At 64.5% G+C, this 57671-nt stretch carries 51 protein-coding genes and 1 riboswitch; of the genes, 31 read left to right on the top strand and 20 right to left on the bottom strand.

Annotated features, from left to right (window positions below):
- Positions 1 to 65: 65 nt before the first annotated feature.
- Complete coding sequence (locus ACFULT_RS26170; RefSeq protein WP_037112708.1) at positions 66 to 833, bottom strand: PIG-L family deacetylase; 768 nt, start codon at positions 831 to 833, stop codon at positions 66 to 68.
- 199 nt (positions 834 to 1032) lie between these two features.
- Here ACFULT_RS26170 and ACFULT_RS26165 point away from each other — a divergent pair, with 199 nt between their 5' ends.
- Together ACFULT_RS26165 and ACFULT_RS26160 are read left to right on the top strand one after the other, a co-directional pair.
- Positions 1033 to 1317, top strand: a complete 285-nt coding sequence (locus ACFULT_RS26165; RefSeq protein ID WP_019667971.1) for a DUF1490 family protein — start codon at positions 1033 to 1035, stop codon at positions 1315 to 1317.
- 83 nt (positions 1318 to 1400) lie between these two features.
- Positions 1401 to 3569: a cation-translocating P-type ATPase gene (locus ACFULT_RS26160; protein WP_176460094.1), complete on the top strand. Its 2169-nt coding sequence runs from the start codon at positions 1401 to 1403 to the stop codon at positions 3567 to 3569.
- A 28-nt stretch (positions 3570 to 3597) separates the two neighbouring features.
- Here the strand turns inward: ACFULT_RS26160 and ACFULT_RS26155 are convergent, their stop codons facing one another.
- Entirely contained in the window at positions 3598 to 3894 is a 297-nt protein-coding gene (locus ACFULT_RS26155; protein ID WP_019667969.1) for a protealysin inhibitor emfourin, read from the bottom strand.
- Between the two features lie 17 nt (positions 3895 to 3911).
- Positions 3912 to 5099 carry a M4 family metallopeptidase gene (locus tag ACFULT_RS26150; protein WP_378482943.1) on the bottom strand — a complete coding sequence of 396 codons (1188 nt, stop codon included), beginning with the start codon at positions 5097 to 5099 and terminating at the stop codon, positions 3912 to 3914.
- Between the two features lie 148 nt (positions 5100 to 5247).
- Here ACFULT_RS26150 and ACFULT_RS26145 point away from each other — a divergent pair, with 148 nt between their 5' ends.
- The 12 genes from ACFULT_RS26145 (at position 5248) to gcvP (ending at position 16888) form a co-directional block, all read left to right on the top strand.
- Positions 5248 to 6909 (top strand): FAD-binding dehydrogenase, encoded by a 1662-nt coding sequence (locus tag ACFULT_RS26145; protein WP_378482947.1) that lies wholly within the window; start codon positions 5248 to 5250, stop codon positions 6907 to 6909.
- A 138-nt stretch (positions 6910 to 7047) separates the two neighbouring features.
- Complete coding sequence (locus tag ACFULT_RS26140) at positions 7048 to 7452, top strand: nitroreductase family deazaflavin-dependent oxidoreductase (protein WP_378482942.1); 405 nt, start codon at positions 7048 to 7050, stop codon at positions 7450 to 7452.
- Positions 7453 to 7501: 49 nt separating this feature from the next.
- Positions 7502 to 8119 carry a CDP-alcohol phosphatidyltransferase family protein gene (locus ACFULT_RS26135; protein WP_378482941.1) on the top strand — a complete coding sequence of 206 codons (618 nt, stop codon included), beginning with the start codon at positions 7502 to 7504 and terminating at the stop codon, positions 8117 to 8119.
- Positions 8120 to 8162: 43 nt separating this feature from the next.
- The gene (locus tag ACFULT_RS26130; protein WP_378482946.1) at positions 8163 to 8954 is read left to right on the top strand and encodes a DUF881 domain-containing protein; all 792 of its coding nucleotides are present in this window, start codon (positions 8163 to 8165) and stop codon (positions 8952 to 8954) included.
- 131 nt (positions 8955 to 9085) lie between these two features.
- Positions 9086 to 9400, top strand: coding sequence for a small basic family protein (locus tag ACFULT_RS26125; RefSeq protein ID WP_378482945.1), 315 nt, complete (start codon positions 9086 to 9088; stop codon positions 9398 to 9400).
- Positions 9401 to 9408: 8 nt separating this feature from the next.
- Positions 9409 to 10167: a DUF881 domain-containing protein gene (locus tag ACFULT_RS26120; RefSeq protein ID WP_378482944.1), complete on the top strand. Its 759-nt coding sequence runs from the start codon at positions 9409 to 9411 to the stop codon at positions 10165 to 10167.
- Between the two features lie 51 nt (positions 10168 to 10218).
- Positions 10219 to 10623: a glycine cleavage system protein GcvH gene (gene gcvH, locus ACFULT_RS26115; RefSeq protein ID WP_037112720.1), complete on the top strand. Its 405-nt coding sequence runs from the start codon at positions 10219 to 10221 to the stop codon at positions 10621 to 10623.
- A 251-nt stretch (positions 10624 to 10874) separates the two neighbouring features.
- Positions 10875 to 11372: a glycogen accumulation regulator GarA gene (gene garA, locus ACFULT_RS26110; RefSeq protein WP_019667960.1), complete on the top strand. Its 498-nt coding sequence runs from the start codon at positions 10875 to 10877 to the stop codon at positions 11370 to 11372.
- Positions 11369 to 12106: a MerR family transcriptional regulator gene (locus ACFULT_RS26105; RefSeq protein ID WP_094721585.1), complete on the top strand. Its 738-nt coding sequence runs from the start codon at positions 11369 to 11371 to the stop codon at positions 12104 to 12106. The genes garA and ACFULT_RS26105 overlap by 4 nt, the downstream gene beginning before the upstream one ends.
- 116 nt (positions 12107 to 12222) lie before the next feature.
- Positions 12223 to 12696: a bifunctional nuclease family protein gene (locus tag ACFULT_RS26100; RefSeq protein WP_026348282.1), complete on the top strand. Its 474-nt coding sequence runs from the start codon at positions 12223 to 12225 to the stop codon at positions 12694 to 12696.
- A 296-nt stretch (positions 12697 to 12992) separates the two neighbouring features.
- Positions 12993 to 13682, top strand: coding sequence for a MerR family transcriptional regulator (locus tag ACFULT_RS26095; protein ID WP_371828891.1), 690 nt, complete (start codon positions 12993 to 12995; stop codon positions 13680 to 13682).
- A gap of 12 nt (positions 13683 to 13694) precedes the next feature.
- A riboswitch (glycine riboswitch) is annotated at positions 13695 to 13792 on the top strand.
- 183 nt (positions 13793 to 13975) lie between these two features.
- Positions 13976 to 16888 (top strand): aminomethyl-transferring glycine dehydrogenase, encoded by a 2913-nt coding sequence (gcvP, locus tag ACFULT_RS26090; protein WP_378482940.1) that lies wholly within the window; start codon positions 13976 to 13978, stop codon positions 16886 to 16888.
- Here gcvP and ACFULT_RS26085 read toward each other — a convergent pair.
- The 9 genes from ACFULT_RS26085 to ACFULT_RS26045 all read right to left on the bottom strand — a co-directional run bounded on the left by ACFULT_RS26085 (position 16885) and on the right by ACFULT_RS26045 (position 29499).
- Entirely contained in the window at positions 16885 to 18024 is a 1140-nt protein-coding gene (locus ACFULT_RS26085; protein ID WP_037112723.1) for a metallophosphoesterase, read from the bottom strand. The genes gcvP and ACFULT_RS26085 overlap by 4 nt on opposite strands.
- A gap of 3 nt (positions 18025 to 18027) precedes the next feature.
- Positions 18028 to 19770: a substrate-binding domain-containing protein gene (locus ACFULT_RS26080; RefSeq protein WP_378482939.1), complete on the bottom strand. Its 1743-nt coding sequence runs from the start codon at positions 19768 to 19770 to the stop codon at positions 18028 to 18030.
- A 162-nt stretch (positions 19771 to 19932) separates the two neighbouring features.
- The gene (locus ACFULT_RS26075; RefSeq protein ID WP_378482938.1) at positions 19933 to 22122 is read right to left on the bottom strand and encodes a malate synthase G; all 2190 of its coding nucleotides are present in this window, start codon (positions 22120 to 22122) and stop codon (positions 19933 to 19935) included.
- 61 nt (positions 22123 to 22183) lie between these two features.
- Positions 22184 to 23083: a 3-methyladenine DNA glycosylase gene (locus ACFULT_RS26070; RefSeq protein WP_378482937.1), complete on the bottom strand. Its 900-nt coding sequence runs from the start codon at positions 23081 to 23083 to the stop codon at positions 22184 to 22186.
- A complete protein-coding gene (locus tag ACFULT_RS26065) occupies positions 23080 to 24186 on the bottom strand; it encodes a hemolysin family protein (RefSeq protein WP_378482936.1) in 1107 nt (368 codons plus the stop codon). The genes ACFULT_RS26070 and ACFULT_RS26065 overlap by 4 nt, the downstream gene beginning before the upstream one ends.
- A complete protein-coding gene (locus ACFULT_RS26060; protein WP_378482935.1) occupies positions 24179 to 25561 on the bottom strand; it encodes a hemolysin family protein in 1383 nt (460 codons plus the stop codon). Before ACFULT_RS26060 ends, ACFULT_RS26065 begins: the two co-directional genes overlap by 8 nt.
- 306 nt (positions 25562 to 25867) lie before the next feature.
- Positions 25868 to 27304, bottom strand: coding sequence for a GuaB1 family IMP dehydrogenase-related protein (locus ACFULT_RS26055; RefSeq protein WP_037112728.1), 1437 nt, complete (start codon positions 27302 to 27304; stop codon positions 25868 to 25870).
- Between the two features lie 18 nt (positions 27305 to 27322).
- Complete coding sequence (locus ACFULT_RS26050) at positions 27323 to 28189, bottom strand: DMT family transporter (RefSeq protein ID WP_378482934.1); 867 nt, start codon at positions 28187 to 28189, stop codon at positions 27323 to 27325.
- On the bottom strand, positions 28186 to 29499 hold the full coding sequence (locus ACFULT_RS26045; RefSeq protein ID WP_378482933.1) for a DEAD/DEAH box helicase: 1314 nt from the start codon (positions 29497 to 29499) through the stop codon (positions 28186 to 28188). Before ACFULT_RS26045 ends, ACFULT_RS26050 begins: the two co-directional genes overlap by 4 nt.
- Positions 29500 to 29676: 177 nt before the next feature.
- Here ACFULT_RS26045 and ACFULT_RS26040 point away from each other — a divergent pair, with 177 nt between their 5' ends.
- Positions 29677 to 30201, top strand: coding sequence for a DUF4262 domain-containing protein (locus ACFULT_RS26040; protein ID WP_378482932.1), 525 nt, complete (start codon positions 29677 to 29679; stop codon positions 30199 to 30201).
- Between the two features lie 140 nt (positions 30202 to 30341).
- On the opposite strand, the gene gndA is transcribed toward ACFULT_RS26040, so the two are convergent.
- From gndA to ACFULT_RS26020, 4 genes are all read right to left on the bottom strand, one after another.
- Complete coding sequence (gndA, locus tag ACFULT_RS26035) at positions 30342 to 31793, bottom strand: NADP-dependent phosphogluconate dehydrogenase (RefSeq protein WP_037112736.1); 1452 nt, start codon at positions 31791 to 31793, stop codon at positions 30342 to 30344.
- A 174-nt stretch (positions 31794 to 31967) separates the two neighbouring features.
- Positions 31968 to 33656: a DEAD/DEAH box helicase gene (locus tag ACFULT_RS26030; RefSeq protein ID WP_378482931.1), complete on the bottom strand. Its 1689-nt coding sequence runs from the start codon at positions 33654 to 33656 to the stop codon at positions 31968 to 31970.
- 263 nt (positions 33657 to 33919) lie between these two features.
- A complete protein-coding gene (locus tag ACFULT_RS26025; RefSeq protein ID WP_037110806.1) occupies positions 33920 to 34882 on the bottom strand; it encodes a M56 family metallopeptidase in 963 nt (320 codons plus the stop codon).
- Between the two features lie 24 nt (positions 34883 to 34906).
- The gene (locus tag ACFULT_RS26020; protein WP_037110805.1) at positions 34907 to 35314 is read right to left on the bottom strand and encodes a BlaI/MecI/CopY family transcriptional regulator; all 408 of its coding nucleotides are present in this window, start codon (positions 35312 to 35314) and stop codon (positions 34907 to 34909) included.
- A 173-nt stretch (positions 35315 to 35487) separates the two neighbouring features.
- Between ACFULT_RS26020 and ACFULT_RS26015 the strand changes: the two genes are divergently transcribed.
- A complete protein-coding gene (locus tag ACFULT_RS26015; RefSeq protein ID WP_037110808.1) occupies positions 35488 to 36789 on the top strand; it encodes an esterase family protein in 1302 nt (433 codons plus the stop codon).
- Positions 36786 to 39410, top strand: a complete 2625-nt coding sequence (locus tag ACFULT_RS26010) for a bifunctional lysylphosphatidylglycerol flippase/synthetase MprF (protein WP_378482930.1) — start codon at positions 36786 to 36788, stop codon at positions 39408 to 39410. Before ACFULT_RS26015 ends, ACFULT_RS26010 begins: the two co-directional genes overlap by 4 nt.
- Here the strand turns inward: ACFULT_RS26010 and ACFULT_RS26005 are convergent.
- Genes ACFULT_RS26005 through ACFULT_RS25995 form a run of 3 tightly spaced genes read right to left on the bottom strand, consistent with a single transcriptional unit; the run spans position 39407 to position 42854 of the window.
- On the bottom strand, positions 39407 to 40267 hold the full coding sequence (locus tag ACFULT_RS26005) for an ABC transporter ATP-binding protein (protein ID WP_037110803.1): 861 nt from the start codon (positions 40265 to 40267) through the stop codon (positions 39407 to 39409). The genes ACFULT_RS26010 and ACFULT_RS26005 overlap by 4 nt on opposite strands.
- Complete coding sequence (locus ACFULT_RS26000; protein WP_378482929.1) at positions 40264 to 41382, bottom strand: FecCD family ABC transporter permease; 1119 nt, start codon at positions 41380 to 41382, stop codon at positions 40264 to 40266. Before ACFULT_RS26000 ends, ACFULT_RS26005 begins: the two co-directional genes overlap by 4 nt.
- Positions 41379 to 42854: an iron chelate uptake ABC transporter family permease subunit gene (locus ACFULT_RS25995; RefSeq protein ID WP_080732997.1), complete on the bottom strand. Its 1476-nt coding sequence runs from the start codon at positions 42852 to 42854 to the stop codon at positions 41379 to 41381. The genes ACFULT_RS26000 and ACFULT_RS25995 overlap by 4 nt, the downstream gene beginning before the upstream one ends.
- A gap of 245 nt (positions 42855 to 43099) precedes the next feature.
- Between ACFULT_RS25995 and ACFULT_RS25990 the strand changes: the two genes are divergently transcribed.
- The 9 genes from ACFULT_RS25990 (at position 43100) to ACFULT_RS25950 (ending at position 50707) form a co-directional block, all read left to right on the top strand.
- Positions 43100 to 43816, top strand: a complete 717-nt coding sequence (locus tag ACFULT_RS25990) for a hypothetical protein (protein WP_241483807.1) — start codon at positions 43100 to 43102, stop codon at positions 43814 to 43816.
- Positions 43817 to 44025: 209 nt separating this feature from the next.
- A complete protein-coding gene (locus ACFULT_RS25985; protein ID WP_094653436.1) occupies positions 44026 to 44484 on the top strand; it encodes a PaaI family thioesterase in 459 nt (152 codons plus the stop codon).
- A gap of 41 nt (positions 44485 to 44525) precedes the next feature.
- Positions 44526 to 45803 carry a DUF6986 family protein gene (locus tag ACFULT_RS25980; protein WP_378482928.1) on the top strand — a complete coding sequence of 426 codons (1278 nt, stop codon included), beginning with the start codon at positions 44526 to 44528 and terminating at the stop codon, positions 45801 to 45803.
- A gap of 94 nt (positions 45804 to 45897) precedes the next feature.
- Positions 45898 to 46530: an urease subunit gamma gene (locus ACFULT_RS25975; RefSeq protein ID WP_052059303.1), complete on the top strand. Its 633-nt coding sequence runs from the start codon at positions 45898 to 45900 to the stop codon at positions 46528 to 46530.
- Positions 46530 to 48251, top strand: coding sequence for an urease subunit alpha (locus ACFULT_RS25970; RefSeq protein ID WP_378482927.1), 1722 nt, complete (start codon positions 46530 to 46532; stop codon positions 48249 to 48251). The genes ACFULT_RS25975 and ACFULT_RS25970 overlap by 1 nt, the downstream gene beginning before the upstream one ends.
- Before the next feature lie 29 nt (positions 48252 to 48280).
- Complete coding sequence (locus ACFULT_RS25965; RefSeq protein ID WP_170945337.1) at positions 48281 to 48904, top strand: urease accessory protein UreF; 624 nt, start codon at positions 48281 to 48283, stop codon at positions 48902 to 48904.
- Positions 48905 to 48967: 63 nt separating this feature from the next.
- Positions 48968 to 49660 carry an urease accessory protein UreG gene (gene ureG / locus ACFULT_RS25960; protein WP_378482926.1) on the top strand — a complete coding sequence of 231 codons (693 nt, stop codon included), beginning with the start codon at positions 48968 to 48970 and terminating at the stop codon, positions 49658 to 49660.
- Positions 49650 to 50327: an urease accessory protein UreD gene (locus ACFULT_RS25955; protein ID WP_037110718.1), complete on the top strand. Its 678-nt coding sequence runs from the start codon at positions 49650 to 49652 to the stop codon at positions 50325 to 50327. The genes ureG and ACFULT_RS25955 overlap by 11 nt, the downstream gene beginning before the upstream one ends.
- Positions 50324 to 50707: a helix-turn-helix transcriptional regulator gene (locus tag ACFULT_RS25950; protein WP_019667625.1), complete on the top strand. Its 384-nt coding sequence runs from the start codon at positions 50324 to 50326 to the stop codon at positions 50705 to 50707. Before ACFULT_RS25955 ends, ACFULT_RS25950 begins: the two co-directional genes overlap by 4 nt.
- Positions 50708 to 50784: 77 nt before the next feature.
- On the opposite strand, the gene ACFULT_RS25945 is transcribed toward ACFULT_RS25950, so the two are convergent.
- Entirely contained in the window at positions 50785 to 52194 is a 1410-nt protein-coding gene (locus ACFULT_RS25945) for an NAD(P)/FAD-dependent oxidoreductase (protein ID WP_378482925.1), read from the bottom strand.
- Between the two features lie 285 nt (positions 52195 to 52479).
- On the opposite strand from ACFULT_RS25945, the gene ACFULT_RS25940 reads away from it, so the two are divergent.
- The 5 genes from ACFULT_RS25940 to ACFULT_RS25920 all read left to right on the top strand — a co-directional run bounded on the left by ACFULT_RS25940 (position 52480) and on the right by ACFULT_RS25920 (position 57564).
- Complete coding sequence (locus ACFULT_RS25940; protein ID WP_037110722.1) at positions 52480 to 54378, top strand: hypothetical protein; 1899 nt, start codon at positions 52480 to 52482, stop codon at positions 54376 to 54378.
- Positions 54375 to 54608: a hypothetical protein gene (locus ACFULT_RS25935; protein ID WP_037110723.1), complete on the top strand. Its 234-nt coding sequence runs from the start codon at positions 54375 to 54377 to the stop codon at positions 54606 to 54608. Before ACFULT_RS25940 ends, ACFULT_RS25935 begins: the two co-directional genes overlap by 4 nt.
- Positions 54605 to 55048: a hypothetical protein gene (locus tag ACFULT_RS25930; RefSeq protein WP_037110726.1), complete on the top strand. Its 444-nt coding sequence runs from the start codon at positions 54605 to 54607 to the stop codon at positions 55046 to 55048. The genes ACFULT_RS25935 and ACFULT_RS25930 overlap by 4 nt, the downstream gene beginning before the upstream one ends.
- Positions 55045 to 56370, top strand: coding sequence for a hypothetical protein (locus ACFULT_RS25925; protein ID WP_378482924.1), 1326 nt, complete (start codon positions 55045 to 55047; stop codon positions 56368 to 56370). The genes ACFULT_RS25930 and ACFULT_RS25925 overlap by 4 nt, the downstream gene beginning before the upstream one ends.
- Positions 56371 to 56532: 162 nt before the next feature.
- Positions 56533 to 57564: a substrate-binding domain-containing protein gene (locus ACFULT_RS25920; protein WP_241483801.1), complete on the top strand. Its 1032-nt coding sequence runs from the start codon at positions 56533 to 56535 to the stop codon at positions 57562 to 57564.
- Positions 57565 to 57671: the final 107 nt, after the last annotated feature.

Below are 57671 nucleotides of genomic sequence, written 5' to 3'. Positions count from 1 at the left end.
ACTCGATACCCGATGCGCTGCAGAGTGATTCGACTGTCGACGCGGTGTGCTGCTACGACGGAATCCTAACTAGGCAGGAACGGATCCCTCGTGGGGTCGACCCCGACGGGCGCTCGATGAACGAACCACTCGGTACCGAGCGCTTCCCGACGAGTCGCAACGTCCATGTTCGCGAACTGCGACGCACCACCACCGCGTTCGATCTCGGAACGGTGTTGGCTGAACGCCGACCACTTGGTGTCGAACCAGGCGCTGACGTCGATCGCCAGGTCGACGTCACTGTCGGCAATGCCGGGGACTCCTGGCCCGGGGGCCGGGGCCGCCGTCCCGAACAGGGTCTGCCACTTCGACTCGATGGCGGTTCGAGGAAAAGTCGCGAAGCACAGATGGGCCGGACGCCACGGCTCGCCGGCCTCGGGAAACAGCTGCTCGTAACCGGACGCCTCGAACGCAGCCAGTGTCACCCTGTGCGCGTGAACATGATCCGGATGCCCGTAAGACCCGAATCCGTCGTAGGTGACCACGATGTCGGGCCGAAACGATCGTATGTGCGCAACCAGTTTGCCGACCGCCTCGTCGAACGGCGCAGCGCAGAAGAGAACACCGCCTGACAGGGCGTTGTCGGTGTAGCCGAGCAAGCGAGGTTCACCAGCACCCAGAATCTCGAGAGAACGGCGCAGTTCCTCGACACGTTCCTCGCCGTCACGCCACGTACACGTCACCACGGCTGTGCGTGCACCCGCCGCAGCGCTTCGCGCCAGAATCCCGCCGGTGAACAGTGCCTCGTCGTCGGGATGAGCGTGAACGCACAGGACACTGGGAACGCTGGGCACATCCGAAGAATATCCCCACCCGTCCGGTGCGCGTCCCCGACCGAGAATGTCGGCCGACAGATCACAACACCGCGAAGCGCCGCTTGTGCACGATCCAGTCCGCAGGGTATCCCCGCATGCGTCGATGCGCACGTTCGCACACGAGAAACGCCAGCACACGGGTGGGACAGCACGCCTACGCCGGTCATATAGTGAACGAATGGCATTCCAGATACTTCTGTCGAAGGCACTGACCACCGTCGTCACGGGAGCAGTCGGCGTCGCGGCGTACAACGGCGCAAGAACCTTGATCGCGAAAGCACCCATCAGGGGAGCGGCTGTGACCGCAACCGAGTGGGGCCTTCGCGGTGTGCGCAAGGCCGAGGAGGGTGCCGAGTCGGCACGTCTGCAGGTATCGGACGTCGTCGCCGAGGCCAAGGAACGACTCGGGGAAGAAGTTCCGCCGCCCGCTGTCGGCGAGACCGGTCACGGACACAGCCACTGACCGTGGCGACCGAATCCGACGTCATCGACTTCGCCCCGAACCGGGCGGGCAACAGCACATCGGCAGCAACGTCGTCGGCTGACATTCGTGTGCTGTCCGACGCGGCAGGACGAATCAGATTGGACGTTCCCTGGCTCCGTTCGAGCCCGGGCCGGGCAGTGGCAATCGAGAACGCCCTCGACAAAGTGGTCGGTGTCCGTGCAGCGCATGCATATCCGCGTACCGGCTCCGTCGTGGTGTGGGTGTCTCGTACTCGGGTCGACCGCTATGCCGTGATCGCCGCGGTCCAGGAGGGCAAGTCGACGGCTCGGTCCGCCGTGCCGGACCGCACACCACGGTCCGCCGACATCGCCAGCGCCGAAGTTCTCCGCATGGCCGTCGGCGGCGCCGCGCTGGTTCTGCTGGGCATCCGTCGCTACGGACTCGGACGTCCACCGATTCTGGGTCCCACCAGTCGGCTCGTGGCCACGGGAGCCACCGTCTTCACCGGATACCCGTTCCTGAAGGGTGCCCTCCGGTCGATCACGGGGAACAAGGGCGCAGGCACCGACGCTCTGGTGTCGGCCGCGACCGTAGCCAGCTTGGTTCTGCGCGAGAACGTCGTCGCACTGACCGTCCTCTGGTTGCTCAACATCGGTGAGTATCTGCAGGAGTTGACCCTTCGGCGGACCAGACGCGCCATTGCCGACCTCCTCGGCGGGACTCAGGACACCGCATGGATACGGTTGGCCGACGGCAGTGAGATCTCCGTCGACACCGAGTCCTTGACCGTCGGCGACGAGGTCGTCGTGTACGACCACGTGGCATCCCCGGTCGACGGCATCGTCGTCGACGGTGAATCCATCGTCGATCAATCGGCCATCACCGGAGAAACGCTGCCCGTGTCCGTCGTTCCGGGCGCACGCATTCACGCCGGATCGGTCGTCGTACGCGGACGCCTCGTCGTACGCGCCACTGCCGTCGGCAAGGACACCGCAATCGGCCGCATCATCTCGCGGGTGGAAGAAGCTCAGGAAGATCGAGCACCGATTCAGACCGTCGGCGAGAACTTCTCGCGGCGCTTCGTGCCGACGTCCTTCCTGCTCTCGGCTCTCACGCTGATCGTCACACGGGATGTGCGGCGCGCCATGACAATGCTGCTCGTTGCGTGTCCCTGTGCAGTCGGTCTGTCCACACCCACCGCTATCAGTGCGGCCATCGGAAACGGTGCCCGCCGCGGCATCCTCATCAAGGGCGGGTCGCACCTCGAACTTGCCGGCCGCGTCGACGCTGTCGTGTTCGACAAGACCGGCACGCTCACAGTCGGCCGACCGGTTGTGACCAATGTAGTTGCCTTCGCCGACGATTGGCTCCCGGAACAGGTCCTGGCGTACGCCGCGAGCTCCGAGATCCACTCACGACATCCTCTGGCCGAAGCCGTCATTCGCTCCACCGAAGAGCGTCACATCGAAATTCCTCCACACGAAGAATGCGAGGTGCTCGTCGGACTGGGAATGAGGACATGGGCCGACGGACGGACCTTGCTTCTCGGAAGTCCGTCCCTGCTCAGGAGCGAGAACGTCGAGGTGTCCGAAGACGCCGCATCGTGGGTGAAGAAACTGCAGCGCCAAGCCGAAACGCCGCTTCTGCTCGCGGTCGACGGAACCCTCGTCGGGCTTATCAGTCTGCGCGACGAAGTCCGCCCCGAAGCGCTGAACGTGCTGACTCGGCTGCGCGCAGACGGCGTCGAACGCATCATCATGCTGACCGGCGACCACCAGGACACCGCAGCTGCAGTCGCTGCGGAACTCGGTATCACCGAGTGGCGAGCAGAGGTCATGCCGGAGGACAAACTGACGGTCGTTCACGATCTTCAGCAGCAAGGTCACATCGTGGCAATGGTGGGAGACGGGACCAACGATGCGCCTGCACTGGCGGCCGCCGACATCGGCATCGCGATGGGTCTCGCCGGAACCGACGTCGCCGTGGAAACTGCCGATGTTGCACTGGCCAGCGACGATCTGAATCGCCTCCTGGACGTTCGTGACCTCGGCGGACACGCAGTCGACGTGATCCAGCAGAACTACGGCATGTCCATCGCGGTGAACGCGGTCGGATTGCTCGTCAGTGCTGCCGGCGGATTGTCACCGGTCCTGGCCGCGATACTGCACAACGCATCGTCCGTCGCCGTCGTGGCCAACAGCTCCAGGCTGATCACCTACCGGATGGATCCCCCGGGGTCGACGGGCCGGGTAGCGCGCCCGGCCACCTGAACCTCACCGGCTGCCCGAACTGAGACAATCAGGGTGTCCGACCCTCGCGCAGCGTGCGTTGCGCGAGGGTGCGGAGCGCCCCGGTGATCGACGAATCACCCAGACGGCACGTCGTGTCGTCCACCGACACAGTCCATTCGAACGCGTCCCGACGCCTCGACGCGCTCCCGGATCGGTCTTCGGTGGACGTGAGCATCGGCCGTGCCTGTTCGACGAGTTCCTGCCACTCGCGCACCGATGCGTCGTCGTCCAGCACATCGGTGTCGATCTGTGCTCGGCGAGTGAGGCCGGCCACGCCACCTACACGAACGACTTCGATGAACATGCCACCGTCCTCACGTCTCAGACTCGACGCGTGGACGACTCCGCCGGTTCCTGCGCGTCCACGACCACTCCCACGGTAGCCCAACCTGCGGCAACGGCCCGGTGAACATCGGACTCGGCGCCGTAACGCGTGACTGCCGCAGACACCGTGGCTGCTGCGAACCCTTCGAAATCGACGGTCGACGGCAACGACGAATCGGTGGCGACGTCGAACCACACCTGCCCCGCCCTGTCCCACGCCGGTCCGCCGAGCGCCCTGGCTGCAGACGCGAATGCGCGGTTGGGGATGGACGAGTTGATGTGGACACCTCCGTTGTCTGCCGTGGTCTCGACGTACCCGTCCATGTCCTTCGGTTGAGGGTCTCGCCCGAGGATGTCGTCGTCGTAGGCCGTGCCAGGGTCGATCATCGACCGAAGCGCCCGTCCCTCGACCGCAGGGAGAAACAGACCCTCTCCCACGAGCCACGATGCAGTCTTCGCGTCCTGCTTCGACGAATACTGTTCCACGAGAACGCCGAACACGTCCGACAGAGACTCGTTGAGCGCGCCCGCTTGTCCGACGTACTCGAGCGCGGAAGTGTACTGAGTGAAACCGTGCGTCAGTTCATGGGCGATGACGCTGAGCGAGGCAGTGAACCGGCCGAACACTTCGCCGTCCCCGTCTCCGAACACCATTCGCTCGCCATCCCAGAACGCGTTGTCGTAGTCGCGGTCGAAATGCACGGTGGCGGAGAGGGGGAGGCCCTTTCCATCGAGACTTTCGTAGCCGTACACCTCCCGAAAGAAGGCGAACGTGGTGCCGAGGCCGTCGTAGGCCTCGTCGACCGAGACGTCCCCGGAGGCGGGCTCACCCTCGGACCTGACGAGGCGGCCGGGTAGCGCGTCACGGTTCTGCGCATCGTGGATCGACCGAACCGGACCCTCGGCAGCTGCGGCCGAGGAGGCGCGAACGGGGGACCGCAGGGGAGAACGTCCACGCGCGAGCTGACGGTCGATGGCGAGGGTGCGTGCCGCGCTCGACGACGCATGGTCTGCCACCACTCCCTGGCCGCGGCCGGACGACGCGCTCTCCGCGATCCGCTCCAGCAGGAACGGCGGTACGACCGTTCGCAGCTGCGAGGACGGGAAAGTGCCTGAGCCGAAGACGTTTCGGTTGAAGGGTGAACCAGAACCGGATTCCGAGGACGAGTTGGATTCGATTGCCACACGAGCACCTTCCAGTCGAGTTCCGTAGACACTAGACGACGGCTACGACATCGTGTGGTCGCGCGATCCGACGGCCGGGTTAGAGTCGAGGCCGACATCGAAGTGATCGCCGACACAGGTGAGCATCCAGGACTCGGGGGCAACAGTGGTGAACGGAACCGCCAAATCGACACGCACCGCCGATGCGATAGTCGTCGGGGGTGGACTGGCAGGCCTCGTTGCCGCAGCCGAACTGGTCGACAAAGGAAAACGCGTGATCCTGGTCGATCAGGAAAACGAAGCCAACCTGGGCGGACAGGCTTACTGGTCCTTCGGCGGCCTGTTCTTCGTCGACAGTCCCGAGCAGCGGCGGCTCGGAATCAAGGACTCCTACGACCTCGCTCTCCAGGACTGGATGGGTACTGCGGGCTTCGACAGGGAAGAGGATGCGTGGCCGCGGCGGTGGGCTCAGGCGTACGTGGAGTTCGCCGCAGGCGAAAAGCGTAGCTGGCTGCGACAGCGAGGGTTGAAGATATTCCCGCTCGTCGGCTGGGCCGAACGAGGTGGCTACGGGCCGGAAGGCCACGGCAATTCCGTACCGAGATTCCACATCACGTGGGGGACCGGGCCCGCTCTCGTCGACATGTTCGCCGCCACAGTGCGCGAGGGTGCCGGTCGAGGATTGGTCGACTTCGCGTTCCGACACCGCGTCGACGAGATTCTCGTGAGCGACGGTGTGGCGACGGGAGTCCGAGGATCGGTGTTGGAGCCGTCGGACGTCGCTCGAGGCGTTCCGTCGTCGCGGCTCTCGGTCGGCGAGTTCGAGTTCACTGCCGGTGCAATCGTCGTGACCTCCGGTGGGATAGGCGCGAACTGGGATCTGGTCAAAAAGAACTGGCCGGCGCGCCTCGGCAACCCACCGCAGCACATGTTGACGGGCGTTCCCGCGCACGTGGACGGTCGGATGCTCGAGATCAGCCGTCGTGCGGGAGCCAGCCTCATCAACTCCGACCGGATGTGGCACTACACGGAAGGAATCACCAACTACGACTCGGTGTGGCCGAACCACGGAATCAGGATCCTGCCCGGGCCGTCGTCGTTGTGGCTCGACGCGACCGGCAAGCAGCTCCCCGCGCCGCTATTTCCCGGGTTCGACACGCTCGGCACCCTCGAACACATCGTCCGTACCGGATGCGACTACTCGTGGTTCGTGCTCGATCAGAAGATCATCGAGAAGGAGTTCGGGCTCTCGGGCCAGGAACAGAATCCCGACCTGACGGGCCGGAGCGTGCGCAAGCTGCTCGAGCGCGTTCGGCCCGGTGCGCCCGGTCCCGTGGAAGCGTTCAAGCGTCGCGGAGTGGACTTCGTGGTCGCGGACTCCGTGCGTGAGCTGGTCGCGGGCATGAACAAGATCGGATCGGTCGATCTGGACGCGGACGCCATCGAGGCCACATTGATCGCCCGAGACAGAGAGATGGTCAACGGTTTCAGCAAGGACCTGTCGGTGTCGGTCATTCATGCTGCACGCAAGTACAAAGGCGACAAGGTCGCCCGCATAGCAAGTCCGCATCGACTCCTGGATCCGGCGTCGGGCCCGTTGATCGCGGTCAAGCTGCACTTGCTCACGAGGAAAACCCTCGGCGGACTCGAAACCGATCTCGATTCACGGGTGTTGCGCACCGACGGAACGCCGTTCGACGGATTGTTCGCGGCCGGCGAGGTCGCCGGCTTCGGCGGCGGCGGTGTCCACGGATACCGTTCGCTGGAAGGCACATTCCTCGGCGGCTGCATCTTCTCGGGCCGCGCGGCCGGACGCGCCGCTGCACGGTGACGTCGACCGTCCGCCCCGCGGTAGGACTGTGCGAACGGAGTTTCCGGCATCGACTCCGGCGGTAGGGTAGTCACACTGGACAGCGGACGCGGTGGCGGCGGATCACCGTGGACGACAGCAGCGACGTCAGGAGAACCGATGCCGGATTTCAACGATCAGGTCGTTGCGGAGTTCCGTGCCAATCACGGTAAGGTCGGTGGCCCCTTCGAGGGCGCGCCGCTGCTGTTGCTACATACCGTCGGCGCGAAAATCGGTGCGGACAGGCTCAGCCCTCTCATGTACCTTCCCGACGGTGATCGGTACGTCATCTTCGCCTCCAAGGCAGGGGCGGACACCAACCCGGCGTGGTACCACAACATTCTCGCCAACCCGGCCGCACGAATCGAGGTGGGAGACGACACGTTCGATGTCGTGGCCCAGGAAATCCGAGGCGACGAACGCGACACCCTGTACCGGAAGCAGGCGGAGCTGTACTCGGGATTCGCCGATTACGAGAAGAAGACCACGCGCGTCATACCGGTGGTTGCGCTTTCGGCATCGTGATCGCACGTTCACCTGCACACGCGGTCGACAGCGGGAACGGAAGTAACCGGTGAGCACCGACAACGAGGGCGGAGTCCTGAGCGACCGCGTGCTCACGCTCCCCAACGCCCTGAGCGTGATCCGGCTGTTGCTGATTCCGCTGTTCCTTTATCTTCTGTTGGGTCCGCAATCCGACGGATGGGCTCTCGCCGTGCTGTTGGCCAGCGGTGCCACCGACTGGCTCGACGGCAAACTAGCCCGTGTTCTGGACCAATCGTCACGGCTCGGCGCGATGCTCGACCCGCTCGTCGACCGTCTCTCGGTCGTCACGGCCCTGGCTGCCTTCGTCGTGCGCGGGATCATTCCGTGGTGGGTCGCGGTGATTCTCGTCGGCCGGGATCTGGTGCTCGCAGGCACCATGTTCATCTATCGCCGACGAGGTCTGCCGCCACCCGAGGTGATCTATCTGGGCAAAGCCGCCACCTTCGTCATCATGATCACCCTGCCGGTGCTGCTCGCGTCGACAGGGGAGTCCCCAGTCGCGGACCTGCTGTGGCCTGTCGGCGCGGCACTGCTCGTCTGGGGGACCGCGCTGTACGTGTGGACTGGCGGCCTGTACGTGTACAAAGCCGCATTGGTCGCGAGGCACACGGCGCCACCCACACGTGAGGAAACACGCAGTGCGTGAACCGGTTTCTCGAAACCCAGTTCCGTCACTGCTCCGCTCGCTGATGTCCGAGCACCTCGACCCCGGTTACGCCGCAGCGGCGGCGTCCCGGCGCGAATCGACCCGCGACGGCAAAGACATCGCGATGCTGGTGCTCGGTGCCGTACTGGTCGGTTGCGTGTTCGGCATCGCGCTGTCCCAAGTTCTCGACACCTCCGGTGGCGAGTCTCGGCAGGACACCCTCCACCGTGTCCGGGACGCCGAATCGCGCGCAGCGGACCTCGATTCCATCCGACAGGACCTCAGCGCGCAGGTGGACCGCGCACGCGCCGACGCACTCAGGAACGACGATCGCGGCGCAGCAGTCCTCACCGATCTGCGCGCGCTCGAAGTAGCCGCAGGCGCCGACAGTGCGACGGGACCCGGAATAGTGGTGACCGTCGCCGAACCGCCCGCACCGTCGGACCTGTCCGACGTGTCCGTTCCCGTTCGAGGTTCATCGGATTCAGCCGTGCTGGACCGAGATCTCCAGACAGTGGTGAATTCGCTGTGGGTCAGCGGAGCCGAAGCAATCGCCGTCGACGACGTTCGGATCGGTCCGGGAGTCACGATCCGCCAAGCAGGTGGTGCCATGCTCGTGGACAACCGGCCGGTGTTCTCGCCTTACACGGTCACTGCGATCGGGTCGCCGACGCGCCTGGAGGCACAGTTCTCGGTCAGTGATGCATACCTACGTATGGCCGGTCTCGCCCAGCTCTATCGAATCGGTTTCGAGATACGCTCCTCGGACTCTCTGAGCGTGCCCCCCGCAGTCGTGCGTGCAGTCGGCACATCCGGACAGGAAGCAGGACGTTGAGCGACCACGAGCAGGCCGCGAATCATCGCGCGGACAAAAAGGACACAGGCAATTCGACCACCGTCGAAGACCGTGATCGGCGGCGTTCTCCGAGCCGAGGGTCCGGACTGCTGGTGTTGGCGGCGGTAGCGATGGTCGTGGGAATCGTCATCGGGTCGGTGTCCGGCCCGGAGGTCCCCGTCGGCGTCGCACCGTACCTTCCGATCGCTGTCGTTGCCGCACTCGATGCGGTGTTCGGCGGCGTACGTGCGTTTCTCGACGGAATCTTCGACGCCAAGGTCTTCGTCGTGTCCTTCGTGTTCAACGTCCTCGTCGCGGGGCTGATCGTCTGGCTCGGTGACCAACTGGGCGTGGGTACGCAACTGTCGACTGCCATCGTCGTCGTACTGGGCATCAGAATCTTCGGCAACGCCGCAGCTCTCCGTCGACGACTGTTCGGCGCGTGAGCGAGCGAATGAACAGCCGGTCCGCACAGGCTTCCGACGGACGGCACAGATTCCGACGGAAGGGCTCGTCCCGCGCGTTCGGCGCCCTCGCCGTCCTGTTGATGGCGGTTCTGGGAATAGGGATCGTGGTGCAGGTCAGGGAGACGGACAGCGGTGATGCACTCGATGCTGCCCGACCGGCGGACCTCCTGGTCGTCCTCGACAACGTCGGTAGGCGAGAGGCCGCGCTGCGCAGCGAAATCGCCGAGTTGCAGACCACACTGTCTGCGCTGCAGCAGTCCGACGGCGGATCGGGCGCTGCCCTCGCCGAGGCGCAGGACCGGCTTGCGTCGTTGTCCATTCAGGTCGGCACCGTTGCGGCCACCGGTCCGGGAGTCACCGTCACCGTGACAGATCCGGACACGGGGGTCGGATCCGAAGTTCTGCTCGACGCGCTGCAGGAACTGCGGGCGGCGGGAGCGGAAGCTGTGCAGCTCTCCGGCGGTGGACAGCCGCCCATCCGCATCGGCGTCGATTCGTGGATCGCGGGCAAACCGGGTGGTGTGATCGTCGACGGTCGACCCACGACCGCGCCCTTCGTGTTCTCCGCAATCGGTGACCCGGCGACACTGGCCGCAGCGCTCGACATCCCCGGCGGTGTCGTGGACACGGTGTCTCGCTTCGGCGGACGGTGCGACATAGCTCAGTCTCCGCAGGTGAGTGTCTCCGCCTTGCGGGATCTGCGGTCACCTCAATACTCTCAGCCCGGAAACCAGCCGGGAAACTAGTGTGGACGTCGGTGCGCCAGCACCTGCCCTCCTCGAAAGGACAGCCGAACAGTGACCGACACCGAGCCCTCGGGCGACTTGCTCTACACCCCGGAACACGAATGGGTTCAGCGGATCAGCCCCACCGCCGTACGAATCGGAATCACCGATTACGCACAGGAACAGCTCGGTGACGTGGTGTTCGTTCAGCTGCCGTCGATCGGGGACGACGTGACGGCCGGATCGTCGCTCGGTGAGGTCGAGTCGACCAAGAGTGTCTCCGACGTCTTCTCGCCCCTCACCGCGAAAGTCATTGCAGTCAACGCAGATCTGGATACGTCCCCGGAAAAGGTCAACTCGGGGCCGTACTCGGACGGGTGGCTCGTGGAGCTCGAGACAGAGACATCGGAGGCATTGGACGCGTCGCTGTCTCAGATGCTCGATGCCGCCGGATATGCTGGAATTACGGCTGAGTAACCACACGCGAACGCAGCGTGAGCAACCGTATGCGTCCGCGCGGGCGGGCAAGGTACGGTTTGTGTAGCTGCACGCGTGGTTGCCGTGGCGAGTCGGCTGCGCCGTGGTGGCCTGTAGTCCCTTCCGGGGCAACCGTGGGTTGCCAATCGGCTGAGGCGACGTAGGTCCGCAAGAAGTACAGAACGTGCAATTTGGTTACTGCGTAACTCGGGTGCAATCGACCCGGGCGATCGGACTGAGAAGGAGAAACGGTGAGCGAGAACGACAACGACGGCATCTACGGAGAGTCGCCGGCGGAAACCACTTCGGTTTTTCGTGCAGACTTCCTCCAGGAGCTGGACAACTCGGCGACCAGCCAGAGCTCCGAGGCTCCGGTGTCGGGCGTGGAAGGCTTGCCGGTCGGTTCGGCTCTTCTCGTCGTCAAGCGTGGACCCAATGCCGGGTCGAGGTTCCTGCTCGATCAGCCGACGACCTCGGCGGGACGCCATCCCGACAGCGACATCTTCCTCGACGATGTCACCGTGTCTCGTCGCCACGCCGAGTTCCGCCAGGAAGAGGACTCCTTCCAGGTCGTCGACGTCGGCAGTCTGAACGGCACCTACGTCAACCGCGAGCCTGTCGATTCGGCAGTCCTTGCCAACGGTGACGAGGTCCAGATCGGCAAGTTCCGTCTCGTGTTCCTCACCGGCCCACGCGCGGGTGCCGATGCACCTGCAGGCGATTCGTCGGCGGGTGCAGGCAGCCAGTGACCGCCGTCGGGCAGCAGTCTCCCGGGGGGATGTCGATAGGCTCCGTCCTGGATCGACTTCGGCCCGACTTTCCCGACGTCACGATCTCCAAGATCAGGTTCCTCGAGGCAGAGGGCCTGATCTCCCCGGAGCGCACGCCGTCGGGATACCGGAGATTCTCCGTTGCGGATTGCGAGCGTCTTCGGTATGTCCTCACTGCTCAACGAGATCAGTATCTGCCGCTCAAGGTGATCAAGGAGCAGTTGGAGGCGATCGACAGTGGGGTGGCACGCGTCGAGAGCGCTGAGCCCGCACCGCGAAAGCCGCGCGCTCTGTCGATCGCTCCGGGTGAGGTGTCTCCCGAGGAGTTCCTCGTCGACCGGGAAGTGCGTGTGTCCAAGGTGGACCTGCTCGAACGTGCGGGAATCGACGACACCTTTCTGACGGAGTTACTGCGCGCAGGGCTCGTGGTTCCCGGCCAAGCCGGGTTCTACGACGAGGGCTCCGTGATTCTGGCTCGAACAGCACATGCGATGTCGCGCTTCGGCCTGGAAGTGCGGCATCTGCGGGCGTTCAAGTTGGCAGCCGACCGCGAGGCGGGTCTGGTTGCTCAGATCGCGGGTCCCGTCGCAAAGGGCCGAGATGCCGGTGCACGCGACCGCGCGGAAGAAATGATTCGCGAATTGGCTGCGTTGTCGTTGACCCTGCATACCTGTCTGGTCAAAGCAGCGGTGCGCGGCGCGCTGGACAAATGACCTGACGCAGAACCGTGGGTGGCGCCGCATGGTCATCGATTCCAATAGAATCGGCTGTAGTCGGGTCGAGCCACAGCCGGGGCCGAATCTTCAAGCGCATGTGGGAGGCAATCGCCATGAGTGAAATGCGTGTAGTCGGTATTCGCGTGGAACAGCCGCAGAACCAACCTGTGCTTCTGCTCCGCGAGTCCGACGGTGAGCGTTACCTGCCCATCTGGATCGGGCAGACAGAGGCTGCGGCGATCGCGCTGGAACAGCAGGGTGTGCAGCCTGCTCGTCCCTTGACGCACGACCTGATCAAGGAGCTGATCGGTGCCCTGGGACACCGCCTGAAGGAAGTGAGAATCGTCGACCTGCAAGAGGGCACCTTCTACGCGGATCTGGTGTTCGACAAGGACATCCGCGTGTCGGCACGTCCGTCGGATTCGGTCGCGATCGCCCTCCGAGTCGGCGTGCCGATCATCGCCGAAGAACCCGTTCTGGCAGAAGCCGGTCTGCTCATGCCGGACGAGCGTGAGGACGAGGTGGAGAAGTTCAAGGAGTTTCTCGAGTCCGTCTCGCCCGATGATTTCAAAGCGACGGACGGCTGACACCCCGCGTTGGTAACGGAAGAGTCTCAACCTCAACTTTAGGTTCAGGTTTACGGCGCGTTGCGTTGACCTTGCCTCGGTGGACCCATAGCGTTCCCGTCGTGAGGTAAGCAGTCCTCGATCGTGTGTCGCGCGTCCCTACCTGGGCGTAGTCTGGCTCTCGAACGCGGAGTGGAACTTCACGCGAGAACACCGCCGGGATTCGTCCCGGTCGACCTGGGCCAACCGGGACGTACGCAGTGTCGAGACATCCGAAGAGGGAGCAGTCAGTGGGAGATCAGCCGCAGGATCGCCTCGTGCGAGATCAGCCGCAGGATCGTCAGGTGTCGGAGTCCGCTGTGTCGGAAACGGCAGCGCCGGAGCACGACACCACGCCAGACGAGTCCGTGACCGCCACCCCTTCCGAATCGACTCGACCTGAACCGTCCGGCCCGCCCGCCCGCGAATTCCAGCCAGGGCTGTTCCCGGACGATTCGGTACCGGACGAGCTGGTCGGATACCGAGTGCCGAGCGCATGCCAGATCGCGGGCATCACCTACCGGCAACTCGATTACTGGGCACGTACCGGACTGGTCGTACCCTCGATCCGAAGTGCTGCCGGATCTGGCAGCCAACGGCTGTACTCCTTCAAGGACATGTTGGTCCTGAAAATCGTCAAGCGCCTCCTCGACACCGGAATCTCCCTTCAGAACATCCGAGTCGCCGTCGACCACCTGCGTCAACGCGGTGTGGGCGATCTGGCCAACATCACCCTGTTCTCGGACGGCACCACCGTCTACGAATGCACGTCCGCCGAAGAAGTCGTCGACCTTCTTCAAGGCGGTCAGGGTGTATTCGGTATCGCAGTCAACGGCGCGATGCGTGAATTGACCGGCCTGATAGCCGACTTCCCCGCAGAACGCGCCGACGGCGGAGAATCCGAGCCCAGTCCCGAAGACGAGTTGGCGTCACGCCGCAAGAGTCGCGCAAATCGAAAGACCGGCTAGGATCGAGAGCGTCGCGCTCGCGCGGGAGAGTTCCGGGGCAGCCAGCTCCGGACGCCGAAGGAGCAATACCTCCCCGTCAATCTCTCAGGCACACGGACCGTGTGAGCTTGGACGTCTCTGGAAAGTGGTGGGATCACCCACCCGCCCAAGGGGAAAGCACCTCCGAGCGTCGCGTGCGCGGAGTGCGAATCTCTCAGGCGCTCGCCCGGGTGAGCATGCGACAGAGGGGGAGGATCGACCGCGCAGTTCGCGTGGTCATTCCACCCGTCAGCATGCATCCACCGGAGCGTCCCATGACCGAACAGAGTCCTCGCCCGTCGTTTTCCGACCGACATATCGGACCGGACAGCGCAGCGCTGTCCCACATACTCGATGTCGTCGCCGCTGGATCGCTCGACGAACTCGCACAGCGCGCGGTGCCTGCCTCGATCCTCGATGGGACCGTCGACGGCATTGCCGACGGTCTCGCAGGACTCCCGCTTCCACTCGGAGAACATGAAGCGCTGGCCGAACTCGCGGCCCTCGCTGCAAAGAACGTGGTCGCGACATCGATGATCGGGCTCGGCTACTACGACACCCTGACACCGCCTGTCCTGACTCGGAACATCCTCGAGAACCCCGCGTGGTACACGGCGTACACCCCGTATCAACCGGAGATCAGCCAAGGCCGACTCGAGGCGCTCCTCAACTTTCAGACCATGGTGTCCGACCTGACCGGGTTGGACGTAGCCGGTGCGTCGATGCTCGACGAGGCCACGGCGGCCGCCGAGGCCATGACGTTGCTCAGGCGGGCCAACCGTGGCTCGACGTCCCCGCGATTCGTGGTGGACGACGACGTCTTCCCGCAAACCTGGGCAGTCCTCCAGACGCGTGCGGAGCCCCTCGGAATCGAGCTAGCACGGCACGACGTCACCGGCGGACTTCCCGATGGAGAGTTCTTCGGCGTTCTCCTTCAGTTCCCAGGCGCATCGGGGGCCGTCGTCGACCACTCCGCCGTGATCGACGACGCGCACGCCCGTGGTGCTCTGGTGGCCATCGGAGCCGATTTGTTGGCGCTCACCCTCCTCACGTCTCCGGGCGAGATGGGAGCGGACGCATGCTTCGGCACCACCCAACGATTCGGTGTTCCGATGGGATTCGGTGGCCCGCACGCCGGTTACCTCGCCGTGCGGAACGGCCACGCGCGTCAGCTTCCGGGACGGCTGGTCGGCGTGTCGGTGGATGCAGACGGCAACCTCGCCTATCGACTGGCGTTGCAGACCCGCGAGCAGCACATTCGTCGTGAGAAGGCGACCAGCAACATCTGCACCGCGCAGGTCCTTCTCGCGATCGTGGCCGCCATGTACGCCGCCTATCACGGAAGTTCGGGACTCCGCGACATCGCTCGCCGAATCAACTCCCACGCTGTCGCGCTGGCCGACGGGCTCGCAGCGTCGAACATCTCCGTCGAATCCACGTCGTTCTTCGACACGATCACCGCACTCGTGCCGGGGCGAGCTCGTGGCGTCGTCGAGGCAGCACAACGCTCCGGTATCAACCTGCGCTTGGTCGACGACGACCGTGTTTCGATCGCGTGCGACGAAGCGACCACCACCGACATCGTCGAGCAGGTGCTCGCCGCGTTCGACGCTGGGCCGAGCACGAAGTCCGCCCGTTCGTCGCTACCCGACTCACTGATTCGAACGTCCGAGTTCCTCACTCATCCTGCGTTCACCCGGCACCGCACCGAGACGTCGATGCTTCGCTACCTTCGGATGTTGGCAGACAAGGACATCGCTCTCGACCGCAGCATGATTCCACTCGGGTCGTGCACGATGAAGCTCAACGCGACCGCCGAGATGGAATCCATCACCTGGCCCGGATTCGCCCGGCTGCATCCATTCGCGCCCGACAGCGATACCGAAGGAATCCGCGCCGTCATCGCCGACGTCGAGAAATGGCTGGTCGACATCACCGGATACGACGCGGTGAGCCTGCAGCCGAATGCGGGAAGCCAGGGCGAATACGCAGGCCTTCATGCAATTCGCGACTATCACCTCGGTCGCGGTGATTCTCACCGCGACATCTGCCTCATCCCGTCGAGTGCGCACGGCACCAACGCGGCATCGGCGGTCATGGCAGGTATGAAGGTCGTCGTCGTGACGTGCCGCGCCAACGGTGACGTGGATGTGGACGACCTGCGGGCCAAGATCGGCACGCACGCGGATTCCCTCGCTGCGATCATGATCACCTACCCGTCGACTCACGGCGTGTACGAACACGACATAGACGAGATATGCGCTGCTGTGCACGACGCGGGCGGTCAGGTGTACGTCGACGGCGCGAACCTGAACGCATTAGTCGGACTCGCACGTCCTGGGCGCTTCGGTGGCGACGTCAGCCACCTCAACCTGCACAAGACCTTTTGCATCCCACACGGCGGAGGAGGACCGGGAGTCGGTCCGGTCGCCGTGCGATCGCATCTTGCGCCGTACCTGCCGGGGCACCCGCTCCGACCGGAACTGGGCAGTGGAGCGACCATCTCGGCTGCTCCGTTCGGAAGCGCGTCCATTCTGTCGATCACGTGGGCGTACGTACGGATGATGGGCGCCGAGGGTCTGCGACGCGCAACCCTCACTGCGATCGCGTCGGCCAACTACATCGCCCGACGCCTCGACGAGTACTTCCCCGTGCTGTACACGGGGGAGAACGGGATGGTTGCGCACGAGTGCATTCTCGACCTACGCGGACTGACGAAGGCGACAGGCGTGACCGTGGACGATGTTGCGAAAAGGCTGGCGGACTACGGATTCCATGCTCCGACCATGAGCTTCCCGGTGGCGGGAACATTGATGGTCGAGCCGACGGAAAGTGAGGATCTGGACGAGATCGACGCATTCTGCGATGCCATGATCGCGATTCGCGGCGAGATCGATCGAGTCGGTTCGGGGGAGTGGCCGTCGACGGACAACCCGTTGCGCGGTGCTCCCCACACGGCTCGGTGCCTGGTCGGGGAATGGACCCACCCGTACACACGCGAAGAAGCCGCCTATCCGTGGGAAGCCAACGCGAAGAGAGGATCGATCTCCGCGGCGCGGGCGAAAGTGTGGCCTGCAGTACGCCGGATCGACGGTGCCCACGGCGATCGGAACCTGGTGTGCTCGTGCCCGCCGGTCGCGGACCTCGAGTGGAGCCCGCAGAGCGACTCGGCGTCTCCTCGAGGCTAGCTGGACGTCAGGTGCAGCATCGCGATCTCGGGCGGTGCTGCAACCCTGACGGGCGGACCCCAAGCGCCGGCCCCACGCGTGGTGTACAGCGTGGTGTCACCGACACGATCGAGGCCTTCGACGCTCGGTTGCTGCAACGGCACGAGATACCGTAGTGGCCAGATCTGTCCGGCATGCGTGTGACCGGAGACCTGGAAGTCCACTCCCATGTCCGACGCCTCGAACGCCTGCAGCGGCTGGTGTGCCAACAGCAACACGAACCGAGACGCATCCCTCCCGTCGAGCGCAGCACCGAGATCGGGTTCGTACGGCGCCGGTGCGGTGGCGTCGTTGATACCGGCGATGTCGATGGAGGCACCCGACTTGCTGATCGTCTCGTGTTCGTTCCTGAGAACGGTCACACCGAGCGTCTCCCACAGGTCCAACCATTTCCCGCCGTCGTCCGCATAGAACTCGTGATTACCGCTTACGGCGAACACTCCGAGGGGAGCCTCGAGCTGCTGCAGCGGAGCGAGGTCTGTTCCGACGAGTTCGACGGTGCCGTCGATCAGATCGCCGTCCAGGATCACGACGTCGGGCGACTGCGCGTTGACGTCGTCCACCACGCGTTGAACGAAGCCGGCTCCACGAGCCGGTCCGACGTGCAGGTCGGATACCAAGGCCACGCGCGTTCCATCGAATTCGGAGGGCAACCGATCGAGTGCAACGCGAGTGTCGGTCACCTTCGGCAGTGCCGCTTCGACGAGGCCGTACCCGACGGCCACCACAGCGACGGATGCCGCGATCGCGGAGCCGATTCTGTGAATGCGCAGCCGAAGTGAGTGCGACTCACGACGGCGTGCCGCCGACACGATCCGCACGACGAGGGTGACGGCGCCGACCAGCACTGTGCCCAGCACCAGGTACAGCACCACGGCGAGCCAACTGAGACCGACGAACGCCGGAACCCGCGCCCATGCCGGATCGAAGACCTCACCCGATCCGATGCCGATCAGGGCCAGGAGCCACATGAAGACCAGCACAGTGTCCGCGGCAGTGGAGTACGGACGGCGAAGCTTCGTGGCCCGCACGTAGCGAAAATGGAGCACAAGACCGATGACGGCAAGGAACGTGCCGAAGGCAAGAAGGCGAATCATGTTTCAGTACAGCAACTTTCGAAGAAGGTTGGGGAGTTCTTCACCGTCCGACGACGCAACGGTGTTGAAGGAGCCGCCCGTGGCATCGGACACTGATTGCAACGTCGAACTGTCCGGATTGGTTCCTAGCGCGACGACATCGACTGCCACCGGACGCTCCGGATCGATCAGGTCCGACACCATCTCGAGGAATCGACTCGCCGAGATGCTCGGATCGTCGTTCGGACCGTCGGTGACCAGGACGACGCTGTTCGGCTTGCCGGGGGCGTAGGTGGACAGAGCGTCGAGATAGGCCGCGAGGACCGACTCGTACGTCGACGTCGCAGTCGCGGGTCGAACCCCGGCGGCCTCGGCCACCAAACGTTCTCGACGAGTCTCGTTGCCCATGACGTCCGCGACCGGGCCGGTGGGGACGAGAGTTCGGAACGCGCGTGTGCCGTCCAGATCCTTGCTGTAGATCCACAACCCCAGTTCGGTGGCGTCCACGACCGAGTCGAACTGGCGATCCAATGCTGCAACTGTGTTCTGCAACCGAGTCCCTGGACCCTCCGAAGTGTCCATCGACCCGGATGCGTCGAGAAGTGTCGTCACCCGCCGAGGTGTAGCAGGGTCGAGAACTGCGTCGACGAGTGTTCGACCGAACTCGGAGTTCTGCGGCGGCAGCGACGCCGGCGACCGAGCGGCAGCGTCGAACCCTGAGTCGGAGAAGAGCGATGTGTTGTCCGGCCCGGACATGAAATCGACGAACTGTGCTGCGGCGCGGCTCGCCGTGTCGTCCGTCCACGCTCCGGACAGCACGACGGCCGGGTGGTCGAACACGGGCCCGTCACCTCGCGGAGTGAATCCCGTGACACCACTCTGGGACGACGCGGCGAGTTGTCTGGCAGACACCGGAACGGTGTGCGCGACGGCTGTCGGTGAAGTGTCGGCGCTCAGCCGGGCAAGTGCCGAATCGGTCGAATCGTTCGTCGTGGAGGGCGTTCCGAGATCAGTCGTCGCGAGCGCGGACATCGCGGAGACAGTGGGCCCGCTTCGGGCGACGTCCGCACTGGCAGAGCCCGATTCGTCGTACACGGAGGAGTCGTACGTGGTTGCCGCTACCGCTCGCAGCGCCGCCGTCGACGCATCGGATTCCGGCCCGAGCGGAAGCAGAAGGCGAAGCCCGCCCCACCCGGGTAGACCGATAGCGTCGAGCCCGTCGGGTGCCGCCTGCAGGCGAGGAATGTCGGCCCACCCGATGTCGGCGGCCTCGAGTGCATCGGCGACGGCGATGGGGGCAGCCAGGACCACCGGTGACGACGCGACCGAACGAGGCGTGCCGTTGACTGCGCCGGCGGGTAGATCGGCAACGAAATCCGACGATCGCGGGATCCACAACGCCGGCGGCGGACCCAAGACGGCAGCGTCCCACGCGCTTTCGCCCGCAGCCAGGGCAGGCCCCACCAGAGCGGAATCGTGAGTGGACACCTCGAGCGACACGCAATGATCGCGTACCACCGGAGAACTGTCGGTGAACGCCGCAGCCAACTCTGTCACCTGCGACGAGATGTCCGGGTCGACGACGATCGGCACCACCGCCGGACCTTCGACACAGGTATCGGCCGCTTCCGTGCCTTGATCGGCAATGCGGTCGCGAAGTTGGAACCAACCGAACACAGCGAGCACCATCACAAGGATGGTGCCCGCTGCGATGACCGGTCCCTTGCTCACTCCACGGGATCCGCCGGAGGTTCGATGTTCGCCCACGACAAGAGGTTACTTGTCGCGCGCCAAGTGAACGAACAGTGCTGTCCGGTCACTCCGCAGGCTCCGCTCCTGTGCTGTCCGGTCACTCCGCAGGCTCCGCTCCTGTGCTGTCCGGTCACTCCGCAGGCTCCGCTCCTGTGCTGTCCGGTCACTCCGAGCTCGTCAGCGTGTTGCGGCTTTGTACTCGCGGCGGCGGCGGTGCAGGATCGGTTCGGTGTAGCCGTTGGGCTGGCTGGTGCCCTGGAAGATCAGGTCACTGGCTGCTTGGAAGGCGATGTTCGACTCGAAATCCGGCGCGAGGTTCTCGTACATCGGGTCCGATGCGTTCTGTCGGTCCACCACCGGCGCCATCCGCTCGAGCGAGGCACGCACCTGATCTTCGGTGACGATGCCGTGCCGCAACCAGTTCGCCAGGAACTGACTCGAGATACGCAGCGTAGCCCGATCTTCCATCAACGCGATGTCATTGATGTCGGGAACCTTCGAACACCCCACACCGTGATCGATCCACCGCACCACATACCCGAGGATCGACTGAGCATTGTTGTCGAGCTCGCGTTGCTTCTGCTCCTCGGACCAGTCGGTCGCCGGTGCCAACGGAATCTCGAGGATCTCCTCGACAGTGGCACGCTTGGACTTCGCGATCTCTTCCTGACGAGCGAACACATCGACTTTGTGATAGTGCAAGGCGTGCAGCGTCGCTGCCGTCGGCGAGGGCACCCACGCAGTGTTGGCACCGGACTGCGGATGCCCGATCTTCTGCTCGAGCATGTCGTGCATCAGATCCGGCATCGCCCACATGCCCTTGCCGATCTGCGCTTTGCCTTCCAGCCCGGCAGCCAACCCGGTGTCGACATTGAAGTCCTCGTACGCCTTGATCCAGCCCTGGGCCTTCATCTCACCCTTCGGCACGACCGGTCCGGCCTCCATCGAGGTGTGGATCTCATCGCCCGTCCGGTCGAGGAAGCCGGTGTTGATGAACACCACGCGTTCCTTCGCAGCCTCGATCGCAGCCTTCAAGTTGACCGTGGTGCGGCGTTCCTCGTCCATGATGCCGACCTTGAGGGTGTTGACCGGCAACCCGAGAACCTGCTCGACCCGGCCGAACAGTTCCGCAGTGAACGCGACCTCGTCGGGACCGTGCATCTTCGGCTTGACGATGTACAACGACCCGGTGCGGCTGTTCTTCAGGACATTGTCCGCACCGAGGGAATGCAGACCCGCGAGCGAGGTGAACAGGGCATCGAGGATGCCCTCGGGGACCTCGTTGCCGTCGGCGTCGAGGATCGCATCGGAGGTCATCAGATGCCCGACGTTGCGGACGAACAGCAGCGACCGACCGTGCAGGGTCAGCTCGGACCCGTCGACCGCGGTGTAACTGCGGTCCTGATTCAAGCTGCGGGTGAAGGTCTTGCCGCCCTTGGAGACCTCTTCGGTGAGATCACCGCGCATCAAACCGAGCCAGTTGCGGTAGCCGAGAACCTTGTCGTCGGCATCGACCGCCGCGACCGAATCCTCGAAGTCCATGATCGTGGTCACCGCAGATTCGAGGAGGACATCCTTGACGCCGGCGGCGTCGGTCGCCCCGATCGGAGACTGCGGGTCGATCTGGATCTCGAAGTGCAACCCGTTGTGCACGAGAAGAATCGCCGTCGGCGCATCCGGGGCGCCCTGGTATCCGAGCAGCTGCGCCGGGTCTGCCAAACCGACGGTGGAACCGTCGGCGAGAGTGACCGTCAACGATGCGGCCCCGGTAGCGGAGGTGTCGACAACGTACTTGGTGGTACCGACATGCGAACCGGAGGACAGGGGAGCAGCCTCGTCGAGGAACTCCCGGGCGAAGGCGATGACTTTGTCGCCGCGGACCTTGTTGTAGCTGGTGCCCTTCTCCGCACCGCCGTCCTCGGCAATGGCGTCGGTGCCGTACAAGGCGTCGTAGAGCGATCCCCAGCGTGCGTTGGATGCGTTGATCGCGAAGCGGGCGTTGAGAACCGGGACCACGAGCTGCGGGCCCGCGGTGGAGGTGATCTCGGTGTCGACACCGGAGGTGGTGATGTGGAAGTCCGCGGGCTCGTCGACCAGGTACCCGATTTCCTTCAGGAACGCCGTGTACGCGCTCCTGTCGTAATTCGGTCCGGCGTGCTCACCGTGCCACGCATCGACCTTGCCTTGGATTTCGTCACGAACACCCAGCAGGGCCTTGTTCTTCGGGGCCAGATCCGTGATCACGGCCTCCACGCCGCTCCAGAACTTCTCCGAATCCACACCGGTGCCCGGAAGCGCTTCGTTCTGCACGAAGTCGTACAAAACCTGGGCAACCTGAAGACCACCAACAGAAACACGATCGGTCATGAATCCCTCGCTCTTTCCGGTCAAACGCGCACAAGGCGCCTCGGCGACAACTCCGCCTATGTTACTCGGCGGTAGCTCGGGCGGTGGCACCGCCGCTCACCAGTAGATTCTGGCATCGGCGGATAAGTTCCGAGCGGAGAGGGGCAGCCCTGTCCATCAGTCGAGTCTGGGCACGCACGTATTCCGCGCGTCCTGACGGGGTTTCGATCTCGATGGCGGCGAAACCGTAATCCGACAGGTCGTAGGGACTGGCACGCATATCGACGGTTCGTGCATCCAGTGCGAGCTCGAAACAGTCTGTCACCAGGGCCGAGTCCACGAGAGGTGACAGCTTGTAGCTCCATTTGTACAGATCCATGCTGGCGTGGACGCACCCCGGTTGTTCACGGTTAATTCTCCCGCTCGGTTCGAGACGCAGTGTGTTGCGAGGTACCGCGTCGTCGGTGAAGAAGCGAAAAGCGTCGTAATGCGTGCACCGAAGGTTCATCTTCTCCACGACGCTGTCGGTGCCGGTGTGCCCGAGGCGTAGCGGAACCGTTCCGTGCCGGAGGGCGGCTGCCCCGCCCCGGTAGACCATCGCCCACTCGTGCAGGCCGAAACACCCCAGGTTCGGTGGGCGAGTAGTCGTCGCGGACAGCAGGCCGTGCGTGAACTCGACGGCGGACAGCCTGCGCTCGAGCAGGGACTCGCGCACCCGATAGCCTCCGCCGGGCGCCGGTTCGTATGCCGCGAACTGGGCGTACTCCTCGGCTCTCGGCCCCGTCAGCGTGACGCCGTAGCCGGGACTCCATCGCTTCAGGTGTCCCGGCTTGAAGCTGTAGTACGTGAACAGAAAGTCCAGGACCGGGTGGTATGCACCCTGCGCGCGCTGCACCAGATAGTCGCCGATCAGGTGCTCGACCCGCGCGGAATGCATCGCCCTCGACGCCGTCCACTCCGCCTCGCACAACTCCGATGTCATGGTCGCCGAAGAACTCCGCCGGGGGCAGGACCCGCGATCCGGTGAGTGCCGTCTCGAACGGTACCGACGAACTCCTCGACCAAATCCTCCAGCGCGACGATCCCGATGGTCGAGCCAGTCGAATCGTGTACGACACCCAGGTGGCTACGCGTCCGCCGCAGACGCGTCAGTGCGTCGTCGAGCGTCGTATCGGACAAGACCACAGGCAGGGGTCGCACCTCCGAGCGCGGAATCACCGACTCGGGGCCGGCCGCGTCGTCGACCATGTACTCCAGAACATCCTTCAAGTGCAGGTATCCCACCAACGAACCGTCGGACGCCTGGACCGGATACCGCGAGAATCCTGTTGCGGTCACCGCTTCCTCCACGGAACCGAGCGTCGGCCCGGCAGCATTGTCCGATACCGCGAGACGCACAGTACGCACCTGCGAAGACGGAATGAGAACATCCGCGACGGTCCGGCCCGACGTGTCCAAAGCCTGCGTCAGACGCCGATGCTCTTCTTCGTCGATGAGACCTTCCGATCGCGACTCACCGATCATCTGTGACAGCTCGTCCGCGGAGACCGAGGAATCGAGTTCGTCCTTGGGCTCGATCCTCAGCGCACGCAGCGTCAGGTTGGCGCACACGTTGTAGAACGAGATCAGCGGCTTGGCCAACTTGATGAACATGAGATGGATCGGCACCAGAATCATGGCAGTCCGCTCCGGACCGGCAATGGCGATGTTCTTCGGAACCATCTCACCGATCAGGATGTGCAACACCACCACGAGACCGAGCGCGATGGCGAACGAGATGGGATGAAGAAAGGCATCGGGAATGCCGACCCACTCCATCGGTTTCTCGAACAGATGCGCCACCGCCGGCTCGCCGACCCTACCGAGCAGAATCGAGCAGATGGTGATGCCGAGCTGAGCGGCCGCCAACATCAGCGACAGGTTCTGACCGGCTTCGATGACCGACTTCGCCCGATTCTTGCCCTGCGCAAGAAGAGATTCCAGACGATCACGACGCGCCGAGATCAGCGAGAACTCGGCGCCGACGAAGAAGGCGTTGCCGGCGAGTAGAAAGACGGCGAGCAGAACAGCGAATATGTCACCCACGGATTCTCGCCTCCTTACCCACCGTCGCGATGCGTTCGGCATCGACCGGCTGAAGCAGAATTCGGTCGATTCGTCGGCCGTCCATGCGCGTGACCTTCGCAATCCAACCACCGTCCGACTCCGACGGCTCGTCGAACGGACCAGCAGGAAGGACAGTGGTGTCCCCCTCGGTGGGAATCCGACCGAGTCGGGTCAGGACGAGTCCGCCGATGGTCTCGTACTCGCCATCGGGGGCGCGATACCCGGTAGCCGTCGCCACCTCGTCGATGCGGAGCAGCCCGGAACAGATCCAGCTGTCACCCACCCGTTGCACGTCGACTTCCGGTTCGTCGTGCTCGTCGCGGACGTCTCCGACGATTTCTTCGATGAGGTCTTCCATCGTCACCATCCCGGCGGTACCGCCGTATTCGTCGACGACCAGGGCCACCTGCATTCCGTCCGCCCGCACCCGCTCCATCACCGTGTCCCCGTCGAGACTCGAGGGCACGACCGGTACGTCCTGCGCCAGATCGGCCAGTCGGGTGGAGCGGCGGTGTGCGCTCCCGACAGCGAATGCGTGCTTGATGTGCACCACTCCGACCGTGTCGTCCAAGTCTCCGTCGACGACGGGAAAGCGCGAAAAACCGGTACGCGCGGCAGTTTCGATCAGGTCGAACGCCGTGTCCGACACCGACAGCGACTCCACCTTCACCCGGGGAGTCATCAATTCCTCGGCCGTACGTTCACCGAACTGCAACGACCTGTCCACCAGACGGGCCGTTCCCTCGTCCAGCGCTCCGAGCTGCGCCGACGTGCGCACGAGCGATCCGAGCTCCCGCGGTGAACGCGCGGACCTCAGCTCCTCGGCAGGTTCGATACCAAGCCGCCGAACCAGCCAGTTCGCCGAACCGTTCAAACCCTTGATTGCCCATCGGAAGACTGCCGAGAAACCCGACATGGCTCCGGCAGTGGCACGGGCAGTTGCCATCGGCATCGCAATGGCGATGTTCTTCGGTACCAGCTCACCGAAGATCATCGAGAACGACGTGGCGATCAACAAGGCTGCGGCCAGAGACACCGCAGCGGCGACGGTGTCGGAGGCACCGACCGCCGTCGCCAACGGTACGAAGAATCCGGCGAGGATCGGCTCGGCCAGGTAACCGGTGATCAGGGTCGTGATCGTGATTCCCAATTGTGCACCGGACAGCTGGAACGACAAGGTCTTGTGCGCTCGCTGGACCTGCCGAGCGCGTGTGTCACCGAGATCGACGGCCGCCGAATCCACTGCACTTCGCTCGAGCGCGGTCAGCGAGAATTCGGCTGCCACGAAGAGTGCAGTGCCGGCGGTCAAAGCTACGAAGCCGAGGAGGCCGAGGATGCTGATCACAATTTCCACCGGTCACCGCCGCCGGAGTTGCGAGAGGCGCATCGCGCCGTGTGTTTCGCCGGGTCGTTCACCCGGCTCGATAGAGGAGCCCTCCGAAGTGGAGCCCTCGTCGTTGGACTCGCCCTGAGCGGTCACAACATCGCTGATAACGGGTGCCTCGGGCACCTTGGTCCTTTCTCTCGCTTCCCCCAGCCCGCCTCGAGCGGACACTGCGCGGAGGAAGTCCGCGGTATTGCCGAAGCCCTGATCTTAACGGTTTCCCGCAGAGAACACGGCTCGGGCAACGCCCACGGACAGACCAGCCACTCGGTCCACTCACCAACCTGTCGGTAAGGGCCTACCCTCGGCGAAACCTGCGGCCGACTGCACCCCGAGCACGGCGCGGTCGTGCAACTCGGAAAGAGTACGAGCGCCCGCGTATGTGCAGGTACTGCGCACACCGGCGCAGATGTGGTCGATCAGATCCTCGACGCCGGGACGGTCCGGATCCAAGCGCATCCTCGAACTGGAGATTCCCTCCTCGAACAAGCCCTTTCGAGCACGATCGAACGCACTGTCGGTCGCCGTACGCGCAGCAACCGCACGCTTGGACGCCATTCCGAAACTCTCCTTGTAGGCGCGGCCCGACGAATCGGTACGCAGATCACCGGGAGACTCGTACGTCCCGGCGAACCACGACCCGATCATGACGTTCGCAGCACCTGCAGCCAGCGCAAGAGCCACGTCCCGTGGATGCCGAACTCCGCCGTCGGCCCAGACCGACCCACCGAGATCGGCCGCGGCAGCGGAGCATTCCGCGACGGCGGAGAACTGTGGACGACCCACACCCGTCATCATTCGTGTGGTGCACATCGCGCCAGGTCCGACACCGACCTTCACGATGTCTGCTCCGGCTCCGATCAGATCGCGAGTGCCCTCTGCGGACACGACGTTGCCGGCAGCCAGAGGAACTCCGAGGTCGAGCGCGGAAATCGCCGCCAGCGCGTCCAGCATCTTCTCCTGATGGCCATGGGCAGTGTCGATGACCAGAACGTCCGCTCCGGCCTCGACGAGAGCCCGGGCCTTCGCGGTGACGTCACCGTTGATGCCGACCGCGGCGGCGATACGCAGTTGACGGTTCTTGTCGACAGCCGGTGCGTAGATCCCTGCGCGCACCGCGCCCGTCTTGGTGAGCACCCCGGCGAGTGTGCCGTCCGCATTCACCAGCACGGCAAGGTTTTCGTGGGCGGCTTCGAGTGCGTCGAACACCTCGCGCGGCGATGCATCTGCCGGTGCTGTCACGAAATCCGTCGCAGCGACCGACTGCACGCGCGCGAAACGGTCCACATCGGTGCAGGACGCTTCGGTGACGACACCGACCGGACGCCCCTCCGATGTGATGACGACGGCGCCGTGAGCACGCTTGTGCACGAGAGCAAGTGCATCGGACACCGAGGCGTCGGGTGCCAGCACCACCGGGGTGTCCGCGACGAGATCCCGGCTCTTGACGAAGGCAACCGTGTCCGCGACTGCCTCGATGGGCAAATCCTGCGGAAGGACGGTGATTCCACCCCGTCGCGCAACGGTCTCCGCCATCCTCCGGCCGGATACTGCAGTCATGTTCGACACGACGATCGGAATGGTCGTGCCCGTGCCGTCGGAGGTCGAAAGATCGACGTCGAAACGGGAGGTGACATCCGTTCGATTCGGGACGAAGAACACGTCGTCGTACGTCAGGTCGTATGGGGGCCGGTGGCCATCGAGAAACTGCACGTTGCGCCAGCTTACCTGTCAGGCACCGGTTACGCTCTCGGTCAGTTGGGCCTGTGACCGAGACAGCGCGATCGTTGCGACGATCATGACCACGACCGAGCAGCCGATGATCACCAAAGCTCCTGGGTCGTCCCGCACCCGCTCGTCGAGCACAGTGATTCCCAGGAACGCCGCTCCGAACGGTTCTCCTATGGTCACGGCGGGGAGTGACGCGGAGAGCGGACCGGCCTGGAACGCAACCTGCTGCAAGTAGAAACCTAGGACGCCGCACCCGACGAGTGCGTAGGTCTGCCACGCGGTGAGCGCAGAAACCAGATCTTTCTCCACGAGATCGGTCACGAACTTGGTGAACGCCACCGCCACTCCGAACAGAAGCCCGCCTGCGGCGCCGAGCAGCAGCGCACGGTGCCCGGGGTTGTGCAGGACGAGCCCGGCGACTGCGAACACGGATATCACGACGGTCGTCACCAGCAGCGGAACCAGCCAGTCGGCGAACGGTGCACTGGGGTGACCTTCGGTCGGGTCGCCGACGACGATGAAGACCGCAAGGGCCAGAGCCAGAGAAATCGCCAGCAGCCACGTGGATCCGGTCATCTTGAAGCCGGAGAACTTCGCGGACAGCGGGAGTGCGAAGAGGAGCATGGACACAACCAATGGTTGGACGATCAGCACGCTTCCCACCCACAATGCTGCGACCTGAACGGCATAGCCGCCTGCGTCGCCGACAACCCCTGCCCACCACCGAGGGCTTCGGAGCAGCGTCGACATCAACGACTTGCCTTCCGGGACCGCGGCCGCGGCACTCTGTTGCGCCACCGAAGCGCACGCGAACAGCATCGCCGCGACGAGCGCGAGAACAACGGTCAACACCGGAAACCCGCTCATCGGCGCCCGCTGCGACGGCCGGTCGCGCGTCGGCGCGGCGAACGTGAAGAACCGGGTGCTCGGCCGGGACGCGACCCGCTGGTTGCAGCGGCGCTCGTTCCGGTCGCACTCGCCGGAAAATGTTCGGCGACCGGTCGGCCGGGAGGACGCCGCGCGCCGATGACGGACACGAGAACCGGATCGTCTTCGGTCACAGCGACGAAGTGCGCGTCGATGCCCGCCGCGGTAGCAACCTCCATGGCGGCGGGCATCTGCGAATCGGTCGCCAACGTCACCACAACACCGGAGGCACCGGCTCGTGCTGTTCTACCGGCGCGGTGGGTGTACTCCTTCGCATCGGCGGGTGGATCGACGTGCACGACGACCGATACGGAGCCGACGTGGATCCCCCGTGCCATCACATCCGTTGCAACCAGAACCGGGACACGTCCATCCTCGAACGACGCCAGCGTTCGGGTGCGATTGGCCTGGGATTTGTCTCCGTGAAGCGAGGCTGCGTTCACGCCGACCGATCGCAGTGAATCGGTCAGGCGATCGACCGCGAACTTCGTTCGGAGGAACAAGATGGTCCGTCCGTCCCGCGCAGCGATGGACGCCACCACGGAATCCTTTTCCGGTCCCGCAACGCGGAAAAAGTAGTGATCCGCTGTGCGCTCCGCGATCGGAGCCACGTCGACGGTGTGCGTGACGGGGGAACGTAGGTAACGACGAATCAGCTCGTCGACGTCGTGGTCGAGGGTGGCCGAGAACAACATTCGCTGGCCGTCGGCGTCGGTACGATCCAGCACCGAGACGACTTGAGGCAGGAATCCCAGATCCGCCATCCTGTCGGCCTCGTCGACCACGGAGATCGTGACCGAACTCAGATCGACGGAGCCTCGCGCGGCCAGATCTTCCAGACGCCCGGGTGTCGCCACCACGACGTCCACACCTCTCGCGAGGCGGTCCACCTGACGCCGGACAGGAACGCCACCGACGACAGCCGCGACTCGTACCCCCAGTGCCAGAGCAGGCTCGTCGAGGGCCTGCTCGATCTGGAGCGCCAGCTCTCGGGTCGGAGCCAATATCACCGACCGTGGACGTGAAGGTCGGCTACTGCCCCCGCTCAGCCGCTGGAGCAGTGGCAACCCGAACGCCAAGGTCTTGCCCGACCCGGTCGGGGCACGCCCGAGAATGTCCGAGCCGGCCAACGCATCCTGCACCACCGCGGTCTGAATCGGAAACGGTGACTCGACACCGACCCGTCGGAGAGCGTGCACAACGACAGGTTTCAGCCCCAGGTCCGCAAATGTCGAGTGGTGGTCGGGCATAGCGGAACAGTACCGCTCCGAATCGATCCCGCTGAGGGTCGTTCCCATCCGTTTTCGCCTCGGCCGAACTTCGTCCCTGTCGGCGTTTCTGTCGGACCCGTGCGTCATCATCTACGAACTCGAACATACATTCGAGTAAAACCCGATTACAGGACTACAGGGGGCAGCATGTGCGGGATGTGCAACGGTCAGTCGATCGACGACTACGTCGACTCGGTGGAGACCTTGATCGGACGATACGGGTGGGCGCTGCAGTACGTGTCGTCCAACGCGGCCACCGCCCTGGACGACGAATTCGAAGGGGGTGACTTCACGGATGACGATTACGCCGGTGACGGGATGGTCGATCCCGCGTTCTGCTACACGGTGGGACTTGCCGGTCTCGGCCACCCCGAGATCGTGATGACGGGTCGGTCACCGGGGGAGTCGGCAGCAGTGCTGAACGTACTCGCTCGTCGAATTCAGTTCGGCGGGCAGCACTTCGAGGCAGGCCAGTACTGCACCGCCGGCGGGTTCGAGGTGTCGTTCGTCGACGTCGCGTATCCGGAGGAGTGGCTGTCGATGTGCCGACGTCTTTATCCCGACGGAGCGCTCCGAGCCGTACAGGCTGTCTGGCGTGATCGAGACGGCAATCTGCCGTGGGAGGGGGAGTACCCGTCGACGATCGTGCAACCGGTACTCGGTCCGCCCCCGGGATGGTAGTAGCGCTCGAGCTGAAAACATCGCCGGTCACGGCGGTGAAGATCGTGGTGCACCGAACCGTACACGGTTCGGTGCACCACGATTGGAACGCGGCGTGTCCCGACAGTTTCGGCGGCTCGTCGTCGGCGCACGCCTACGCGTCAGGCTTGGACTTCGCTGCGGTCACCGCTCCAGAGAGTGTGGAACTTGCCCTCTGCGTCGACGCGCTCATACGTGTGGGCGCCGAAGAAGTCACGCTGGCCCTGCGTCAGGGCAGCGGGCAGACGCTCGGCACGAAGCGCGTCGTAGTACGCGAGCGAGGAAGCGAACGCCGGGACCGGAATTCCGAGCGAGGCTGCCGTGACGACAACGCGTCGCCAACTGTCGATGGCGTTCTCGATCGCTTCACGGAAGTACGGCGCGAGGATCAGACTCGGCAGCTCGGCGTTGTCGTCGTACGCGTCCTTGATCCGATTGAGGAAACGAGCGCGAATGATGCAACCGCCGCGCCAGATGGTTGCGAGGTCACCCGGGTGAAGGTTCCAGTCGTACTCGGTGCTTCCGGCTGCGATCTGGTCGAAGCCCTGCGCGTACGCGACGATCTTGGATGCGTAGAGAGCACGGGAGATGTCGTGGGTGAACTGCTCGACGTCGGTGGGCTTGGCCGCCAGTTCACCTGACGCGAGACCGACGGCTGCTTTGCGCTGCCCACGCGATCCCGAGAGCGCGCGTGCGAACACAGCCTCGGCAATGCCGGTCACGGGAACGCCGAGATCCAGGGCGGCCTTGACAGTCCAGCGACCGGTGCCCTTCTGCTCGGCTGCGTCGACGATGACGTCGACGAGCGGCTTGCCCGTCTTGGCGTCGACCTGGTTCAGCACCTCGGCCGTGATCTCGACAAGGTAGCTCTCGAGGTCGCCCTTGTTCCATTCGGTGAAGACGTCCGCGATCTGCTGCGGCGTGTAGTCGAGCGCATCGCGGAACAAGTTGTAGGCCTCGCCGATCAACTGCATGTCGGCGTACTCGATGCCGTTGTGCACCATCTTGACGAAGTGACCCGAACCATCGGGGCCGATGTGCGTGCAGCACGGCGTTCCATCGACCTGAGCGGCAATCGACTCCAACAACGGACCGAGTGCCTTGTACGAGTCCACGGGTCCGCCGGGCATGATCGACGGTCCGTTGAGTGCACCTTCTTCACCGCCGGAGATTCCCGCTCCGACGAACAGGAGGCCGCGCTTCTTCAGCGCAGCTTCGCGGCGAATCGTGTCCGTGTACAGAGCGTTTCCACCATCGATGATGATGTCGCCCTCTTCCATCGCTCCGGCGAGCTCCTCGATCACAGCGTCGGTTGCGTCACCGGCTTTGACCATGATGAGAACCCGACGCGGCTTCTGCAAGGCCGCGACGAACTCCTCGATGGTCTCGGTGCGAACGAAGTTGCCGTCGCCGCCGTGCTCGGCAAGAAGAGCATCGGTCTTGGCGATGCTGCGGTTGTGAAGGGCAACGGTATGACCGTTGCGCGCGAAGTTGCGGGCGATGTTCGAACCCATGACGGCAAGTCCGGTGACACCGATCTGGGCGAGGTCTGACGATTCCACTCCTGAAGTCATGGGTACAGCTTTCCCTGCGACGCCCGGCAATGGAAGTTGGGGGCGATATCCGTGGTGCGAGTGTCGTCACCCCGGACAAGTTTCCGGCTGAAACGCCGGAGGGCGCCGCCACGAGAATCGTGACAGCGCCCTTCAGTGTCGAAATGCGTTACCCGTCAGTAACTTCGAGACCGATCAGCGATTGCGAGCCGGCCCGTCGAAACCTTCGTACTCACGGCGATCAGTGCGACTCCGGAAACCACCGGACCGCGGAGCGTCCTGCATTGCGCTGGTGCGGGGGCGGTCACCCTGGTAGCCGCCGGTGCGGGGGCGGTCGCCCTGGTAGCCGCCGGTGCGGGGGCGGTCACCTTGGTAGCCGCCGGTGCGGGGGCGGTCGCCCTGGTAGCCGCCGGTGCGGGGGCGGTCACCTTGGTAGCCGCCGGTGCGGGGGCGGTCACCCTGGTAGCCGCCGGTGCGGGGGCGGTCACCCTGGTAGCCGCCGGTGCGGGGGCGGTCGCCCTGGTAGCCGCCGGTGCGGGGGCGGTCGCCCTGGTAGCCGCCGGTGCGGGGGCGGTCGCCCTGGTAGCCGCCGGTGCGGGGACGGCTGTCACGGCGGTCACGGGGAGCGGAGCTCACCGCGCGCAGTGGCTCGCCGGATGGCTTCTGCGCTCCCGTGATCCGAGCGAGTTCGTCGGATCCCGGTGACACGTTCACCGACGTCGACTTCACGCCTGCCATGCCGGTCAGGCGCTGAATCTGGCGACGCTGGTTGGGAAGGACGATTGCAACGACCGTGCCCTTCTCGCCTGCGCGAGCGGTACGCCCGGCGCGATGGAGGTAGTCCTTGTGGTCGGCGGGCGGGTCCACGTGAACGACGAGGTCGATTCCGTCCACGTGAATTCCACGTGCAGCGACATCGGTAGCGACGAGCACAGGCGTACGCCCGCTCTTGAAGCGTTCGAGGACCCGCGTGCGCTGATTCTGCGCCTTGCCACCGTGCAGGGACTCGGCTGCGATGCCGAGTGCTCGGAGGCGGTCGGTGATGCCGTCGCAACCGAGCTTGGTGCGAGCGAACATGATGGTGCGACCTTCGCGTGCACCGATCTCCGAGAGGACGATGTCCTTCTGGCCGCGGTCGACCATGAGCATGTAGTGCTCCATGGTGCGGACGCTGGCCTTGCCGTCCTGAGTGGAGTGCTCGACGTGGTCGGGCAGGAACTGACGGACGAGTGATTGCACTTCGCGATCGAGTGTGGCGGAGAACAGCAGGCGCTGGCCGTCCGACGGAGTGTCGGCGAGAACTGCGCGCACCTCGGGCAGGAAGCCCATGTCGGCCATCTGGTCTGCTTCGTCGAGGGCGGTGATCTCGATGGAATCGAGGATGCACGTGCTCTGACGGAGGTGATCGGCGAGGCGCCCCGGGGTCGCGACGAGTACGTCGACACCACGGCGAAGCTGTTCTACCTGCTTGTTGAACGGCATACCGCCGACGGCTGCACGCACCGTGAGGCCCAGTGCGCCTGCGTAGGGAGTCATGGACTCGACAACCTGGAAAGCGAGTTCGCGCGTCGGGACGAGAACGAGCGAACGGGGACGCTTGGCTGCGGGCCTGTCGGTGTGGCGAGCGAGCCTGGCCAGGATGGGTAGGCCGAAGGCGAGTGTTTTGCCCGAGCCGGTCTGAGCCCGACCGAGGACGTTCTTGCCTGCGATCGCGTCCGGGAGTGCCATTGCCTGGATGGGCGAGGGCACGGTGATGGAATTGCGCGCCAAGGCGGCTACCACAGGTTCGGGTAGTCCGAGTTCGGCGAAGGTGACCACGGCGGGATCGCTCGTGGCGTCCGACGTGGCGGGGGTGGATGTACTAGTCGAAACAGCGTGAGTCACGCAGTTGAACCTCTCCGGTTTACGGGCGCGCCAAGAAGCACAAGCTGGGAGAACGCCCACGGAAGAGGGCACAAACAACAGCTGGAACAAATATCTGACGAGCCAGGGCACTGTCACCTGGCCATCCGTGCGCTGAATCGAATGCGCAGAGTGGGGCTGTTTGTGCCTTTTCGAGTTGCTCGGCCGCAATGGCGACCGATTATCGAGTCTACAAGACGAGTGTTCGATTCGCCGATTCGAACGACTGTGAGCTGGCCGACCCTTCAGGAATGGCGCATGAGGCGGCTGAGTTCTTCCAGCCAGGGCATGGCGACAAAGATCGTGGGTACGACCAGGATCACCGCAGCGGCGGCATACGCAGCCACCGACGTTCTGACGTCCGTTCTGGGCCCGTTCAGGCGCTTCACCCTGATGAGAGTGCTCGGCCCACCGGCGGCCATTGCGCCGCGCGGTGCGGTGGAGCCTGCACACGTGACGAGTGCTCGGGCGAGCGGAGTGGGTCCGGTTACTTTCACGGCCGAATCGTCCGCGAGAAGTTCGACGAGCAGCTGTACGCTGCCCAGAGCGGACTTACTACGCACGATCCGCGGAAACGCCTCGTTGACTGCGGTGAACGCTTCGAGTACCAGATCGTGCCGTGACCGGAGATGCGATCGCTCGTGGCTGAGAATCGCCTTCACCTCGGACCGGGTCAGGTTCGTCAACACACCCTCACTGAGGACGACTCTCTGCCTGAGTCCGGGAAGGCAGTATGCGATGGGCTCGACGGCGTCGAGGACACGAACATCGGCGTCTCGGATTCCGGGGAACGGCCGCTCGTCGTCGCTGCCACGGTCGAGCAAGTCGACGAGCATGCGGTGACGGGCACGGCGCCGCCTGGTCTTCACCGCAACCTGGACGATGGAGAACATCAATTTCGCGCCGATTCCGAGTGTGATGGCCAGCACCACCACGTACAGAATCCACAGCGGGAGACCCAGCGCTTCTATTTCGTCGGTGGGCGCCGTCGTCGGCCGCCCGTCCGGGCCTGGAACCAACAACAGTCCACCGATGGCGAGGCCGGAGCTGAATGCGGAGAACACCGCGGCCACGGCGATTGCTTGCCACAGCACAAGTGCAGCCCGCGGAGCGCGATACGGCCACGTGGCTTTACTCAGGAATGCGGGAATCGGACCCGTCAGCAACAGGGCGAGAACCGCGAAGACCAGTGCTGTGGTGGAGTTCATTTCCTCACTAACCGAGGGCAGGAATCAATTCGTTCGGCGATCTTCGATCGTGGGCGATTCCGATTGTGCCACTTCCAGTGCGGCAAGTGCTTCGCGGAGGGCTGCGGCCTCGTCTGCGCCTACCTGCCCGACGAAATGAACGAGGGCGGCCGCGCGGCCACCGGACTCGGGGGCCTGCGCCAAGGCGTCGACCATGAGGCTTGCGACCAGTTCATCCCGCCCGTGCAGAGGAATGTAGCGGTGCGCGCGGTCGTCTCGCTGCTGCACGACGAGCTGCTTCTTCGCCAGACGCTGGAGAACCGTCATCACGGTGGTGTAGGCAAGTTCACGATGAGTCGCGAGCGCCTCGTGGACCTGCCGCACCGTTTGCGGTTCCGATGAATCCCACAGGTGATCCATCACTGCACGCTCGAGTTCGCCTAGACCTGCCATTCGTCCGAGTCTACGGCTAGTCCGACACAAATGCGTACTACTGCCGGTAGTAAGGTCGCCCTGGGCATGTGGGATGCGTCATATCCGACGTTCCGCCCACCCGGAGGATGACTTTCCGGGGAAGTTCGATCGCGTTCACCGAACCGCATCGACTCTGTGCCTATTCTGCATTCATGAACTGGTTCGTGTCAGCTTCGCTTGTCGATGACACGACGTCGTGGATCACCCTCGGCCTGGGTGTACTCGGCGCGCTGTGGCTGATCGTCAGCAGCACGACGTGGTACGTCCGCCGAGCTCTTCCGCTCTGCCTCCTCGTCGCGGCACTCGTCGCAGTGGTGCTCTACTACGTCGTGGAGAAGGTGTGGCGCCCGTTCCCCGATCCGATCGAGATCCTCATCTACGTATGGATCGGCGTGGGACTCGCGGCTGTGTTCGCGGTGGTCCCCCGCGCCGTCGCATCCAGTGGGCTCATCGGCAGGATCGTGTCGGTGGTTGCTGCCGTTCTGGTGGTGGTGGCGGCCGCCGCCCAGGTGAATCTGGTGTTCGCGGCCTACCCGACGGTGGGAACACTGCTCGGTGTAGAGGACTCGGATCGAGTAGATCTGAGCACTGTGCCAGGAATGCAATCGAATCCGGTGACCGGCGATCCACTCGACACTTCGTGGGCCGCGCCCGCGTCCATGCCGTCGCAGGGCCGGTTGACGTCGGCAACTATCCCCGGGACGGTGTCCGGTTTCTCGGCGAGACCCGCACAGATCTACCTGCCCCCGGCCTACTTCGCCGATCCACGCCCCCTGCTGCCCACCCTGGTGCTGATGGCAGGCCAGCCAGGGGAGCCGGAGGATTGGCTGAACGGCGGCCAGCTCGCGAGCACGATGGACGCATTCGCTGCCGATCACTCCGGTCTTGCGCCGGTGGTCGTCGTCGCCGACGCCACGGGCTCGACGCTGGCCAATCCGTTGTGCGTCGACTCTCCTCTCGGAAACGTCGACACGTATCTCGCGACGGACGTTCCGAACTGGATCGGATCGACGCTCCAGGTGAATCCGGATCCGAAGACTCGCATCATCGGAGGCCTGTCCTACGGCGGCACATGTTCCATTCAGATGGCGACCAACCACCCCGACGTCTACCCGACCTTCCTCGATCTCTCCGGGCAGGCCGAGCCGACGCTCGGTGACCGCGGCCGCACCGTCGCCGAGGCTTTCGGCGGGAACGAGGCCGCATTCGTTGCCGTGAATCCGATGGACCTTCTGAAGACCCGGCAGTTCTCCCAGTCGGGTGGGGCATTTGTCGTCGGTGCCGACGACAACGACTACAAACCCGGACAGAAGGCCATGTACGAGGCCGCGAAAGCCGCAGGCATGGACGTGGTGTATCTCGAAGTGCCGGGAGGACACAGTTTCGCCGTGTGGTCCGAAGGACTGAAGCAGGAACTGCCCTGGCTGATGCAGAGAGTAGGACTCATCTCGTGAACGACATCATCGACGCCGCGCAGGCGACCGAACCGTCGGGGCCGTCCGGACAGTCGTGGACGGCGAAACGTCGAGAGCGACTGTCCGCGGCGTGGCGCGGATTCAGCCGGCAGGCCGTTCGGCTGGCTTCCCTGATCGGCTTCGGAATCAAGGGGGCACCGGTCAGTCTGGGTTTGCTCGTCGTGGTGCTCGCGCTCGGTGTGGTCGCGGGGGCTGTCGGCGGAAACACGGTCCACCACGCCGTGGCCCTGGGGATCATGCCGGTCGAGGAACTGAAACTGTGGACGGTCCTGACCGCCGGTCTGCTCGCCCCGGGAGTCTTCGGCTATGCGGTGTTCGTGGTTGCGGTCTTCGTCGCGGCCGCACCGATCGAGCGGCGGATCGGCTCGGCGAAGTTCGCCGTCGCAGCCGTGTGCACCCAGGTCCTCGGTGCCGTGTTCGGCCTCGGGATCGCAGCGCTGGCGAAAACGTTCGACGCGGACTGGGGTTTCCGGTTGCACGTAGGGACGGCAGTGGGCCCGACGACGTGGATCGTCGGAGTTCTGATGGTGGCCAGCGCCCGCATGGACACGTTGTGGCGCAGGCGGATACGCGTCGGGCTTCTGGCTCTGTTGATCACGTCCGCACTCTTCAGCGGACACCTTCAGGATGTGGTTCGACTTGCCGCGGCGGTCGTCGGACTCGTGCTCGGACCGGCGATCGTCGGGCGGTCGGCTCGTGGACCGCGCCTGGCAGGCACCCAGCGGGAGGGCCGCGTCCTGGTGGCGCTGGTCGTTGCCGCCAGCGCGCTCGGTCCCGTACTCGCTGCACTGAGCCCGGACGCGGTCGGGCCGTTCGCAGTGCTGCGGGACGTGGTCAGCGGTGTGCCGTACACGCCGGCAGAGGTCCGTGAAATCTGTGCCGATTCGGCAACCGACCCCGAATGCCGAACCGGCCTCCTCGAGCTGAGACTCGGTGGTGTCGGTCCGACGATCCTGTCGTTGATGCCCTCGATTTTCCTGCTGTTCCTCGCCGACGGACTCCGCCGGGGCCGTAGGTTCGCATGGGGTGCGGCGGTGGTGGCACAAGTGGTGTTGCTGATCGTGTCCGTCGCGAACTACGCCATCAGGTTCATCGACGCAGGTGACGACGAATCGGTGTTCTACGGGCTGGAGTCGCCGACCGCGTATCGCACCATCGTGCCGTTTCTGCTTCCGTTGGCAATTCTCGTCGTTCTGGCGCTCACGAGAAGATATTTCGACGTCCGTGCACCGCGCGGGACCTATCGAAAGTTCACGATCTCGGTACTGGGTACTGCGGTGATTCTGTGGGTTCTGTACGTGCTGTTGGGGTTCCTCGGACGCGGTGGTTTCGATCAGAAGGCGTCCCTCCTCGGCTTGATCGAGGACTTCCCGCAACGTCTGGTGCCGCCGGTGTATCTGCAATGGCTCGAACCGAGGCTGCTTCCGGACAGCATCTTCACCACGTTGCTGTTCGAATGGACCGGGGTCATCTTCTGGGTGTCGTTGTGCGTGTTCGTGCTCTCGACGTTCCTGACTCCCGTCTCACGAGCGGACAGCGCCGCTGCCGAACGTGCACGCGCCCTGCTGACCAGCAGTTCCGGGAGCGCGCTGTCGTGGATGACGCTGTGGAAGGGAAATTCCTACTGGTTCTCCGCCGACGGGTCCAGTTTCGTTGCGTACCGCGTGATCTCGGGGGTGGCGCTGACGACGGGTGATCCGGTGGGACCACGGGGGGAACTGCGGTCGGCAGTCGTCGACTTCGCGGAGTTCGCATCGAAGAACGGGTGGATCCCGTGCTTCTACTCGGTGACACCGGACGTTCGTGCCATCACGGACAGCATCGGCTGGGGCGGGATCCAGGTAGGGGAGGAGACTGTTCTCGATCTCGAGGACCTGGCCTTCACCGGCAAGCGATTCCAAGACGTCCGCACCGCGCTGAACCGGGCGAAGAAGGTGGGAATCGAGGCCGAGTGGATCAGTTTCCCCGACGCACCGCTTGCCATCACGGATCAGATCACGGCGATCTCCGAGGAATGGGTGGCGGACAAGGGAATGCCCGAGATGGGATTCACGCTCGGGGGCCTCGAGGAGGTGGACGATCGACAGGTACGCTGCCTCGTCGCAATCGACGAACACCGCACCGTTCACGGAATCACGTCGTGGATGCCCGTGTACGAGGACGGCGTCGTCGTCGGCTGGACTCTCGACTTCATGCGGCGCCGGTCCGAGGGTTTCAGACCGACCATGGAGTTCTTGATCGCGTCCGCTGCAATCCTGTTGAAGGAGGAGGGCGTTCGGTTCCTCAGCCTGTCCGGTGCGCCGCTTGCGAAGGTGAGCGACGGGAACTCGTCCGATGCACCCTCCGATGAGGAAGTCACCTTCTACACGCTGCTCGATCGACTGCTCGACGTGCTGGGCAAGACACTCGAACCCGTCTACGGTTTCAGGTCGTTGCTGGCCTTCAAGTCCAAGTTTCAGCCGCGGTACGAACCGATGCACATGACGTTCGCCGACCCGGCCGCATTACCGAGCATCGGCAACGCGATCGGACGGGCCTACCTTCCCGATGTGTCCCTCGGCCAGGGCTACCGGTTGGTGCGGACGATGATCGAACGTTAGGCGTCCGGCTCGGCGGGTGCGGCCGCCGACTTGGTCGGACCTCCGACCGCTCCGTACACGTGGCGCGTTCCTATCGGGACGATCAGGGGACGGTCGGAGACCGGGTCCTCGATGACGCTGGCTTCGAGACCGAACACGTCCATCAGAAGTTTCTCGGAGATGATGTCCTGAGGCTTTCCGGACTCGACGATCTTGCCCTGCGACATGACGATCAACTGGTCGCTGTAACGCACGGCGAGGTTGAGATCGTGCAGCACCATGATGACGGTGCGGCCCATCTCCTCGTGCAGACGATCCACCAGGTCGAGAACCTCGACGGAATGCGCGAGGTCGAGGTAGGTCGTGGGCTCGTCGAGCAGCAGGATATCGGTGCCTTGTGCGAGCGCCATCGAGATCCATGCTCGCTGGCGTTGACCGCCGGACAACTCGTCGACCGGCCGGTCCGCCAGGTCTCCGACGCCGGTCAGTTCGAGCGCGTTGGCGACCTCGGACTCGTCGTCGGACGACCACTGCCGTACCCAGGACTGGTGCGGGTGCCGGCCGCGGGACACCAGGTCGCCGACGGTCAGTCCTTCAGGCGCAGTCGGTGCTTGCGGCAGCATGCCGAGGACACGGGCGACGTCCTTCGTGCGCATCGACGAGATCGCTTTGCCGTCGAGTACGACTTTGCCCGCTTTGGGCTTCAGCAGTCGTCCGAGGGATCGGAGGAGGGTGCTCTTGCCGCAGCCGTTGGGTCCGATGACCGTGGTGATCAGGCCGGTGTGCACGTTGAGATCGAGGTTCTCGACGATGATCCGGTCTCCGTAGCCGAGCGTGAGATCTTCGGCAACGAGGCGGGACGGTTCGGTTGTGGTCATGCGGAGACCTTTCGGTTACTGCGGACGAGCAGGTAGAGGAGGAACGGACCGCCGAGCGCGGAGGTCACGATTCCGACAGGCAACTCGACCGGAAGGATCGTGCGGGCGATCAGATCGCTGCCGACGACGAGCAAGCCGCCCATCAACCCGGACGCGATGATCGGTGGGCCGGGAGTGCGCAGAATGCGCAGCGCGATCTGCGGTGCCGCCAACGCCACGAATCCGATGGGACCGGCAGCGGCGGTAGCAATGGCCGCGAGCGCCACCGACGCCAGAAGTAGCGTGGCCTGACCTGACTGGAGGCGCACCCCGAGCGAACGGGCGTTGTCGTCGCCGAGCCGGAGGGCGCCGAGGGTGAACGTGGAGATGATGGTGATGCCGCCGATCAGCACCAGTGCACAGAGAACCGGCCAGACCTTGCTCCAGTCGGCACCGTTCAGGGATCCGTTGAGCCACAACTGAGCACGGGAGACGTCGTTGATGTCCGCACTGATCAGCAGCCAGCCGATGGCCGCAGTGAGCATCGCATTGATGGCGATGCCGACGAGGATGAGCCGGAACCCTTCGACGCCGCGCTTCCATGCCAGCGTGTAGATGAGCACGGCGGTCAGGACACCACCGACGAGCGCTGCCAGCGGAAGGCCGACGGTGGCCAGGATCCCGACGAACGTGCCGCCGCCACCGAGAACGATGAGCGCAACTGCGGCCGCGCTCGCACCGGCTGTGATGCCGAGAATGTCGGGGCTGGCCAGCGAGTTGCGAGAGATCGACTGGGTCACGGCGCCGGATATGCCCAGAGCCATTCCCACCAGGAGTCCGGTGAGTGAACGAGGCAGCCGAAGGTCCATCACGATGAACCTGTCGATGCGAGATCCGCCTCCGAACAGCACTTCGGTCACCTGAGGTATGGACAGCGGGAAGTCGCCGCGGCCGATGTTGATGCAGACAACCAGGAACAGCGCCGCGAGCATCACGAGGTTGACGAGAACCATGAGCGGACGCCGAACCAGAGACAGCGGCCCGACCCGGAACGGCGGACGTGACGGGACCGTACGGACGGCGTCGGGTGCGGCAGCGCGGTTCGCCGACGCGTTCTCGGTCGAGGACGGGGTCACAGGCTTGCCAACTTCCGACGACGAACGAGAGCGATGAAGAACGGAGCGCCGAAGAGGGCGAGCACGATACCGACCTGCAGTTCTCCGGGGCGAACGACGACGCGGCCGATGACGTCGGCGATCATCAGCATGACGCCTCCCATGAGTCCCGCGTACGGAACCAGCCATCGATAGTCCGGGCCGGTGACCACCCGCGCGACGTGCGGCACGACCAGACCGATGAAGGCGATCGGACCGCAGGCAGCAGTGGCAGCACCGGTCAGCAGGGTGATGGCGATGATGCCGACGGTGCGGGTGAGCGCGATGTTGGTTCCCAGCGAGCGTGCAACGTCCTCACCGAGACTCATCACGTTGAGGCCTGGGGTGCTGGCGAGTGCGATGAGTACTCCGACGACGAGGAACGGCAGCACCTGCCAGAGGACGTCGAGCCCACGCCCGGCGACCGAACCCACCGACCAGAATCGGTAGCCGTCGAGGCTTGTCTGGTCCAACAGGACGATGGCATTGGTCATGGCGGACAGGAAGAACGCGACGCCTGCACCGGCGAGCGCGAGGTTGAGTGGGCTCGCTTTGCCGTTTCCGGCCGAGGACAGTCCGAACACGACGACGCTGGCGATTGCCGAGCCTGCGAACGCGAACCAGAGGTACTGGCTGGGCGAGTTGAAGCGGAACAGGTAGATCGACAGCACCACGAGGAACGCAGCGCCGGCATTGAGTCCGAGCAGACCTGCGTCGGCGAGTGGGTTTCGGGTGTGGCCCTGGATGAGAGCGCCTGCGATGCCGAGTGCAATTCCCACCACGAGCGCAAGAAGCGTGCGGGGGATACGCAGGCTGCGCACGATGATGTCGGTGTCGGTTCCCGTCGAACTCCACAGTGCGTGGCCGATCTCGGCGAACGTCAGCGGCCGAGCTCCGATCGCAATGCTCGCGAGGATCGCGGCGGCGAGAGCAACGGCCAGAATCACCAGGCCGAGAATGCGCCGTTTACGAATGCCTGCAACGGAGTTGTCACGTGCTATCGGCTCGAACAGTTCGTCGGCGGCCGTCTTCTCGCGTACGACCTCGGTCTCGCGTCGCCCGATGCCGAATTGGCGAAGCATCGCCCGACGCACGCCGAGTGCGTTGCCACTGCGCTCGTCACGAACGATCAGGTTCGTCCACCGCTTGCCGGTGCTCTGTCCGTCCTTACCTTCTCGGTATCCCTGATTCCACAGGAAAAGACCGACCGCAACCGCGACGGCGATGCCACCGAACACGAACCGGTCCGCTTGCCCTCCGCCGTTGTCGTCACGGAGCGAGTCGACGATCGACCACCCGATACCCAGTGGTAGCAGCACGATCGCGAGGTCCACTACGGTCGCGGCGATGCGCGGAGACCACGGAGCTGGTCCGCGGGGTATGTCTTCCTTGGCGTAGTCGTCGTCCGGATTGGGGTGAAGGTTTCCCGAACCCAGCAATGGTGCCGTCGTCACTGTGTCCGTGACTCCTCACTGTGGTTTATGGATCAATCGTTAGGTTACGGAACCCTTCTTCATTCTGCGCGGCCAGGTAAGGCAAGCCAAGCCGAATGGGTGACGCGTCGTACATTGCGCGGCCTTCTCGCCGGATCGGAACATGGTTAGGCTAGCCTATCTAAAGCAATGCAACGAAGATCGACCGTCATGAAAGGAGTGTTCCGGTGTCACTTGCAACAGCTGCGTCCGATGCCTGGGCCGATGTGCACCGTTCGTACGAACACAACGGAGAGGGCAGCCCCCTGGCGCGCTCGTGCACGCGCCTTAGGGCGCTCAATCCCGACTACCCGCGCATGTATGCAGTTGCCGCGATGGCCAACGAAGGCAAGCGACGGTGGTGGCACCTCGAGACCGGACTCGAGGACGGCCGGATCGACTCGATGCTCGGTAGATCACTGGAAGATCTCGGCTCGATGGAGGCGGCCGCCCATCAGGTCGCGACGGCGCTGGTGCACGCGGTCGTCGGCCGCGTGGCCGCGCTGGTGATGCTCGAAGGGCGCGCGTGGGATCCGGGAATCGACAACCTCTGGATTCACATGGACAGCGACGGAGGTATCGACTGGGCGGGCGTGGGGTCGCCGATTCTGCGCGTGCTGCCGGACGACTCGCTCGAGTCGACGCCCGGCACGGTGACGCTACCGTGCGAAGAGGCACTGCTCGTATGGACCGCGCACCGTTGCATCACCTCGCTGACCGCCGTCTTGCGGTCCGTCTCCGCCCGCGCACCGTTCGACGCGTCCACGTTCTGGAGCCTCGTCGGCGACTCCATCCTCGGTGCCTCGACGTACATTCCTGTACTTGCGAACACCTTTGCCTCCGACAGTGCGCGGCGTGGGCAGGCATTGCTCGATGCGTTCGTCGCCGCGGGCGCGCCGGTCCGCGCCCGGCCCTGGCCGCGTACGCGACTGCGCGCCTCCTAGCCCTTGCCAAATCAGGTAAGGCTAGCCTACTGTTCAGAGTGAACCACCGGACCGCGCCGGAGTCCTGAGGGCTGCAGAGACTCCCGGTCCTTGCCACGGCGGGCCTCACATTCTTCGAATGTGAGGCCCGCCGATCTTTGTCTCGGCGTTCTGGTGTAGTCCTGATCTGCGCGTCGAACGCGACGACGCCAGCCGAATCAGGAGAGTCGATGAGCGAATCAACGAGCCCAGTTCCCCCGACCGTCGATCCCGCCGAAATGACGGAACTCTGCGCTCAGGGTTTCGACGGCGCAATCGGACTCGTCTACACCGAAGTGTCCGCAGATCGTGTACGCGCCACATGGGACGTGTCACCGAAACTGCATCAGCCAGCCGGAATCATGCACGGTGGCGTCCTGTGCTCGGTCGTGGAATCCATGGCCAGTATCGGAGCGAGTGTCTGGCTCGGGTCTCGCGGACACGTCGTCGGCGTGAACAACAACACCGACTTTCTACGGGCATCGAGAGAGGGAACTCTCGTCGCCGAAGCGCGTCCCATCCATCGCGGTCGCACCCAGCAGCTGTGGCAGGTCGACATCACGAACGAGGCCGGAAAAGCCGTCGCGCAGGGCAAGGTTCGATTGGCCAACATCGCCGACACCGCCTCGCTCGGTAACGCCGGAAGCTAGCCAGGGCAGCTCGAGGCGCGCGGTTCTGGGACACTGGCCCGGTGAGCAACGCACCCAGATCCGTGTCCCCGTCACAGCATGAACGCTTGTCCGAGGCTGCGCTCGACCGCATCGAGTCGATTCTCGGTCCCGTCGACGAGGCTCTCGCCGCAGATTTCCCCGGTGACCGGATCGGTGGGCAGCCGATCCACACGATCTACGTAGCCGCGTCTGCTGCCGGGGTTGACCTCCCCGCGAGGTGGGGGCAGCAGGCGCTGAGCTTGATCGACGAGAACCAGGACGTGTTCGATTCGATCGACTCGGTCGGTGTGCTTCCACGCGTTCGAGAAGCACTGGCTACGCGGCCGATTCAAGATCTGCGCATCGACTTCGAAGACGGCTACGGCTGGCGTGCGGACGAGACCGAGGACGCGCACGCCCGCGAGGCGGGACGAACGCTCGCCTCCCTGGCTGTGGATCCGTCGGGCCCTCGATGGTGCGGCATCCGACCCAAGGGGCTGGCGCCGCACGAACGTCGCCGGGGTATCCGAACGCTCGAGCTGGTTCTCGACGGAGCCGGGGGAGTGCCGCCGGGTTTCGTGTTCACGGTGCCCAAACTCCGAGCTGCCGAGCAGGTCGATGGGGTGGTCGCCCTGTGCGAGGAGATCGAGCGCGCACATGGCCTGCCTGAGCGAGCGCTTCGCTTCGAGCTTCAGATCGAGAGTCCTCAGGCCGTCATCGGTAGTGACGGCACCGCAACGCTGGCGCGTGCCCTGGGACGCGCGGACGGGCGGTGCACCTCACTCCACTACGGCACGTACGACTACAGCGCGGCATGCGGAATCACGTCCGCTCAGCAATCCCTCGAGCATCCGGTGGCGGATCACGCGAAGGCGGTGATGCTGGCAGCCACGGCGCAGACGGGGATCTGGGTGAGCGACGGCTCGACGCAGGTGGTTCCGAGTGGGACTCCGGCCGAAGTGGACAGCGCCATCCGGCGCCACGCCGGCCTGGTGACGCGCTCCCTCCAACGCGGCTTCTATCAGGGGTGGGACATGCACCCGGCCCACCTCGCGACTCGGTGGACTGCAACGTTGTCGTTCTTCCGGTCGGCAATGCCGACGGCTGCGTCCCGGGTCGCGGCGTATCTCGACACCACGTCGAACGGCATGATGGACGAGCCTGCGACTGCTCAGGCCCTGGCCGCCGTTCTCGTCCGCGGTCTGGATTGCGGGGCGGTCGATGCCGCGGAGCTCGAGTCACTGTCGCCTCTCGTCACTCGGGACGTTCTGCACGGACTCCTGGCTCGTACCGTGGGCGGCCCGTCGGCTCAGTCGTAGCGATCAGCGGCCGTACCCTGCCGCAGACGGGCACACGTGCCAGAATGTCCGGTACTGCCTGCGTCGGGCAGGACGGGTTACGGATGGAGATCGAATGCGGCTGACTCCGCACGAGCAGGACCGGCTGCTCCTCAGTTACGCAGCCGAATTGGCACGTAGGCGTCGTAGTCGAGGTCGGCTCCTCAATCACCCGGAAGCCGTCGCGCTCATCACCGATCACCTTCTCGAGGGCGCACGCGACGGAAAGTCCGTCGCCGAGCTCATGGCGTCGGGACGCGAGGTCCTGTCGGCCGACGACGTCATCAGCGGAGTTCCCGAACTACTTCCCGAGGTCCAGGTCGAAGCAACGTTCCCCGACGGCACCAAACTGATCACTGTCCATGAACCCATTTCTCCGAAACGAGGTGACGGGCACCTGATTCCAGGTGAAGTCCTCACCGAGGACGGCGTCATCGAACTGAACGAGGGTGCCGACGTCGTGACGATCGAGGTGGTCAACACCGGTGATCGCCCGGTGCAGGTGGGAAGTCACGTTCATTTCCCCCAGGCGAACGCGGCGCTGTCGTACGATCGCGCGCTGGCGCACGGACGTCGGCTGGACATTCCCGCCGGCACTGCGGTGCGGTTCGAGCCCGGCATCACCATGACAGTCTCACTCGTCCCTCTCGGCGGAACCCGAGAAGTGTACGGACTGAGTTCGAATCCTCCCGGAAAGCTCGATGTCTGATGGCGCAGCTCAGTCGTTCTCGATACGCGCAGTTGTTCGGCCCCACCACCGGTGATCGAATCCGGTTGGCGGACACGGACCTTCTGATCGAAGTGACCGAGGACCGAAGTGGTGGCCCAGGACTGGCCGGGGAAGAAGCAGTCTTCGGAGGCGGAAAGGTGATCCGCGAATCGATGGGGCAGTCGCGTGCAACGCGCGCCGACGGAGCCCCCGATACCGTCATCACAGGGGTCGTCGTCGTCGACTACTGGGGAATCATCAAGGCGGATATCGGCATTCGCGATGGGCGCATCGTCGCTCTCGGCAAAGCCGGTAACCCCGACACGATGACCGGTGTCCATCCGGACCTCGTCATCGGTCCGTCGACCGAGATCATCGCAGGCAACGGCAAGATCGTCACGGCCGGTGGAATCGACTGCCACGTGCATTTCATCTGCCCGCAGATCATGGACGAAGCGTTGGCGGGCGGAATCACCACCGTGATCGGCGGAGGAACCGGACCTGCCGAGGGCAGCAAGGCCACGACCGTCACCCCGGGTGCCTGGCACCTGTCGAGAATGCTGGAAGCACTCGACGGTTGGCCGATGAACGTCGTCTTGCTGGGCAAGGGCAATACCGTCAGCAAAGACGCAATGTGGGAGCAGCTGCGCGCCGGCGCATCGGGTTTCAAGCTTCACGAGGACTGGGGCTCCACTCCCGCCGCCATCGACGCGTGCCTACGCGTGTGCGAAGACGCAGGCGTGCAGGCCGCTCTGCACTCGGACACACTCAACGAGGCCGGGTTCGTCGAGACCACCCTGGATGCGATCGCGGGTCGCGGTATCCACGCCTACCACACCGAAGGCGCGGGAGGTGGCCACGCACCCGACATCATCACTGTCGCATCGTACGGACACGTGCTGCCGAGTTCGACCAACCCCACTCGGCCGCACACGGTCAACACGCTCGACGAGCATCTCGACATGCTGATGGTGTGTCATCACCTCAGTCCTTCCATTCCGGAGGATCTTGCCTTCGCCGAGAGCCGAATTCGGCCGTCCACCATCGCCGCCGAGGACTTGCTGCACGACATCGGTGCGATATCCATGATCGGCAGCGACGCACAGGCCATGGGCAGGATCGGAGAGGTCGTGTTGCGCACCTGGCAGACGGCACACGTGATGAAGAAGCGACGGGGGTTCCTCCCCGGGGACACCCGCGCGGACAACAATCGCGTGCAGCGTTACATCGCGAAATACACGATCTGCCCTGCCGTCGCGCACGGTCTCGACGCCGAGGTCGGTTCCATCGAACCAGGCAAGCTGGCGGACCTCGTACTGTGGGATCCGGCGTTCTTCGGTGTCCGGCCGCACGCGGTGATCAAGGGCGGGATGATCGCGTGGGCGCAGATGGGGGACGCGAACGCGTCGATCCCTACCCCTCAGCCGGAGCTGCCCAGGCCGATGTTCGGCGCATCGCCCAAGGCCGCTGCAGCCACATCGGTGCATTTCGTCGCCCCGCAGGCGATCGAGGACGGTTTGGCGGATCGACTCGACTGCGACAGACGCCTGGTTGCGGTCGGGAACGTTCGGGCGGTGGGTAAGGCCGACATGCCGCTCAACGACGCGCAGCCCCGTATCGAGGTCGATCCCGATTCGTTCACCGTGAAGATCGACGGCGACGTCTGGACCGAGCAGCCTGCGACCGAACTCCCGATGGCGCAGAGGTACTTCCTCTTTTGAGCGCGGTCGTGAACGAAATCTCCACGATCATGTCGTTGGCGGACTCGCGGTTGCCTACAGGTGGCCATGTCCACTCGGGCGGTATCGAAGAAGCCATCGAACAGGGGCTCGTGCGGGACATCGGCTCCGTTGAAGCCTTCCTGATCCGTCGACTCAGGACGAGCGGTGCCGTGACGGCGTCCATCGCCGCCGCGGTGTGCGAGGCACTCCTCGATGTGGACGTCGCCGAGGACGAGTGCGACGCACGGATCCCGTCGCCTGCTGCTCGGGCCGCGTCTCGGGCGCAGGGGAGAGGGCTGCTCAGGCTCGCCCGTGCGAGCTGGCCGCACCAGCAGTGGGAGACGGTACCGCGTCGGCCTCATCTCGCCGTCGTCGCCGGTCTCGTCGGTCGCGCTGCGACCCTGCCCGGCCAGGCCATCGCGTCTGTGCAGGTGTACACCACGATGACCGGGTCCGCGATCGCAGCACAGCGACTGCTCGCCCTCGATCCGTCGGACGTCGCGGCATGCACGTTGCGGCTCGCTCGCACCTGCGACGAGGTGGCGGACGAGGTGTGCGCCTTGCTGCCCACCCTGGTGGATCTGTCCGATCCGCTGCTCGACGTGCTGGCGGAGAACCACGCGGCGCGCGAGCGGCCGCTGTTCGTATCCTGAAGACCGACCCGTTCATTCGAACGACATCCTCCCTGTCACCGATTCACGAAAGGCCGAAATACAATGCCTCCGCATCTCATCGACGGCGAGCCGCACGACCACAGCCTCGACCGACCGAAGCGCACTCGAGTCCCCGGTGAGGCACTCCGCATCGGTATCGGCGGTCCGGTGGGATCCGGCAAGACCGCTCTGGTCGCTGCGCTGTGCCGGGAACTGCGCGACGAACTGTCGCTCGGAGTGTTGACGAACGACATCTACACGACCGAGGATGCGGACTTCCTCCGTCGGCACGCCGTCCTACCCGACGAGAGAATCACTGCAGTTCAGACCGGCGGATGCCCGCACACCGCAATTCGCGACGACATCACGGCGAACCTCGATGCAATCGACGACCTCGTCGACGAGAACCCGCCACTCGATCTGATTCTGGTCGAGTCCGGCGGTGACAACCTGACGGCGACCTTCTCGTCGGGCCTCATCGACGTCCAGATCTTCGTCGTCGACGTCGCCGGTGGCGACAAGGTTCCGCGTAAAGGTGGTCCCGGTGTTACCTTCTCGGACCTCCTGGTGATCAACAAGACCGACTTGGCTCCGTACGTGGGTGCCGATCTGGAGGTCATGCGAGGCGATGCGGAGAAAGTACGCGAAGGCCGACCGACTGCGATGATTTCCCTGACGGACGACCCGTCGGCGTCGAAAGTGCTCGAGTGGGTACGGGCGCGGCTGAAGGAGACGGCCACGGCCGATGCGCACTGAGCTCCTCATCGTCGCGAGTGCCGAGCGCAGTCCGCGGATCATTTCGTCCGGCGGACTGTCCGGGCGCTTGACCGGTCCGGACACAGTACACATGATCGGCACGGCCGCAACACCTCTGGGCGGCGACGAGATGCGAATCCGCGTCGAGGTGGGTAAAGGTGCCAGCCTGACAGTCCACAGCGTCGCGGCGACCCTGGCGTTGCCGAGCGCCACGACTCCCGAGTCGCACTCGTGGTGGTCGTTCCACGTCGACGACGGTGGCACGCTGCTCTTCGACCCGGAACCGATGATCGTCGCCGCCGACGCACGGCACCACTCGCGCACCGATGTTCGATTCTCGGACTCGGGGTCGATCCACATCCGTGAGCGAATACAGATCGGCCGGGCCGGGGAGCGTGCAGGTTCCTGGTGCGGCACAGTCGTTTCGGATGTGGACTGTGGCGGGGGCCGAATCCGCCCACACTTGCGGCACCGTGTCGAACTCGGCGCTGGAACATCGGGACACGACGTGATTTCCGCACCGATGGCGATGTCGAGCACCATTCGTTTCCCAGACGATCGCAGTCCCGAAGCCGGACGATCATGGGTTCGGATGCCTCTCGCGGCCGGGGGAACTCTGTCGACCGCAACCGGCAGCAGAATCGACACGCTAGCGTTGCCCACATGACGGACGGAGATGTGCGCAACGCGCAGTCGCCCGGCACCGCCCCGTTCGAACCCGAGCACGTGGAGCAAGCACGCGCAGCGGTGGACGCCGTGCACAATCTGGACGATTGGGTACAGCGGTTCGATCTACTGGGCGATCCGACGCGGTTGCGCATTCTGCTCTGCATGCACCGCGCGCCAGGAATATGTGTCACCGACCTGGCGCTTGCCTTGTCCATGACGTCGACCTCGGTCTCGCACGCGCTGCGACTGCTCAGGAACGAGGGGTGGGTTGCAGTGCAGCGGGACGGCAAGAAGATGACGTACCGGCTCGACGACGACACCGTTCATCGCATGCTTCACGAACTCGGCGCCACCCATGCACATCATGTGCACGAGTGACGCCGAGGGGGAGTGAGGTCGGGAAGCAGTCAGGTCGGGAAGCAGTCAGGTCGGGAAGCAGTGAGGTCGGGCGGGACTCAGCCGGCCGCTTTCTCCTCTTGTTCGGTTCGAGCCTTGCGCCCGGAGTCGCTGTCACCCGGACTTTCCGACGCTTCGATCGAGTTGAGTTGTTCGATGGCCAACCTGGCGAAGACCTGCTGTTCGGTCGACGCCATCTGTGCGCGTCCGCGGCCGAGGAAGGTCACGAACCACGAGATGACGGTGGTGATGCGACTGCGATACCCGACGAGGTAGTACAGGTGCAGTGCGAGCCACATGACCCACGCGATGAAACCGCCGAACTCGAGTTTGCCGACTTTGGCGACCGCATTGAAGCGCGAGACGGTTGCCATCGATCCCTTGTCGAAGTACTTGAACGGCTGACGCTGACTCGCATCCTCGCCCTTGAGCGACGCCTTGATCTGCTTGGCTGCGTAGTTTGCACCCTGGATCGCACCCTGTGCCATTCCGGGAACATCCTTGACCGACATCAGGTCACCGACGACGAACACGTTCGGGTGACCCTTGACCGTGAGGTCCGGCTCCACGATGACGCGGCCGGCGCGGTCGGTTTCGGATTCCGACTGATCGGCGAGCTGCTTGCCCAGCGCGCTTCCCTGGACACCCGCGGACCACACCTTGCACTGTGCTTCGATGCGGCGCGTCGTGCCGTCCTTTTCCTTGACGGTGAGTCCGTCGTTGTCGACGTCGGTGACCATGGCGTTGAGCTGAATCTCCACGCCGAGCTTCTCGAGCCGGTCTGCGGCCTTCTTGCCCAGTTTCTCGCCCATCGGTGGGAGCACGGCGGGCGCTGCGTCCAAGAGGATGACACGAGCATCCCGGGGGTCGATGTTGCGGAACGCCCCGTCGAGGGTGCGATCTGCGAGCTCGGCGATCTGGCCCGCCAGTTCGACTCCGGTCGGTCCGGCACCGACGACGACGAACGTCATCAGGCGGTCACGCTCTTCTTGATCGTCCGACAATTCGGCCTGCTCGAATGCGCCCAGGATGCGGCCGCGGAGCTCGAGGGCGTCGTCGATGGTCTTCATGCCCGGCGCGAACTCGGCGAAGTGATCGTTGCCGAAGTAGGACTGCTGCGCACCCGCTGCGACGATCAGGCTGTCGAAGTGCGTCACCGTCACGCGCTCGAGGAGCTTGGACGTCACCGTCTTCGCCGTCAGATCGATGTCGAGCACTTCGCCCATGAGAACTTCGGCGTTCTTCTGCTTGCGCAGGATGACTCGGGTCGTGGGGGCGATCTCTCCGACCGAGAGAATGCCCGTCGCAACCTGATAGAGCAGTGGCTGGAAGAGGTGGTGCGTGGTCTTGGCCACGAGGGTGATGTCGACGTCGGCCTTCTTGAGTGCCTTGACGCCGAAGAGACCGCCGAACCCGGAACCGATGACAACGACGTGATGGCGCTTCGATTCGACCGGTTGGATGCTCATTACCTGCTCCCTTGAAGATTAGATGTAGCTGCAACGGTAGTCGCCGCCGATCAGGGCGTCTCGGCAAGGTTCCCATGTGACGGCTCGTCACGCCCGGCAGTTCGGCTCGTACGTGCGGTGACCTGCGATGCATCGGCAGGCGATGGCTGCGGGAGTGACGGGATATGTGGTGAACCCGTTCTTGATCGCTTCAGTAACGGCACCGATTCTGTGGCGGAACACAAGGTGTCGACGTGATCGGCCGAAAGTCTGGTTTTTCGGTTCGCTTGGGTTCATACTCTGACCATGTTCGAGATAAGTGTTACCCAGAGTAACCTCAACACGTCGGTCATCACCGTCGCGCAGGGGAGCGGCGGCCAGGGCGGGGGAGCCGCACTCGACCAGGTCTTCGGTATGAGCGCCGCGGCGGGAGTTATCTCACTCGGTCTGCTCTACCTCGCCTTTCTGCACCGTACTCGCCGCATCACCTGGTTGGGCCGACTTGCGGACTATGCCGGTGCGAAGACAAACCTCCCCGGGTGGGCTGCCCTCCCACTGGTGATGTTCATTTCCACGATTCTGACTGCGTTCCTGGGGTTCATCTGGGACGTCAGCCTGCACATCGGACGTGGACGTGACGAGGGGCCGCTCGCCAACCCGGCGCACTACTTCATCCTGGTCGGACTGTTCTTCCTGTTCATCGCCGGTGCGCTCGCCATGATTCTGCCCCTCGACGAGAAGCCCGGTCGGGCCGCGATCAAGCTGACCCGCACGTGGTACGTCCCGACCGGTGGAGTGCTCATCATGGGGGCCGGACTGTACGCCCTCATCGGATTTCCGCTCGACGACATCTGGCACCGCATCTTCGGTCAGGACGTGACGCTCTGGGGACCGACTCACCTCATGTTGATCGGAGGTGCCGGACTGTCCTTGATCGGCGTGATCCTGCTGGAGCACGAGGGCAGGATTTCCATGGGTTCCGACGCCGACGGCCCGGACCCGCGGTGGCACCGAAGTCCGGTTCTGACGTGGCTGATCCGCAGCTCGGCGTTCGGTGGGCTACTCATCGGGCTGTCGGTGTTCCAGATCGAGTTCGACTTCGGCGTCGAGCAGTTTCAGCTGATATTCCAACCGATGCTCATCGCCGGTGCGGGGGCGTTCGCGTTGATCGCTGCCCGGTTGATGGTCGGTCCTGGCGCCGCTGTGTTCGCCGTAGCCTTCGCCGCCGTCGTTCGAGAGATCACCGCTCTGCTCGTCGGTCCTGTCTTCGGTGAGCCCCACAATGTGTTCGCGCTGTATCTGGGGGCTGCGATCGTCGTCGAGATCGTGGCGTTGACCCCATTGGTGAAGCGCCGCCTGCTCTTCGGTGCCGTCGGAGGGCTCGGAGTGGCAACGCTCGGAATCTGGGGTGAATCACTCTGGGTCGACGCCGTTCATCTGTTCCCGTGGACATCGAGCATGTGGCTGGACACGCTGATGATGACGGTTCCGGTCGGTGTCACGACGGGCCTCGCCGCAGGCCTGTTCGCGCAGGCGCTGAGCGGCGACGGACTGCCCGGGCCGGCCGTTCGCCGAACCGTCGTATTCGCAATGATTCTTGCTCTCGGTGGCACCGTGGCGAACGGCCTTTCTTTCGAGGTGCCGACGGACGCGACTGCGACAGTGCGGTTGACGGACGCGGAACCTGTCGACGGTTTCCGCATGGTGACCGCCGAGGTCGAGATCGATCCGGTCGATCTCGTCAGCGACGACCCCGAATGGGTGTCGATTCTCGCGTGGCAGGGCGGGGGAGACACGTTGCGCGGCCTGGTGGTCGACCAGCTGGAGGCCACCGGACCCGGCACCTTCCGGTCGACGAAGCCGGTCCCGGTCGACGGCACATGGAAGACAGTCCTCCGCATTCACGACGGTCGCACACTGGCGGCGGCACCGGTGTTCATGGCGGCCGACGAGGGCATCGGAGCGGAGGAGGTATCCGCCGACGCCTCGTTCACTCGTGACTTGGTTTCCGAGATCACCCTGTTGCAGCGCGAACGCAACTTCGACCACCCGACGTGGTTGTTCGCCGCAGCGTCGCTCGTCGTTCTGGTGTGCACACTCCTGTTGGTCTGGGCTCTGTCCTGGGGAACGGTGCGCATCAGCTCGGTGACGCCTCGAAACTCGCTGCGCACCTCGAGTGAACACAGAACGCACAGCCGCACATGACAGTTCATCTTTCGAGCGCAGAAGACGTCGTCTATCTCGCAGATCACTCGGTCGTGCTGGCGTTGCCGGCTCTGATACCGGCATTCATCATCGTCGCGGTCGTTCTGTACATCGTCGCCAAGGACCGACGTGCGGAGAAAAACGAGAACGCCGAGAGCGAATCAGCCGATGTACCCGACCGAGCCATGGACGACCTGCCCGGTGACCACGACGATGGGAAGAAGAAATGAAGTACGGCCGCTGCGCTGCCGTGACGGGCGCTGCGATGTTGTTCCTCGCTGTCGGATGCTCGTCCTCTTCGGACACCGGCAACACCACCGCGGGTAGCGGTGTCGCCGACAGCAGTACCGCGGCGACGTCCACGGCTGCCGAGGACTCCTCGGCGGCCGAGGCACGGCCTGTCGGCACGGTCATCGACGTCGCCATCACCGGCGGTGACATCACACCTACGAACGAGCGGCTGGACGCAGTCGTAGGTGAGCCCATCACGCTGCGGGTGGACAGCGACACCGCCGACGAGCTGCACATTCACTCCGTGCCGGACCACACGTTCGAGGTGCAGGCGACAGCCGGTCAGACGTTCGAGTTCACGGTGGACGTGCCGGGTTCGGTTGCGATCGAGCTGCATCACGCCGATCGCACGGTCGCGACGCTCGCTGTCAGGCCGTGATCCTCGCCCACGGATTGGGTGGCTCCACCGATCTTCCCTTACCGGTCACGTTCGTCCTGATCGGTGGAGCCTGGGCATTGTCCATTTCGTTCGCCGTTGTGATCTTCGCGTGGCGCTCTCCACGACTGGATCCGCGCAGGCGGTGGGCTACCGTCCCTCGCGCGGCGCAGCGCGCCGTCGATGCACCCGCCTCTCGGTGGGCGCTACGTATTGTGACGCTTGCCTTCTCGGTATACGCCGGGTGGGCGGCGTACGCAGGGCCGGACGATGCGACGAACGCGCTTCCCGGGGTGTTCTACGTTCTACTGTGGGTCGGCCTGCCGATCGCGTCGGCGCTTCTCGGCCCGGTGTGGCGCATCGTCTCGCCGGTTCGGACGATTCACGCGGTCACGTGCAGAGTGCTACGCCGTCCCACGGGCACCGCGTTGATCGAGTATCCCGCCAGGTTGGGTGCATGGCCGAGTGTCGTAGGGCTGTTCGCATTCGTCTGGCTCGAGCTCGCGTACTCCGATCCTGGTTCCGTCGACGCCATCCGGACGTGGTGTACGGCGTACGTAATTCTGATGCTCGTCGGCGCACTGCTGTTCGGAGACGCGTGGTTCGAGAACGGTGATCCGTTCGAGAAGTACAGCGACACGATCGCGCGCCTGGCCCCGCTCGCCAGATCACCCGAAGGCTCGCTCGTGCTGCGAAGTCCGCTCGACGGCCTGCCGACGTTTCCGATTCTTCCGGGTTCGGTAGGGGCGGTTGCCGTTCTTCTCGGATCGACTGCGTTCGACAGCGCCTCGCAATTGCCGGCCTGGCGCAATTTCGTCGACGACGTGTCGGGATCGAGCGACGGGGCGGTCGCGCTCCGCACAGCCGGGTTGTTCGCGCTGGTGTCGATCGTGGGGGTCGCCTTCTGGCTCTGTTGCCAGGCGACCGGCGGAGTGTCCCGAACCGAACGGCGAGCTCTCCCTGGTGCGTTGGCGCATTCGTTGATCCCGATCGCGTTCGGCTACGTGCTGGCTCACTACCTGACCTACTTCGTCGAGAAAGGCCAGAGCACCGTTCTGCTGTTGACCGATCCGCTCGGTGACGGGTGGGATCTGCTCGGGCAGCAGGGGTGGGAAGTGTCCTACGTGTTGTCCGAGCATCCCGGCGTCGTGTCCTCGATCAAAGTTCTGTGTGTTCTGCTCGGCCACATCCTCGGAGTCGCCGCCGCCCACGACGCATCGTTGCGAATACTGCCGCGCGCGCACCGATTGACCGGTCAGTTGGCGCTGATGGTGCTGATGGTCTTCTTCACCTTCGGCGGCCTGTTTCTGCTTTTCGGCGGCTGAATTACGAGCCGGTTCGTCTTACTCGGGCAACGAGTTAAATGAGTGAACTTTCTAATGTCAGGACAAATGCTTGACATTGGCGTGTGATGCGGATTACATATTGAACGCAACATCGATTGGTTCACCCGTTCCATGGCGGAACGGCGTCGAGAAAGAGAATTGATGAAACTTCACACGAGTCACGGCACAGGCCGATCAGGTTCACTCCGCGTGCTCCGCTCCGGCGCCGTTCTCGGGTTGGCGCTGTGCGCCACAGTGGCGGGATGCTCCAGCACCGGCGGTGCTCCCGAGAGCTCCGGCGGAGGCTCCAATGCAGGCACGGCCGACACACCCCGCGCGACCATCGCGATGATCACGCACGAGGTTCCCGGCGACACGTTCTGGGATCTGATCCGCAAGGGCGCAGAAGCCGCAGCTGCGAAGGACAACATCGAGCTGCGCTACTCCGCGGACCCGGAAGCTCCCAATCAGGCCAACCTCGTGCAGAGCGCCATCGACTCCGACGTCGACGGTATCGCCGTCACGTTGGCCAAGCCCGACGCCATGGCGCCCGCCGTCGAAGCAGCCACCGCAGCAGGCATCCCCGTCGTCGCCTTCAATTCCGGCTACGACACCTGGAAGGACCAGGGAGTCCAGCAGTACTTCGGCCAGGACGAGACCATCGCTGGTGAAGCCGCAGGCGCCCGTCTGACCGCAGACGGCGCCAAGAAGACGCTGTGCATCATTCAGGAGCAAGGGCAGGTCGCGCTCGAGTCCCGCTGTGCGGGCGTCACCCAGGGATTCACCGGAGGCAGCACCGAGATCCTGAACGTCAACAGTAAGGACATGCCGTCGGTCGAGGCGACGATCACGGCGAAGCTGCAGCAGGATCCCAGCATCGATCACATCGTCGCCCTCGGTGCACCGATTGCGCTGACCGCCGTGCAGTCGAAGGCAAACGCCGGGAGCGACGCAACCATCGTCACGTTCGACACGAACTCCGCGCTCGTCGACGCCATCAAGGCCGGCGACGTGGCGTGGGCCATCGACCAGCAGCCGTACCTGCAGGGATACCTCGCAGTCGACTCGCTGTGGCTGTACCTGAACAACGGCAACACCATCGGTGGCGGCACCCCGGTTCTCACCGGTCCCGCGTTCATCGACTCGTCCAACATCGACGCCATAGCCGAGTACGCCAAGAACGGAACTCGCTAGGCGCGCGCCCGACGCGGCCACCCCTCGGCCGCGTCGGGCGCCACCAGCACGGAAGGATTTGTCATGAGCACACAGGCCGATTTGGATCTGTCGAAGCATACTGTTGT

Origin of the sequence: Rhodococcus sp. NPDC057297 (assembly GCF_042667435.1) — a bacterium.
In the GTDB taxonomy this organism is placed as follows: Bacteria; Actinomycetota; Actinomycetes; order Mycobacteriales; family Mycobacteriaceae; genus Rhodococcoides.
The sequence above is the reverse complement of the archived record's forward strand: the minus strand, read 5'-3'. Positions and strand labels throughout refer to the sequence as shown.

Excerpts from the sequence above, each read along its gene's own strand:
- ACFULT_RS26165 (WP_019667971.1), top strand. The coding sequence starts at position 1,033 with ATGGCATTCCAGATACTTCTGTCGAAGGCACTGACCACCGTCGTCACG.
- ACFULT_RS26155 (WP_019667969.1), bottom strand. The coding sequence starts at position 3,894 with ATGTTCATCGAAGTCGTTCGTGTAGGTGGCGTGGCCGGCCTCACTCGC.
- ACFULT_RS26140 (WP_378482942.1), top strand. The coding sequence starts at position 7,048 with ATGCCGGATTTCAACGATCAGGTCGTTGCGGAGTTCCGTGCCAATCAC.
- ACFULT_RS26130 (WP_378482946.1), top strand. The coding sequence starts at position 8,163 with ATGTCCGAGCACCTCGACCCCGGTTACGCCGCAGCGGCGGCGTCCCGG.
- ACFULT_RS26125 (WP_378482945.1), top strand. The coding sequence starts at position 9,086 with ATGGTCGTGGGAATCGTCATCGGGTCGGTGTCCGGCCCGGAGGTCCCC.
- ACFULT_RS26120 (WP_378482944.1), top strand. The coding sequence starts at position 9,409 with ATGAACAGCCGGTCCGCACAGGCTTCCGACGGACGGCACAGATTCCGA.
- ACFULT_RS26100 (WP_026348282.1), top strand. The coding sequence starts at position 12,223 with ATGAGTGAAATGCGTGTAGTCGGTATTCGCGTGGAACAGCCGCAGAAC.
- gcvP (WP_378482940.1), top strand. The coding sequence starts at position 13,976 with ATGACCGAACAGAGTCCTCGCCCGTCGTTTTCCGACCGACATATCGGA.
- ACFULT_RS26085 (WP_037112723.1), bottom strand. The coding sequence starts at position 18,024 with ATGATTCGCCTTCTTGCCTTCGGCACGTTCCTTGCCGTCATCGGTCTT.
- ACFULT_RS26075 (WP_378482938.1), bottom strand. The coding sequence starts at position 22,122 with ATGACCGATCGTGTTTCTGTTGGTGGTCTTCAGGTTGCCCAGGTTTTG.
- ACFULT_RS26070 (WP_378482937.1), bottom strand. The coding sequence starts at position 23,083 with ATGACATCGGAGTTGTGCGAGGCGGAGTGGACGGCGTCGAGGGCGATG.
- ACFULT_RS26050 (WP_378482934.1), bottom strand. The coding sequence starts at position 28,189 with ATGAGCGGGTTTCCGGTGTTGACCGTTGTTCTCGCGCTCGTCGCGGCG.
- ACFULT_RS26045 (WP_378482933.1), bottom strand. The coding sequence starts at position 29,499 with ATGCCCGACCACCACTCGACATTTGCGGACCTGGGGCTGAAACCTGTC.
- ACFULT_RS26040 (WP_378482932.1), top strand. The coding sequence starts at position 29,677 with ATGTGCAACGGTCAGTCGATCGACGACTACGTCGACTCGGTGGAGACC.
- gndA (WP_037112736.1), bottom strand. The coding sequence starts at position 31,793 with ATGACTTCAGGAGTGGAATCGTCAGACCTCGCCCAGATCGGTGTCACC.
- ACFULT_RS26025 (WP_037110806.1), bottom strand. The coding sequence starts at position 34,882 with ATGAACTCCACCACAGCACTGGTCTTCGCGGTTCTCGCCCTGTTGCTG.
- ACFULT_RS26020 (WP_037110805.1), bottom strand. The coding sequence starts at position 35,314 with ATGGCAGGTCTAGGCGAACTCGAGCGTGCAGTGATGGATCACCTGTGG.
- ACFULT_RS26015 (WP_037110808.1), top strand. The coding sequence starts at position 35,488 with ATGAACTGGTTCGTGTCAGCTTCGCTTGTCGATGACACGACGTCGTGG.
- ACFULT_RS26005 (WP_037110803.1), bottom strand. The coding sequence starts at position 40,267 with ATGACCACAACCGAACCGTCCCGCCTCGTTGCCGAAGATCTCACGCTC.
- ACFULT_RS25985 (WP_094653436.1), top strand. The coding sequence starts at position 44,026 with ATGAGCGAATCAACGAGCCCAGTTCCCCCGACCGTCGATCCCGCCGAA.
- ACFULT_RS25975 (WP_052059303.1), top strand. The coding sequence starts at position 45,898 with ATGCGGCTGACTCCGCACGAGCAGGACCGGCTGCTCCTCAGTTACGCA.
- ACFULT_RS25970 (WP_378482927.1), top strand. The coding sequence starts at position 46,530 with ATGGCGCAGCTCAGTCGTTCTCGATACGCGCAGTTGTTCGGCCCCACC.
- ACFULT_RS25965 (WP_170945337.1), top strand. The coding sequence starts at position 48,281 with ATGTCGTTGGCGGACTCGCGGTTGCCTACAGGTGGCCATGTCCACTCG.
- ureG (WP_378482926.1), top strand. The coding sequence starts at position 48,968 with ATGCCTCCGCATCTCATCGACGGCGAGCCGCACGACCACAGCCTCGAC.
- ACFULT_RS25955 (WP_037110718.1), top strand. The coding sequence starts at position 49,650 with ATGCGCACTGAGCTCCTCATCGTCGCGAGTGCCGAGCGCAGTCCGCGG.
- ACFULT_RS25950 (WP_019667625.1), top strand. The coding sequence starts at position 50,324 with ATGACGGACGGAGATGTGCGCAACGCGCAGTCGCCCGGCACCGCCCCG.
- ACFULT_RS25945 (WP_378482925.1), bottom strand. The coding sequence starts at position 52,194 with ATGAGCATCCAACCGGTCGAATCGAAGCGCCATCACGTCGTTGTCATC.
- ACFULT_RS25940 (WP_037110722.1), top strand. The coding sequence starts at position 52,480 with ATGTTCGAGATAAGTGTTACCCAGAGTAACCTCAACACGTCGGTCATC.
- ACFULT_RS25935 (WP_037110723.1), top strand. The coding sequence starts at position 54,375 with ATGACAGTTCATCTTTCGAGCGCAGAAGACGTCGTCTATCTCGCAGAT.
- ACFULT_RS25930 (WP_037110726.1), top strand. The coding sequence starts at position 54,605 with ATGAAGTACGGCCGCTGCGCTGCCGTGACGGGCGCTGCGATGTTGTTC.
- ACFULT_RS25920 (WP_241483801.1), top strand. The coding sequence starts at position 56,533 with ATGAAACTTCACACGAGTCACGGCACAGGCCGATCAGGTTCACTCCGC.